Source organism: Arthrobacter sp. UYEF21, from assembly GCF_040546085.1.
GTDB lineage: Bacteria > Actinomycetota > Actinomycetes > Actinomycetales > Micrococcaceae > Arthrobacter.
Genome location: NZ_JBEPNF010000010.1, coordinates 1 through 55844, shown reverse-complemented (window position 1 = coordinate 55844; position 55844 = coordinate 1). Strand labels below are relative to the sequence as shown.

55 protein-coding genes, 1 tRNA gene, 1 other RNA gene and 3 pseudogenes (1 of these 60 running past the window's edge) are annotated in these 55844 nt (G+C 65.1%); 31 read left to right on the top strand and 29 right to left on the bottom strand.

Annotation, left to right across the window (positions count from 1 at the left end):
- Window positions 1–374: the end of a D-2-hydroxyacid dehydrogenase family protein gene (locus ABIB27_RS11720; protein WP_354253901.1), read on the top strand. Its footprint begins 586 nt before the window's first position; only the last 374 of its 960 coding nucleotides appear in the window; its start codon lies off the left edge, out of view; it ends in the stop codon at window positions 372–374.
- A 125-nt stretch (window positions 375–499) separates the two neighbouring features.
- Here ABIB27_RS11720 and ABIB27_RS11715 read toward each other — a convergent pair whose 3' ends face one another.
- A complete protein-coding gene (locus tag ABIB27_RS11715) occupies window positions 500–1720 on the bottom strand; it encodes an ROK family transcriptional regulator (RefSeq protein WP_354253900.1) in 1221 nt (406 codons plus the stop codon).
- 133 nt (window positions 1721–1853) lie between these two features.
- Between ABIB27_RS11715 and ABIB27_RS11710 the strand changes: the two genes are divergently transcribed.
- The 5 genes and pseudogenes from ABIB27_RS11710 to ABIB27_RS11690 all read left to right on the top strand — a co-directional run bounded on the left by ABIB27_RS11710 (window position 1854) and on the right by ABIB27_RS11690 (window position 6586).
- The gene (locus ABIB27_RS11710) at window positions 1854–2618 is read left to right on the top strand and encodes a sugar phosphate isomerase/epimerase family protein (RefSeq protein ID WP_354253899.1); all 765 of its coding nucleotides are present in this window, start codon (window positions 1854–1856) and stop codon (window positions 2616–2618) included.
- Window positions 2615–3745 (top strand): Gfo/Idh/MocA family protein, encoded by a 1131-nt coding sequence (locus tag ABIB27_RS11705; RefSeq protein ID WP_354253897.1) that lies wholly within the window; start codon window positions 2615–2617, stop codon window positions 3743–3745. The genes ABIB27_RS11710 and ABIB27_RS11705 overlap by 4 nt, the downstream gene beginning before the upstream one ends.
- Before the next feature lie 22 nt (window positions 3746–3767).
- Window positions 3768–4960 (top strand): annotated as a pseudogene (locus tag ABIB27_RS11700) (Gfo/Idh/MocA family protein).
- Window position 4961: 1 nt separating this feature from the next.
- Complete coding sequence (locus ABIB27_RS11695; protein ID WP_354253896.1) at window positions 4962–5963, top strand: sugar phosphate isomerase/epimerase family protein; 1002 nt, start codon at window positions 4962–4964, stop codon at window positions 5961–5963.
- An 89-nt stretch (window positions 5964–6052) separates the two neighbouring features.
- A complete protein-coding gene (locus tag ABIB27_RS11690) occupies window positions 6053–6586 on the top strand; it encodes a GNAT family N-acetyltransferase (protein WP_354217135.1) in 534 nt (177 codons plus the stop codon).
- Here ABIB27_RS11690 and ABIB27_RS11685 read toward each other — a convergent pair.
- The gene (locus ABIB27_RS11685; protein ID WP_354217133.1) at window positions 6583–8730 is read right to left on the bottom strand and encodes an amylo-alpha-1,6-glucosidase; all 2148 of its coding nucleotides are present in this window, start codon (window positions 8728–8730) and stop codon (window positions 6583–6585) included. The two genes, ABIB27_RS11690 and ABIB27_RS11685, sit on opposite strands and share 4 nt — an antisense overlap.
- A 14-nt stretch (window positions 8731–8744) precedes the next feature.
- Window positions 8745–9863 carry a glycosyltransferase family 4 protein gene (locus ABIB27_RS11680; RefSeq protein ID WP_354217131.1) on the bottom strand — a complete coding sequence of 373 codons (1119 nt, stop codon included), beginning with the start codon at window positions 9861–9863 and terminating at the stop codon, window positions 8745–8747.
- 185 nt (window positions 9864–10048) lie between these two features.
- Here ABIB27_RS11680 and ABIB27_RS11675 point away from each other — a divergent pair, with 185 nt between their 5' ends.
- A complete protein-coding gene (locus ABIB27_RS11675) occupies window positions 10049–10753 on the top strand; it encodes a DsbA family oxidoreductase (protein ID WP_354217130.1) in 705 nt (234 codons plus the stop codon).
- Between the two features lie 111 nt (window positions 10754–10864).
- A complete protein-coding gene (locus ABIB27_RS11670; protein ID WP_354217129.1) occupies window positions 10865–11494 on the top strand; it encodes a TetR/AcrR family transcriptional regulator in 630 nt (209 codons plus the stop codon).
- Here ABIB27_RS11670 and ABIB27_RS11665 read toward each other — a convergent pair.
- Together ABIB27_RS11665 and ABIB27_RS11660 are read right to left on the bottom strand one after the other, a co-directional pair.
- On the bottom strand, window positions 11491–12159 hold the full coding sequence (locus tag ABIB27_RS11665) for a LytR C-terminal domain-containing protein (protein WP_354217128.1): 669 nt from the start codon (window positions 12157–12159) through the stop codon (window positions 11491–11493). The genes ABIB27_RS11670 and ABIB27_RS11665 overlap by 4 nt on opposite strands.
- Complete coding sequence (locus ABIB27_RS11660; protein ID WP_354217171.1) at window positions 12152–12451, bottom strand: type II toxin-antitoxin system VapB family antitoxin; 300 nt, start codon at window positions 12449–12451, stop codon at window positions 12152–12154. Before ABIB27_RS11660 ends, ABIB27_RS11665 begins: the two co-directional genes overlap by 8 nt.
- Window positions 12452–12565: 114 nt before the next feature.
- Here ABIB27_RS11660 and ABIB27_RS11655 point away from each other — a divergent pair, with 114 nt between their 5' ends.
- Window positions 12566–13495, top strand: coding sequence for a Cof-type HAD-IIB family hydrolase (locus tag ABIB27_RS11655; RefSeq protein WP_354217126.1), 930 nt, complete (start codon window positions 12566–12568; stop codon window positions 13493–13495).
- Between the two features lie 281 nt (window positions 13496–13776).
- Window positions 13777–15192 (top strand): stealth family protein, encoded by a 1416-nt coding sequence (locus tag ABIB27_RS11650; RefSeq protein ID WP_502909196.1) that lies wholly within the window; start codon window positions 13777–13779, stop codon window positions 15190–15192.
- On the opposite strand, the gene ABIB27_RS11645 is transcribed toward ABIB27_RS11650, so the two are convergent.
- The 3 genes from ABIB27_RS11645 to ABIB27_RS11635 form a co-directional block, all read right to left on the bottom strand.
- Window positions 15162–16085, bottom strand: coding sequence for a phosphodiesterase (locus tag ABIB27_RS11645; protein WP_354217124.1), 924 nt, complete (start codon window positions 16083–16085; stop codon window positions 15162–15164). The two genes, ABIB27_RS11650 and ABIB27_RS11645, sit on opposite strands and share 31 nt — an antisense overlap.
- A 122-nt stretch (window positions 16086–16207) precedes the next feature.
- Window positions 16208–16735: a glutathione peroxidase gene (locus ABIB27_RS11640; protein ID WP_354217123.1), complete on the bottom strand. Its 528-nt coding sequence runs from the start codon at window positions 16733–16735 to the stop codon at window positions 16208–16210.
- 82 nt (window positions 16736–16817) lie between these two features.
- Window positions 16818–18284 (bottom strand): peptidoglycan DD-metalloendopeptidase family protein, encoded by a 1467-nt coding sequence (locus tag ABIB27_RS11635; protein WP_354217122.1) that lies wholly within the window; start codon window positions 18282–18284, stop codon window positions 16818–16820.
- 161 nt (window positions 18285–18445) lie between these two features.
- Here ABIB27_RS11635 and ABIB27_RS11630 point away from each other — a divergent pair, with 161 nt between their 5' ends.
- Window positions 18446–19357, top strand: coding sequence for an oxygenase MpaB family protein (locus ABIB27_RS11630; RefSeq protein ID WP_354217121.1), 912 nt, complete (start codon window positions 18446–18448; stop codon window positions 19355–19357).
- A gap of 56 nt (window positions 19358–19413) precedes the next feature.
- Here the strand turns inward: ABIB27_RS11630 and ABIB27_RS11625 are convergent.
- A tRNA-Ser gene (locus ABIB27_RS11625) sits at window positions 19414–19501 on the bottom strand.
- 314 nt (window positions 19502–19815) lie between these two features.
- On the opposite strand from ABIB27_RS11625, the gene ABIB27_RS11620 reads away from it, so the two are divergent.
- The 4 genes from ABIB27_RS11620 (at window position 19816) to recR (ending at window position 24403) form a co-directional block, all read left to right on the top strand.
- A complete protein-coding gene (locus tag ABIB27_RS11620; protein ID WP_354217120.1) occupies window positions 19816–20142 on the top strand; it encodes a YqfO family protein in 327 nt (108 codons plus the stop codon).
- Between the two features lie 60 nt (window positions 20143–20202).
- Window positions 20203–20299: signal recognition particle sRNA small type (ffs, locus tag ABIB27_RS11615), an RNA gene on the top strand.
- A 51-nt stretch (window positions 20300–20350) separates the two neighbouring features.
- Window positions 20351–23740 (top strand): DNA polymerase III subunit gamma and tau, encoded by a 3390-nt coding sequence (locus ABIB27_RS11610; RefSeq protein ID WP_354253895.1) that lies wholly within the window; start codon window positions 20351–20353, stop codon window positions 23738–23740.
- Window positions 23741–23803: 63 nt separating this feature from the next.
- Window positions 23804–24403, top strand: a complete 600-nt coding sequence (gene recR / locus ABIB27_RS11605) for a recombination mediator RecR (RefSeq protein ID WP_354217118.1) — start codon at window positions 23804–23806, stop codon at window positions 24401–24403.
- A gap of 75 nt (window positions 24404–24478) precedes the next feature.
- Here recR and ABIB27_RS11600 read toward each other — a convergent pair whose 3' ends face one another.
- The 3 genes from ABIB27_RS11600 to ABIB27_RS11590 form a co-directional block, all read right to left on the bottom strand.
- Window positions 24479–24856: a hypothetical protein gene (locus ABIB27_RS11600; RefSeq protein WP_354217117.1), complete on the bottom strand. Its 378-nt coding sequence runs from the start codon at window positions 24854–24856 to the stop codon at window positions 24479–24481.
- Window positions 24857–25204: 348 nt separating this feature from the next.
- Complete coding sequence (locus ABIB27_RS11595; protein ID WP_354217116.1) at window positions 25205–26344, bottom strand: ABC transporter permease; 1140 nt, start codon at window positions 26342–26344, stop codon at window positions 25205–25207.
- Window positions 26341–27312, bottom strand: a complete 972-nt coding sequence (locus tag ABIB27_RS11590; RefSeq protein WP_354217115.1) for an ABC transporter ATP-binding protein — start codon at window positions 27310–27312, stop codon at window positions 26341–26343. Before ABIB27_RS11590 ends, ABIB27_RS11595 begins: the two co-directional genes overlap by 4 nt.
- A gap of 216 nt (window positions 27313–27528) precedes the next feature.
- On the opposite strand from ABIB27_RS11590, the gene ABIB27_RS11585 reads away from it, so the two are divergent.
- Window positions 27529–28887 (top strand): aspartate kinase, encoded by a 1359-nt coding sequence (locus ABIB27_RS11585; RefSeq protein ID WP_354217113.1) that lies wholly within the window; start codon window positions 27529–27531, stop codon window positions 28885–28887.
- 157 nt (window positions 28888–29044) lie between these two features.
- On the opposite strand, the gene ABIB27_RS11580 is transcribed toward ABIB27_RS11585, so the two are convergent.
- On the bottom strand, window positions 29045–29260 hold the full coding sequence (locus ABIB27_RS11580; RefSeq protein WP_354217112.1) for a hypothetical protein: 216 nt from the start codon (window positions 29258–29260) through the stop codon (window positions 29045–29047).
- 131 nt (window positions 29261–29391) lie between these two features.
- Window positions 29392–29634, bottom strand: a complete 243-nt coding sequence (locus ABIB27_RS11575; RefSeq protein ID WP_354217111.1) for a hypothetical protein — start codon at window positions 29632–29634, stop codon at window positions 29392–29394.
- A gap of 78 nt (window positions 29635–29712) precedes the next feature.
- Between ABIB27_RS11575 and ABIB27_RS11570 the strand changes: the two genes are divergently transcribed.
- From ABIB27_RS11570 to ABIB27_RS11555, 4 genes are read left to right on the top strand one after another with little or no spacing between them, the layout of a single operon-like run.
- Window positions 29713–30192 (top strand): MarR family winged helix-turn-helix transcriptional regulator, encoded by a 480-nt coding sequence (locus ABIB27_RS11570; protein ID WP_354217110.1) that lies wholly within the window; start codon window positions 29713–29715, stop codon window positions 30190–30192.
- Between the two features lie 24 nt (window positions 30193–30216).
- Window positions 30217–30780, top strand: a complete 564-nt coding sequence (locus ABIB27_RS11565; protein WP_354217109.1) for an SSI family serine proteinase inhibitor — start codon at window positions 30217–30219, stop codon at window positions 30778–30780.
- On the top strand, window positions 30758–31690 hold the full coding sequence (locus ABIB27_RS11560) for a 3-methyladenine DNA glycosylase (RefSeq protein WP_354217108.1): 933 nt from the start codon (window positions 30758–30760) through the stop codon (window positions 31688–31690). The genes ABIB27_RS11565 and ABIB27_RS11560 overlap by 23 nt, the downstream gene beginning before the upstream one ends.
- Window positions 31687–32076, top strand: coding sequence for a serine protease inhibitor (locus ABIB27_RS11555; RefSeq protein WP_354253894.1), 390 nt, complete (start codon window positions 31687–31689; stop codon window positions 32074–32076). Before ABIB27_RS11560 ends, ABIB27_RS11555 begins: the two co-directional genes overlap by 4 nt.
- A 79-nt stretch (window positions 32077–32155) precedes the next feature.
- Here ABIB27_RS11555 and ABIB27_RS11550 read toward each other — a convergent pair whose 3' ends face one another.
- The 4 genes from ABIB27_RS11550 to ABIB27_RS11535 form a co-directional block, all read right to left on the bottom strand.
- Window positions 32156–35263 carry a S8 family serine peptidase gene (locus tag ABIB27_RS11550; RefSeq protein WP_502909195.1) on the bottom strand — a complete coding sequence of 1036 codons (3108 nt, stop codon included), beginning with the start codon at window positions 35261–35263 and terminating at the stop codon, window positions 32156–32158.
- A gap of 198 nt (window positions 35264–35461) precedes the next feature.
- The gene (locus ABIB27_RS11545) at window positions 35462–35896 is read right to left on the bottom strand and encodes a substrate-binding domain-containing protein (protein ID WP_354217105.1); all 435 of its coding nucleotides are present in this window, start codon (window positions 35894–35896) and stop codon (window positions 35462–35464) included.
- Window positions 35897–36213: 317 nt separating this feature from the next.
- On the bottom strand, window positions 36214–36342 hold the full coding sequence (locus ABIB27_RS11540) for a hypothetical protein (protein WP_354217104.1): 129 nt from the start codon (window positions 36340–36342) through the stop codon (window positions 36214–36216).
- A 194-nt stretch (window positions 36343–36536) separates the two neighbouring features.
- Window positions 36537–36722 carry a hypothetical protein gene (locus tag ABIB27_RS11535; RefSeq protein WP_354217103.1) on the bottom strand — a complete coding sequence of 62 codons (186 nt, stop codon included), beginning with the start codon at window positions 36720–36722 and terminating at the stop codon, window positions 36537–36539.
- 262 nt (window positions 36723–36984) lie between these two features.
- On the opposite strand from ABIB27_RS11535, the gene purS reads away from it, so the two are divergent.
- The 3 genes from purS to purL are packed head-to-tail and all read left to right on the top strand — an operon-like array spanning window position 36985 to window position 40341.
- Window positions 36985–37236 carry a phosphoribosylformylglycinamidine synthase subunit PurS gene (gene purS / locus ABIB27_RS11530; protein WP_354217102.1) on the top strand — a complete coding sequence of 84 codons (252 nt, stop codon included), beginning with the start codon at window positions 36985–36987 and terminating at the stop codon, window positions 37234–37236.
- A 1-nt stretch (window position 37237) separates the two neighbouring features.
- Window positions 37238–38011, top strand: a complete 774-nt coding sequence (gene purQ / locus ABIB27_RS11525) for a phosphoribosylformylglycinamidine synthase subunit PurQ (RefSeq protein ID WP_354217101.1) — start codon at window positions 37238–37240, stop codon at window positions 38009–38011.
- Window positions 38008–40341: a phosphoribosylformylglycinamidine synthase subunit PurL gene (purL, locus tag ABIB27_RS11520; RefSeq protein ID WP_354217100.1), complete on the top strand. Its 2334-nt coding sequence runs from the start codon at window positions 38008–38010 to the stop codon at window positions 40339–40341. The genes purQ and purL overlap by 4 nt, the downstream gene beginning before the upstream one ends.
- Before the next feature lie 88 nt (window positions 40342–40429).
- Here the strand turns inward: purL and ABIB27_RS11515 are convergent, their stop codons facing one another.
- The 4 genes from ABIB27_RS11515 to ABIB27_RS11500 form a co-directional block, all read right to left on the bottom strand.
- Window positions 40430–40723 (bottom strand): DUF503 domain-containing protein, encoded by a 294-nt coding sequence (locus tag ABIB27_RS11515; RefSeq protein ID WP_354217099.1) that lies wholly within the window; start codon window positions 40721–40723, stop codon window positions 40430–40432.
- A complete protein-coding gene (locus tag ABIB27_RS11510; protein WP_354253927.1) occupies window positions 40723–41019 on the bottom strand; it encodes a putative quinol monooxygenase in 297 nt (98 codons plus the stop codon). Before ABIB27_RS11510 ends, ABIB27_RS11515 begins: the two co-directional genes overlap by 1 nt.
- 530 nt (window positions 41020–41549) lie before the next feature.
- The gene (locus ABIB27_RS11505) at window positions 41550–42053 is read right to left on the bottom strand and encodes a DUF1990 domain-containing protein (RefSeq protein ID WP_502909194.1); all 504 of its coding nucleotides are present in this window, start codon (window positions 42051–42053) and stop codon (window positions 41550–41552) included.
- 37 nt (window positions 42054–42090) lie between these two features.
- Window positions 42091–42510, bottom strand: a complete 420-nt coding sequence (locus ABIB27_RS11500; RefSeq protein WP_354253891.1) for an MmcQ/YjbR family DNA-binding protein — start codon at window positions 42508–42510, stop codon at window positions 42091–42093.
- Between the two features lie 45 nt (window positions 42511–42555).
- On the opposite strand from ABIB27_RS11500, the gene ABIB27_RS11495 reads away from it, so the two are divergent.
- Window positions 42556–43584: an isopenicillin N synthase family dioxygenase gene (locus ABIB27_RS11495; RefSeq protein ID WP_354217096.1), complete on the top strand. Its 1029-nt coding sequence runs from the start codon at window positions 42556–42558 to the stop codon at window positions 43582–43584.
- A gap of 28 nt (window positions 43585–43612) precedes the next feature.
- Here the strand turns inward: ABIB27_RS11495 and ABIB27_RS11490 are convergent, their stop codons facing one another.
- Window positions 43613–44038 carry a CoA-binding protein gene (locus tag ABIB27_RS11490; protein WP_354217095.1) on the bottom strand — a complete coding sequence of 142 codons (426 nt, stop codon included), beginning with the start codon at window positions 44036–44038 and terminating at the stop codon, window positions 43613–43615.
- Window positions 44039–44314: 276 nt separating this feature from the next.
- Here ABIB27_RS11490 and ABIB27_RS11485 point away from each other — a divergent pair.
- The 6 genes and pseudogenes from ABIB27_RS11485 to ABIB27_RS11460 all read left to right on the top strand — a co-directional run.
- Window positions 44315–44590 (top strand): annotated as a pseudogene (locus ABIB27_RS11485) (ATP-binding cassette domain-containing protein); the annotation flags it as partial.
- Between the two features lie 197 nt (window positions 44591–44787).
- Entirely contained in the window at window positions 44788–45603 is an 816-nt protein-coding gene (locus tag ABIB27_RS11480; RefSeq protein ID WP_354217094.1) for an ABC transporter permease, read from the top strand.
- Window positions 45579–47630 (top strand): acetate--CoA ligase, encoded by a 2052-nt coding sequence (acs, locus tag ABIB27_RS11475; RefSeq protein ID WP_354217093.1) that lies wholly within the window; start codon window positions 45579–45581, stop codon window positions 47628–47630. Before ABIB27_RS11480 ends, acs begins: the two co-directional genes overlap by 25 nt.
- A complete protein-coding gene (sfnG, locus tag ABIB27_RS11470) occupies window positions 47627–48841 on the top strand; it encodes a dimethylsulfone monooxygenase SfnG (protein WP_354217092.1) in 1215 nt (404 codons plus the stop codon). The genes acs and sfnG overlap by 4 nt, the downstream gene beginning before the upstream one ends.
- A complete protein-coding gene (locus ABIB27_RS11465) occupies window positions 48841–50202 on the top strand; it encodes an O-acetylhomoserine aminocarboxypropyltransferase/cysteine synthase family protein (RefSeq protein WP_354217091.1) in 1362 nt (453 codons plus the stop codon). Before sfnG ends, ABIB27_RS11465 begins: the two co-directional genes overlap by 1 nt.
- Entirely contained in the window at window positions 50199–50693 is a 495-nt protein-coding gene (locus tag ABIB27_RS11460; protein WP_354217090.1) for a CoA-binding protein, read from the top strand. The genes ABIB27_RS11465 and ABIB27_RS11460 overlap by 4 nt, the downstream gene beginning before the upstream one ends.
- 25 nt (window positions 50694–50718) lie before the next feature.
- Here ABIB27_RS11460 and ABIB27_RS11455 read toward each other — a convergent pair whose 3' ends face one another.
- The 5 genes and pseudogenes from ABIB27_RS11455 to ABIB27_RS11435 form a co-directional block, all read right to left on the bottom strand.
- Window positions 50719–50859: a hypothetical protein gene (locus ABIB27_RS11455; RefSeq protein ID WP_354217089.1), complete on the bottom strand. Its 141-nt coding sequence runs from the start codon at window positions 50857–50859 to the stop codon at window positions 50719–50721.
- Window positions 50856–51218, bottom strand: coding sequence for a hypothetical protein (locus tag ABIB27_RS11450; protein WP_354253890.1), 363 nt, complete (start codon window positions 51216–51218; stop codon window positions 50856–50858). Before ABIB27_RS11450 ends, ABIB27_RS11455 begins: the two co-directional genes overlap by 4 nt.
- A gap of 15 nt (window positions 51219–51233) precedes the next feature.
- A pseudogene (locus ABIB27_RS11445) lies at window positions 51234–51674 on the bottom strand (RNA polymerase sigma factor); the annotation flags it as partial.
- A gap of 261 nt (window positions 51675–51935) precedes the next feature.
- On the bottom strand, window positions 51936–52292 hold the full coding sequence (locus tag ABIB27_RS11440) for a YegP family protein (RefSeq protein ID WP_354217086.1): 357 nt from the start codon (window positions 52290–52292) through the stop codon (window positions 51936–51938).
- Window positions 52293–52559: 267 nt separating this feature from the next.
- The gene (locus ABIB27_RS11435) at window positions 52560–53849 is read right to left on the bottom strand and encodes an adenylosuccinate synthase (protein ID WP_354217085.1); all 1290 of its coding nucleotides are present in this window, start codon (window positions 53847–53849) and stop codon (window positions 52560–52562) included.
- A 670-nt stretch (window positions 53850–54519) separates the two neighbouring features.
- Between ABIB27_RS11435 and ABIB27_RS11430 the strand changes: the two genes are divergently transcribed.
- A complete protein-coding gene (locus tag ABIB27_RS11430; protein WP_354217084.1) occupies window positions 54520–55155 on the top strand; it encodes a uracil-DNA glycosylase family protein in 636 nt (211 codons plus the stop codon).
- A 160-nt stretch (window positions 55156–55315) separates the two neighbouring features.
- Here the strand turns inward: ABIB27_RS11430 and ABIB27_RS11425 are convergent, their stop codons facing one another.
- The gene (locus ABIB27_RS11425; RefSeq protein WP_354253889.1) at window positions 55316–55738 is read right to left on the bottom strand and encodes a DUF3151 domain-containing protein; all 423 of its coding nucleotides are present in this window, start codon (window positions 55736–55738) and stop codon (window positions 55316–55318) included.
- Between the last annotated feature and the right edge of the window lie 106 nt (window positions 55739–55844).

Sequence of the window (55844 nt, the reverse complement as noted above, 5' to 3'; positions counted from 1 at the left end):
ACCTTTTCCGGAATTCCGACGTCGCCACCCTCCATCTGCGGCTGTCTCCCCGTTCCGAGGGGATCGTGGGCGAGCCGGAGCTGAGGCTCCTTGGCCCGGAAGGCCTTCTGGTGAACGCATCGCGGGGTCCCCTTGTTGAGCAGGACGCCCTGGTGCGCGCCCTGAACGAGGGCTGGATCCGGGGAGCCGCCCTGGACGTGTTTGACGCTGAGCCCATCACGCCGGCCCACCCTCTCCTCAGCACGCCGAACACTGTGCTCTCACCGCACCTCGGATACGTTACGCAGGAGAGTTACGGGCAGTTTTACGGTGGCGCTTTCGAAGACGTCAGGGCATGGCTGGCCGGTTCGCCGGTGCGGGTCATTACCGGCTGACGGGGTATGCCGGCACCTACTGTCCGAGAGCCCAGACGGCGAGGTCGTGATCGTCGGCGGACACGAAGCCCGGAACGCGTCCCTCCTGGTTGAATATTCTGTCAGCTCCAGCGATTCTGCCAGGCTCATCCCGTAATGGCACTCCCGGCGAGGGTTGCCTCGACGACTGCCGGCGAAAGGACGTACTGGGTGACCATCTGGCTCGCCCCGCGGACCGCAGCGCGCTGGCCGGCCATGGAGATGCCGATGCGCAGGTGGGATGTCGCCAGCGGTGGAGAGCGCCGGTAGACCACCTCCCGGATTCCGGCCACCAGATGCTCACCGGATTCACCGATGCTGCCACCCACAACTATGACTGACGGATTGAGCAGGTTGACTACGGTGGCCAGAACGTCGCCGATGTCCCGGCCTGCCTGACGGAGCGCCTGAATGGCCTGCATGTTACCGGCCGCTGCCAGCCGCAGCACGTCCGCGCCTTTGGTGGCGTCGAGCCCCTGTTGCCGGAGCGCGCGAGCGATGGCAGGTCCGGATGCGAGCGCCTCGAGGCACCCGTAGTTGCCGCAGGCGCACAGGACGTCTTCTCCGCGCGCCAGCTGGACGTGCCCCAGGTCGCCCGCGGTGCCGTTGGCGCCACGTTGCAGTTCACCGTTGCTGATGATGCCGGATCCGATTCCGGTGGCGACCTTTACAAAGAAGAAGTTGCTGTGCTCGGACCAATGCGAGGCCCGCTCCCCCAGTGCCATGATATTGACGTCGTTGTCCACCAGCACTGGCACCGGCAGGGACCGCTGAACATAACGGACAACGTCGAACCCGTCCCAGCCAGGCATGATGGGGGGCTTCACCGGCCGGCCGGTATCGTGCTCCACCGGGCCCGGCAAACCGATCCCGATCCCGGCCAGTTCCTCGGCGCTGCGCCCCGCAACTGCCAGCAGTTCCTTGCCCTGCGCGACGACCTGATCGAAGACTGTTTCGGGTCCATCCGCCACTTGCAGGGCCAACCGGTGCTCGGCGAGGATCTTTCCGCAAAGGTCCGTCACAGCCACGACCACATGTGTTGCCCCGACGTCCACCGCCAACACCAGCCGCGCCGAAGGGTTGAAGGCAAAGCGCGACGGCGGCCTGCCGCCGCTGGAAAGCGCCTCACCGGCGGGGCCCACGAGGCCCGAAACCATCAGTGCGTCGATGCGCGCGGCAACGGTGGAACGAGCCAGTCCGGTGCTGAGGGCGAGCTCAGCCCGCGTGCGGGCCTTGCCGTCCCGCAGGAGCTGGAAGAGGTCCCCGGCGCGGGACAAACTCCCGATGATGTCGGCTGCGGCGGGCTCGCGTCTGGGAGTAAGGCTCATGGATCATGAGTAACACATCGTCCTTCTGCATGTCACGCCAGATAAAGAAAACCGGTAGACATACAACTTTTGCTTGACGGTCAATAAAAGTGCTTCTAGTTTTAGTTGAACCGTCTTCATCTGAGGAGTACCCATGTCTTACTCGATCCAGCTCTACACCCTCCGCAACGCCATCCAGGAGGATCTGCCCGGCACCATCCGCAAGGTCGCGGAGATCGGCTTTACCCAGGTGGAGCCCTACAACTTCGTGGCCACGGCCAAGGAACTCGGCGCCGAGCTGAAGGAGAATGGCCTCACGGCGCCGTCCGGGCACGCTCCGCTGCTGAGCCAGGACCAGGATGAGATCTTCGCCGCCGCCAAAGACCTCGGGATCTCCACCGTCATTGACCCGTTTATCCCTGCGGACCGCTGGCAGACCGCCGAGGACATTCAGGCCACTGCGGCCGGGCTCAACGCCGCAGCCAAAAAGGGCGCCGAATACGGCATCCGGGTCGGGTACCACAACCACGCCTGGGAACTGGAGTCCAGTATTGAGGGCCGCACGGCACTGGAATTCTTCGCCGATCTGCTGGATCCGGAACTGGTCCTGGAAGTGGACACGTACTGGGTGGCCGTTGGCGGCCAGGACCCGGTGGACATCCTGGCGAAACTTGGTGACCGGGTGAAGCTCATCCACATCAAGGACGGCCCCCTGAACACCGACACCAAAGCGCAACTGCCGGCAGGCCGGGGCAAGGTACCCGTGCTGGACGTCATCGCGGCCGCCACATCCCTGGAGGTAGGCGTGGTGGAATTCGACGACTACGCTGGCGACATCTTCGAAGGCATCGCCGAAAGCCTGGCATACCTGAACAATAACGACGCCTCCGCGACGGCAGCCGAAGGAGCACGCGCATGACCACCCACGCAGCCGCGAAGTCTTCAGGCCGCGGGCCGGTGGGCATCGCGGTCATCGGCGCCGGGAACATCAGCAAGCAGTACCTGGACAACCTCACCGTGTTCCCGGACCTGAAAGTCCACGTCATCGCGGACCTGTTCGAGGAGGCAGCAGAGGCACGCGCCAAGGAGTACGGCATCGCGGAGTGGGGCGGTGTGGACGCGGCCTTGAACCATCCCGACGTCGAAATCATCGTGAACCTGACCATCCCGGCAGCGCACGTCGAGGTTGCCACCGCCGCCGTCAACGCGGGCAAGCACGTCTGGACCGAGAAGCCTTTCTCCCTGGACCGCGAATCCGGTCTCGGCCTCCTGAAAACCGCCGACGCCGCCGGCATCCGCCTGGGCTGCGCACCGGACACGTTCCTCGGCGCCGGCCTGCAGACGGCCCTGCGCGTGATCCAGCGCGGCGACATCGGTGCGCCCCTGACGGCGATGACCACCTTTCAGACGCCCGGCCCGGAGTCCTGGCACCCCAACCCGGCATTCCTCTTCCAGTCCGGCGCCGGGCCGCTCTTTGACATGGGCCCGTACTACCTCACCACACTCGTCCAGACGTTCGGTTCCATCCGCAAGGTGGCCGCCGTCGGCTCCAAGGCCAAAGACGTCCGCGTCATCGGCTCCGGGCCCAAGGCCGGCGAGGAGTTCACGGTCGAGGTCCCCACGTATGTCAGCGCGATGGCACAGTTCGAATGTGGCGCGTCCTCGCACAGCGTGTTCTCCTTCGAGTCGCCCCGCGTGCGGATGGGCTTCGTGGAAATCACCGGTACCGAGGCCACCTTGTCGGTCCCGGACCCCAACTATTTCGACGGCGACGTCCGGCTCTGGCGCGTCGGCGACGAGGACTGGACCACCATCCCGGCGTCCGGGCCGTCGAACGGCCGCGGCATGGGCGTGCTGGACATGGCCCGGTCCATCCGCGCCGGAGTTCCGCACCGTGCCACCGGTGACCTGGCCTACCACGTCCTGGACAGCATGGTCGCCATCACCGAATCCATGGACTCCGGCACGTTCGTCGACGTCGGAAGCTCCGCTTCGCCCTCCGCAGGACTGCCCGAAGACTGGGCACCGGAAACCGCAACGCTCTAGGAAAGCAAGCAGGAACCAGTTCATGACCACCCCCGCACACCCGTCCGATCGCCCGCTCGGCGTCGCGATGATCGGTTACGCATTCATGGGCAAGGCCCACTCGAACGCTCGGCGGAACGTCGCCAGCTACTTCGACGTCCCGGCCTTCGAGCAGAAAGTACTCGTGGGACGTGACGCCGAAGCGGTGGCCAAGGCAGCCGCCACCTACGGCTGGACCGAAACGGCCACCGACTGGCGGGAAGTGATCAGCCGGGACGACATCGACATCGTGGACATCTGCGCCCCGGGCTGGATGCACGCCGAGATCGCCGTCGCGGCGCTCAAGGCCGGGAAGCACGTGCTCGTGGAGAAGCCGCTCGCGAACACCCTTGCCGAGGCTGAAGCCATGGCAACAGCGGCCAAAGCCGCCCGGGCCAAGGGCATCCAGTCGATGATCGGGTTCAACTATCGGCGCGTCCCTGCCCTCGCCCTGGCCAGGGAACTGGTTTCCGAAGGCCGGGTGGGAACCATCCGGCACGTCCGCGCCGCCTACCTCCAGGACTGGCTCAGCGACGATCAGGCCCCCATGACCTGGCGGCTCCGCAAGGAAACCGCCGGGTCCGGCGCCCTTGGGGACATCGCCTCCCACGCGATCGACCAGGTGCTGTTCCTGCTCGCGGACAAGGTCACCGAGGTCACCGGCCGCCTGCACACCTTCGTGGACCGCCGCCCCGGGGTGGACGGACTGGAGGAGGTGACGGTCGACGACGCCGCCTGGGCCACGCTGTCCCTTGCTTCCGGCGCCATCGCCTCTGTGGAAGTCTCCCGGGTGGCCACCGGCAGGAAAAACTCGCTGACGCTGGAAATCTACGGCGACAAGGGCACCATCCTGTTCGATCTGGAGAACCTCAACGAACTGAACTTGGCTTCCTGGATGCCGCAGCACCTGTCCGAGAGCAAGGCTTCCGCCGCATCCTGGTCAATGAGCCCGAGCACCCGTACCTTAAGGCGTGGTGGCCACAGGGCCACGTCATCGGCTGGGAACACACTTTCACCCACCAGGTCCGCGACTTCCTCACAGCCATAGCCACGGGCCGCGCACCGTCACCATCGTTCGAGGAAGGACTCAACGTCCAGTACATCCTGAATGCCGTGGAGGAATCCGCCGCCGCGAAAAGCGCGCTCATCCAACTGCCGGCCAACTCCGCGCCCGCATCTGATCCGCAAGGAGCCTGACATGCCCCGCCCGTACACCCTCTTCACCGGCCAGTGGGCCGATCTCCCGTTCGAGGAAGTCGCCAGGCTCGCCTCCGGCTGGGGCTACGACGGTCTGGAAATCGCCGTCTCCGGGGACCATTTGGACGTCTGGCGCTGGGACGAACCCGGCTACGTCGAGTCAAAGCTCGCCGTCCTGGAGAAGTACAACCTCAAAGTCTGGGCCATCTCGAACCACCTCAAGGGTCAGGCCGTTTGCGACGACCCCATCGACTTCCGCCACCAAGCGATCGTTGGGTCAAATGTTTGGGGCGACGGCGATCCGGAAGGCGTGCGGCAGCGCGCCGCGGAGGAAATGAAATACACCGCGCGGCTCGCCAAGGCACTCGGCGTGGACACCGTCGTTGGCTTTACCGGCTCCTCAATCTGGCAGTACGTGGCCATGTTCCCGCCGGTCCCGGAAAAAGTGATCGAGGCCGGCTACCAGGACTTCGCGGACCGCTGGAACCCCATTTTGGACGTCTTCGACGAATGCGGTGTCCGCTTCGCCCACGAAGTCCACCCTTCCGAAATCGCCTACGACTACTGGACCACCGTCCGCACCCTCGAAGCGATCGGGCACCGCGAAGCGTTCGGCCTGAACTGGGACCCGTCCCACTTCATGTGGCAGGGCATCGACCCGGTCTCGTTCATCTGGGACTTCAAGGACCGGATTTACCACGTTGACTGCAAGGACACCAAGCTCCGCCCCACCGGCCGCAACACCGTCATGGGCTCGCACCTTCCGTGGGGCGACCCGCGCCGCGGCTGGGATTTCGTCTCCGCCGGCCGCGGCGATGTCCCCTGGGAATCGTCCTTCCGGGCCCTCACCGCGATCGGCTACACCGGCCCCATCTCCGTTGAATGGGAAGACGCCGGCATGGACCGCCTCCACGGCGCCCCCGAAGCTCTTGCTGCGTTGAAAAAGTTCGACTTCCCGCCCTCGAGTACCTCGTTCGACGCAGCCTTCACCACCCAGACCTAGGAGTTTTTGTCCAGATAATGCGGGCAAAAGTGCCATTTCGGGGCATTATCTGGACAAAAACTCGGATAAAGCGCACGTAGAATCCCTGCATGAGTTCCACCATAAGAAAGGCAACCACGGACGACGCCGGCCCGCTCGCCGAATTGGCAGCAGTCACCTTTCCGCTGGCGTGCCCGCCGTCGTCGTCACCGGAGGACATCGCTGCCCACCTGGCCAACACGCTCAGTGAGGAGCACTTCCGCGCATATCTCGCCGACCCCGGCATCACCATTTTGGTGATCGACGCCGACGGCGGCCTCCGCGGCTACAGCCTCCTGGTCAACCGTCCCGCGCAGGATCCGGACGTCGCGGCGGCGCTGACCATCAGGCCGGCCATCGAGCTCAGCAAATGCTATGTCCACCCGGAGCATCACGGGCTGGGCGCCGCCGCGGAACTGATGCACGCCAGCATCCAGGCAGCCACGGCATCCGGCGCGGCCGGAATCTGGCTGGGCGTCAACAGCCAGAATGCCCGGGCCATCCGGTTCTACGAAAAGTCCGGCTTCCGCAAGGTGGGCAGCAAGTCCTTCCGGCTGGGAAGCACCGTGGAACACGACTTTGTGATGGAACGCGCTGTCCCTTAGTCCGTGGCGTTTCCACCCAGACCTTCGTCCAGGGGCGGACGAGGTTCGTGGACCAGCTTGAGACCCTGGGGAAGGCCTTCAATGTGGCCTTCCGTTCCCCGGGCGGTGATGGAGATTCTGGAGTGTCCCAGCCGCACGTTGTCAGCCCTGAAGTCGCCCTTGTCCTCGGCCAGGAACGGGGCCAGATGGACAACGCCACGGGTAAAGTCCGGATCAAAGCGCAGCAGGATCCTGGCGAGCTGGATGGGAGCGGCGGCTGCCCACGCCTGCGGGGAACACGCCGTCGGGTATGGCACGGGCCCCGAATACTCACTGCGGTCAAAGCCACAGAACAATTCCGGCAGTTGACCGTCGAAATGGGTGGCAGCGTCGAAGAGGCCCCGCGCCAACCGCTTGGCCTCCGCCACGTAGCCATAGCGCATCAGCCCGGTAGCCACGATGGCGGAGTCGTGTGGCCACACCGAGCCATTGTGGTAGCTGACGGGGTTGTACGCCGCCATATCCGATGCCAGCGTGCGGACTCCCCAGCCAGTGAACATTTTGGGTGACATCAGGTGTTCAACCACAGCCGACGCCTTCTGCCGGTCCACAATGCCCGCCCACAGGCAATGGCCCATGTTCGACGTGCAAGAGTCCACAGGATTCTTGTCCTTGTCCAGTGCCACCGCATAGTAGCCCTTGCCAGGCATCCAGAACTTCTCGTTGAACGACACCTTGAGGGCGGCGGCCCGCCGCGCCCAGTGCTCCTCTGTCCCGGCGTCGCCCTGCGAGCGCGCCAGCAGCGAGCGCCCCACGTAGGCGGAATAGACGTAGGCTTGCACCTCGCACAGCGCAATGGGAGGTTCAGCAATGCGCCCGTCGGCAAAATTGATTCCGTCCCAGGAGTCCTTCCACCCCTGATTGATGAGCCCGTGGGTGTTGGGCCGCAGATACTCCACGAAGCCGTCACCGTCCCGGTCGCCGTACTGTTCAATCCATTCCAGCGCCCGGTCTGCATGTGGAAGCAGCGAATCGATAACGTCATCAGACAGTCCCCAGCGGCTCAGCTCACCCAGAACGCTCACAAACAGCGGTGTTGCGTCGGCCGTGCCGTAATACGCGCTCCCCCCGAGCGATAGTCCCGCGGTGACCCCCAGACGGACTTCATGCGGGATGCGGCCGGGCTCTTCCTCGGAATCGATGTCGACCCTTGTTCCCTGGATGGCTGCCAGGGTCTGGAGGGTTCCCACTGCCAGCGTCGAGTCCACCAGCAGTGACATATAGGAGGACAGGAGGGAATCACGGCCGAACAGCGCCATGAACCACGGCACGCCGGCGGCAACGGCCGCGCGGTCAGGATGCTCGGCGTCGAAAATCCGCAAAGACCCCAGGTCGGACTGGCTGCGCTGCAAGGTAGCTTCGATGTTGCTGTCGCCGACAGAGATGCGCGGAACGTTTTCCTCCCACGCCCGGTGCCGCTGAACGCCGGTCCGGTGCTGTGGCAAGCCCGCTTCCGTGAACGGGTCCGCGGGACCTTCTCCGTTAATCAGGGGCACCACAATGACGCTGGTGGACCACTTGCCTCTGGCCGGGATATGCGCGTGGAACCGCAGCGCGTCAACGGCGACTTCGGCCCCCGAAGCGCGGACTGCCGAGCCGCGCCGCTGTCCGTTCCGGACGGTCTCGACCACCAACTCTGCGCCTTTGACGCTCCGCGTCAGGCTGTCCTCGCTGATCGGGCGGCCGCCCTTGACGTCGAACAGGTCGGCTTGGTCTGCGTCCACCAGGAGTTCAATCTCGCAGTCGACGGCCTCCGAGGAATAGTTTTCGAGGGTGATGTCGTCCTGCAGGCCCGGTCCGATGTGGCGTTGCTGACGGACAACGAGGGGGCTGTCGAACCGGCCGTCCGGCCACTTGGCCCGGCCCACGAAGGCCGCCTCGAACGCATCCGGCCGCTGAGCCACCAGAGGCTCGCGGAGGGCGCCGTTGATGCGCAGTATCCACCGGGACACAACCCGGGTATCGCGGTAGAACGCCCCGTTGGTTCCGCCCTCGGGGCTGATGTCGCCGCTGTGGGAGGAGATGCAGAAGGAGGACCCCTCCACCAAAGTCACTGCGCCGGCCCCGCCAACATCGGCTTCCGTATCGGCATTCCAAGCAGTCATGGAGTGCTCCTTCCTCAGTGCCGCCGGATGGACATTGGGCCGGATTCCGGCGTCCGGCTCACTGCTCCCCGTATTCGATTCTGGTCCTCGTAGGTATCATCCGGTAGCCCTGCCCGCTGACTCTCTTCCACGAGTTTTGAGAAGAGGTCCAGATGGTTGGCCACCATCCTCTCCGTGCTGAAAAGCTTTAGCGCACGATCCCTGCAGTGCGACCGGTCGAGCGATGCAGCGAGGGGAAGGAAGCCGTGCAGTTCTTCGGTCGGCGCCAGGAATCCGGTCCGGCCGTGGTCCACAATTTCCGGCGCGGATCCGATTGGCGTCCCCACCACCGGAGTTCCTGTTGCCAGTGACTCGATCATGACGAGGCCGAAAGGCTCTGACCACTGGATTGGGTTGAGGAACGCCATCGCGTCACCCATCAGCCGGAACTTGTCGGCGTCCCCCAACTCGCCCAGGAACTCCTCGTCGGATCCGAGCAGCGGCTCCACAACGGAGCGGAAGTACTCGATCTCTTGGGGCTCGCGCATCTTGGCTGCAATCCGGAGCGGAATGCCTGCTTGGCGCGCGATCAGGATCGCTTCAACCACGCCCTTGTCCGGGCACATCCTGCCGACAAAACACGCATAACCGCCTTTCCCCGAACCGATCGGCACGGCAGCGACATCCATTCCGTGATGGATAACCCTGGTGATAGGGACGTCCGGCACCCGGGAGGCCTGGTCACGTGAGATTCCGATGATGGCCGTGTCACCGGCCATGGCGCGGTACAAATCGGCCGACGCCGGCGTAAGTGGGCCGTGGATGGTGGTCACCACTGGGGCGGCGGAACCCCGCCGGGCCATCAGCGGGCCGGCCAGCGTGTGGTCGTGGATGATGTCCACGTGGGCCAGGCCGGCATAGGCCCTGATGACATGGCTGAGCTCTGAGAGGGAAATCCCCAGTTCAGCCGGCTCTGATGGCCTCATGCCTGGCACCATCTGTGCAGGACAGGTGCTGTCGGATGCCGCGGCCAGCAGCACTTCGTGGCCCGCGGCGATGAACCCCCGGACAAGGGAATCCACAACCCTCTCTATGCCCCCATATCCGGCCGGGGGAATCGGAATCCATGGTGCTGCAATAAGTCCTATCCGCACGCTTTCCTCCTTGAGGATCACATGCCACGCCCCCAGACCTGGCCAGTGAGTGTGATTCGAAGGGCCGCTGCTTAACCCGTTGTTCCGACTATCGCCCCGCGAGGGGCACCTTTTCAAGCCCCCGGTGTGACAAATCCGACACTCCTGCGCGGAATGGCTTCGGCTTGGCACAGGTTGTGCCAAGCATGAAGATTGAGATCTGGTCAGACGTCGCGTGTCCCTGGTGCTACATCGGTAAACGCCGGTTCGAAGCCGCCCTGGCGGAGTTCCCCCACCGCGATTCGGTGGACGTGACATGGCGCAGTTACCAGTTGGATCCCAGCCTTCCGGAGCACTACGACGGCACCGAACTTGAGTACCTGAGCAGGATCAAGGGCATGGCCCAGGAGCAGGTCTCGCAGATGTTCAAGCACGTCACTACGCAAGCCAAGGGTGAGGGGCTCAACTACCTCTTCGACCAGGTGGTGGTGGCCAACAGTTTCACTGCCCACCGCCTGATCCACCTCGCCGCCCAGCACGGGCAGCAGGACGCTGCGAAGGAGCGCCTGCTGAGCGACCACTTCGAGCACGGCAAGGACATCGGCAGCCAGGATTACCTCACAGCCCTGGGTCACGATCTGGGCATCAACGCCGACGAAGTGGCCGAGCTGTTCACCACAGACAAGTTCGCCGACGACGTCCGCTTCGACTTCGAGGAAGCCCGCGCTCTGGGCATCAACGGCGTCCCGTTCTTCGTGATCGACCGCAAGTTCGGCCTTTCCGGCGCCCAGCCAGCGGAAACGTTCACCGCAGCCCTCAACCAAGCCTGGCAGGAAACCACTCCGCTGGTGCTCGTCAACGCCGCCGACGGCGACGGCGAAGCCTGCGGCCCGGACGGCTGCGCGGTATAGCCCCCCGCCGTGAGTTTTCGTCCAGATAGTGCACGCCAGAGGCGTCTTTGGCGCGATTATCTGGACAAAAACTCGACCGGGTTTGCTGACACATCGCGGTAAGGTGTCTGCATGCCCAGGATTTCGGCGGCCACCAATGCCGCGCAACGCGCCGAGACCCAGCGCCGTGTCCTGACAGCGTTCGGAGAGCTCCTCTTCACCCACGGCCTGCCCGGGCTGACCATGACGGACGTCGCGCGGCATGCCGGGGTGGGACGTACGGCGGTCTACAACTACTACGCCGACATCGAAGAGCTGCTGATCTCCTACGCCCTGGACGAGACCGAACGGTTCCTCGCCGAACTGCGGGAGTCCCTCAACAGCCTTGAGAACCCTGTGGACCGGCTGGCCTTGTACGTGCGCACCCAGGTGGAGGACCTCAGCCGCCGCCATTTGCCGCCCGGACCCGCCATGGCCGCGGTGCTGTCGCCGTCGTCCTTTGCCAAACTGGCAGACCACGTGGATGAGCTGAGCGTCCTGCTGCAGGGCATTCTCCGCGACGGCATGGCGCTGGGCTACCTGCCGCAGGCGGACATTGGCCAGCAGGCTCAACTGATCCACGGCACGCTGTCCTCCAGCGCAGCCCGCGGCACTAATGAGCCCGCGGCACTTGAAGCCCGCGTCGCCCGGACCGTGCGGTTCATCCAACTGGGCGCCGGCGCAAGGTTCGACGACGGCGGCGCACCCCTGCGCGTCAGCTAAGGCGTGGGGGCGGTGGGAATGACAGGCCACTTGGCGTCATCGGCGATCCGGCGGCTTTCCCGCGGGCAGCTGAGCGTCCCGGGGGTCTGGTCCACCCGGTCCGCCGCGGCCAGCTCTTTGTAGTCGCCGGCAAGGATGACGTCCACACTGGCGTCCGTCCGGCCATCCTGGAAGTAGTCCGAGTCCGGCACGTTCCGCTGGACAGTGAAGGCAGCCGACTGCCCGGCGGCACCCGAAATCACTGCAGCCACGCCCCGATAGCCAGCCTCAGTGTTGGCCACAGCACCCAGTACAAACTTCCGGCCCAGCAGTTCGTCAGCCACCGAGCGCGCCAGCCCTGGCCGGCTCGTGGAGTTGTAGACGTTGAGGTTGACCTGTTCGTTCGGGGTGTAATCAAAAGTGGCCACGGGACAGACGGTCCGGGGCTCGTCGCTGCCCGCCGTCGTCGGGAACTTCAGATGCCCGTTGATGATGGCGAGCGCCGTGATGATGGCGCCGGCGATGAGCCCCAGCAGCAGGACCAGCACCACGCCGTGTACCACCCGGCGGCGGAGGCGCACGGGATCGTCGTGATCGCCGGCGGCTTCAAAGGTGGCCCGCAACTCGGGACCGGTGACAACGCGGTGGCCGTGCAGGACGCGGTGGTCCCTGGCTTTTTCAACCATCTATGACCAGCACGCGGGCGTGGATGGCGGTCCGCTGATGCAGCGCAGTACGGACGGCCCGGTGCAGCCCGTCCTCAAGGTACATGGTCCCCTGGTACTGCACCACGTGGGGGAAAAGGTCACCGAAGAACGTGGAGTCCTCGGCCAGGAGCGCCTCGAGGTCGAGGGTACGTTTGGTGGTCACGAGCTCGTCCAGGCGGACGGGGCGCGGCGGCAGCGACGCCCACTGTTTGGGCGTGTTGTAACCATGGTCGGGATAAGGGCGTCCCTCGCCCACAGCTTTGAAGATCACCATGCCACACTAGGCACCTTGGCGGCCCAAAAGAAGTACCCAGCCCGCAGCAATCCAAGGTTGTAGCCAAACGGTGACCATCTGTCACAGGCCGCCGGCTGTCACAATGGAGCCATGACCGCACCCGAATTCCCTGCCATCTCCACGCCCGGCGGCCGCCTGCTGTCCACCCCGCCCTTGGCGCTCCTGCTCGACGTGGACGGTCCCGTGGCAAGCCCGGCCACCCGCAAGGTGCGGCCCGGCATCATTGCCGATATGGTGGCGCTGGCCAGCGCCGGGATTCCGGTCATCTTCAATACCGGCCGCTCGGACGCGTTCATCCGGGAGCAGGTCATGGAGCCCATGATCGCCGCCGGCATGCCCGCCGGGACCGTCATCCACGCCATCTGCGAAAAGGGCGCGGTCTGGTTCAGCTACACGGCCGCCGGGGCCGGCACCATTCACGTTGACCGCGAACTGGCGGTGCCCAAGGCCTACGGCGATGACGTCCGCAGGCTGGTGGCGGAGGACTATTCCGCCCACATGTTTTTTGACGAAACCAAACGCGCCATGGTGTCCGTGGAGCAGCACATCAACGTGCACTCCGCCGATTACCTCGCCGAACAGAAGCTCTTCGACTCGGATGCGATGGACCTCATGGCCCGCCACGGCCTGGGTGTGGTCCGCCTGGACCACCATGCACCGGATTCCGACGACGCGGTGGACTACCGCGTTGACCCCACCATCATTTCCACCGACATTGAGTCGGTGCGGCTGGGCAAAGACCTCGGCGCAAGCCGCGCCGTGGAGTTGCTGGCCGCGGAGGGCATCACGCCCCAGTCGTGGCGCACCGTGGGCGACTCCCGCACGGACTATGCCATGGCGGACTGGCTGCACCACAACGATCATCCCGTGAAGCACGTTGACGTCCGCCCGGCGGACGGCGTTCCGGTCAAAGCCTACGACGTGCTGACCGCTGCGGACCTGGGGCTCGAGGCTGACGTGATCCACGACGACGCCGGCGGAGCTTTCCTGCGCAGCTGGCGGGAGGCCGTGGCCAGCTGAGCCGCTGCCAGGCTTCAGTCCGCCCGCAACGGCTGCCGTTTTTTTGCTCGCGCTATTATTCAGATAAGAACGCTTACCATTTAGCCGCGACGGAGACAACCATTACAGAAGCACCGGTCCAGGACGAGATCTACTACGGCGGCCAGGCGTCCGTAGAACCGCGCACCCATGCGGAGGTGACATCTCCGGCCGCCGAGGCGCGGCTCAAGCACCGGTTGGACGTGGTCCGGCACAAGGGCAGGTATGCCCTGATTAACCACAACCGGACCCCGTTCCAGGCCATGGTGGAGGACATGTTGTTCCTGCGCGGTGTGCTGGCGGAAGCCGGCCTGGACTATCTCCTGGTCCGCGGCAACAACGACCGCCCTGTCATTGCCCTGGACTGGAAGAACCGGAAGAAGCTGCGCTCTGCACTCGTGGCGGCCTGCCGCAACGAGCCTGTCTATTCCATGACGGTTGACGCGAAAAAGAAGTCCTCCGTGCTGGTGGCCGACGGGGAACTCTCCCCCAACCGGCAGGCCCGCATCTTCCGGCTCTACCGGCCGCGGGTTGAGCCCGACGGCGGCTTCGAGTTCGGATCCTCTGCTGGCGTCCAGATTGAGCTCTGGAGCTTTGAAGGCGATCAGCTGATCCTCCCGATTGAAAACTCGCTGACCCGCCGCACCATGCAGGCCCAGGACGCGGTACGCGGGACAGTTGAACGTTACGGGCACACCTGGCCCACCATCGAGAACATGTTCGCGGACCACGCCAGCGACATCAGCTTCGACATTGACCTGGTGTTCTCATGGGTTGACGGCAGTTCGCCCGACTACATCGCGGCCCGCCGGGCCCAGCAGCAAGGTGTGGTGCTCGGCGAAGGCGATGACCACGAGGCCCGTTTCCGTCAGATCAACGAACTTAAGTACGCCCTGCGCTCGGTCTACATGTTTGCACCTTGGATCCGCCGCATCTTCATCGCCACGGACTCCCCTGCCCCGGAGTGGCTCGCCGAGCACCCCACGGTGACCATTGTCCGCAGTGAGGAGTTCTTCTCCGACCCCTCAGTGCTGCCAACGCACAACTCGCAGGCTGTGGAATGCCAGCTCCACAACATCGAGGGACTTTCCGAGCACTTCCTCTATTCGAATGACGACATGTTCTTCGGCCGGCCCGTCGGGCCGGACATGTTCTTCACACCAGGTGGCATCACCAAGTTCATCGAGGCCGAGACCCGGATCGGGCTGGGCGATAACGACGCCGAGCGCAGCGGCTTCGAGAACGCTGCACGGGTTAACCGGAAGCTGCTCTGGAACCGTTTCGGCCGGATCACCACCAGGCATCTTGAGCACACCGCGGCCCCGCTGCGCCGCAGCGTGGTGTCCACGATGGAAAGTGAGTTCCCGGACGAATTCCGCAAGACAGCGGCCAGCAGGTTCCGCGCCGCGGACAACATCTCTGTTACCAATTCCTTCTACCACTACTACGCCCTGCTCACCGGCCGGGCAGTCACCCAGACCGCGGCCAGGGTGCGCTACGTGGACACCACGGCGCGGGCCGGGCTGAACTCCCTGCCCAAACTGCTGGCCAAGCGAAACGTGGACTTTTTCTGTCTTAACGACGGCAGCTTTCCGGAAGTCCACGCGGATGAGCGTGCCCAGCTGGTGACTGACTTCCTGGAGAAGTATTACCCCATCAAGGCGCCCTGGGAACTCTGACGCTCCCTTGCCCTGTCCGGGATGCTGATCCCGGCGGCGGCCAGTCGCTGGGCTGTCATGTCCGCTGTAACGTGCTCGCCCACCGTGGGCGAGCTGCCCAGCAGGACCACGGAGTGGACGATGGTGTGCTCGTAGACATGGACCAGGTTAAACGCCTGGCCGCCGTCGCGGCCGCGGGTGCCACCCACAGCCACGTTGAGATCCTGCGTGTAGCACGTTGCCGAAGCCACGGACACCGGGATGCCCGCGAACGTGGCAGTCGTGGAGTAATGCAGGTGCCCGGCGAGGATGGTCCGGACGTCCGAGTTCCGGACCACTGCGGCCAGGCTCGCCTGGTCGCGCAACTCCACCAAGACGGCGAGGTCCAGGACTGAGGGGACCGGTGGATGGTGCAGGGCCAGGACAGTGCCATCCGGTGCGGGTGTCTCCAGCTCGCGGGCCAGCCACTCCAGCTGCGAAGCGCTCAGCTCGCCATGGTGGTATCCCGGCACCGAGGTGTCCATGGTGATGACCCGCAGTCCGTTGATGAAGTAGCTGTGGTCAACCGGTCCATCGCTGGCCGGTTCGTCCAGCAGGCCGGACCGGAAGTTGGCCCGGTTGTCGTGGTTTCCCATCGCCCAGATGACTTTGGCGCCCAGATCTTCGCATGCAGGATCGACGATGGCCCGCAGCTTTGCGTAGGCCTCAGGGTGACCCTGGTCAGCAAGGTCGCCGGTGAAGATCACGGCCTCGGGCCGCGCACCGGAAGCCCGGACTTCTTCAAAAAGCTGGATAAGTTTGGATTCGCTGTCAACAGCTCCGTAGAGGGGATCCGGACCACCCATCAGGTGGGGGTCGCTCAGGTGGAGAAGGAAGTGGCGTGGCCGGGGATGTTCGGCCTCGATGTGCTTCATTGCTGCCTCTGTGGTTGGGGGGAAACGGCGTTTCCCTTCTACCCTTCAGTAACCTTTATCAAACCAGATATTGGGCAAATTTTGCGTAAATTACCGCGGGCAAGTTGGAAAAAACCAGAAATTTACGCTGCTGAATGGCGTGATGCGCCTTCCGGTCCATCAAATTCGGCCAACGCTTGTTCGATCGCGTCCAGAACCTCGTCGGAGTCCGGCGAGACGGTCGGAGCGAAGCGTGCCACCACCTCGCCGTGGCGGTTTATAAGGAACTTCTCGAAGTTCCATTTCACCAGGCCGGGCAGTACGCCAGTCTTGAATTTGGTCAGCTCGGCATACAGCGGATGCTGGTCCTTGCCCCGCACGTTGGCCTTGGCCGTGAGGGGAAAGGACACACCGAAGTTCCGCTCGCAGAACTCGGCAATCTCGCTGTCGCTCCCTGGTTCCTGGCCGGCGAACTGGTTGCACGGCACGCCAAGGATGTCGAAGCCCCGGTCCCGGAATTTCTCGTACACCGTTTCGAGTCCGGCATACTGCGGCGTGAGTCCGCATTGCGACGCCACATTCACCACCATCACCACGGTTCCTTTGAAACGGCCGAAGTCGGTCTCGGTGCCGTCATTGAGTGTGAGCGGGATGGGGTACAGAGAGGTCACGAGCGCAGTCCTTGAAAGGTTGGTCATGCAGGAGATTCGTTGCCAACCATCAAGAGTACGGGTGCATGCTGGGGATTCTCTGTCAGCGCTGCGTCCGCGTGGGCTCCGCTGACGTGGTGGTGGGTGACGCTGTTGACGTTTCGGCTGGCGCTGGGGTTGGAGCGGTGGGCGCGGGCGACGGCGGTGCTGCCGCCGTCGTCCTTGTTGGAGACCCTGTGGGTGTCTGTGTGCGCGGGGTGTGCGTCGGCGTGGATGTCTGTGTCTCTGTCGCTGCCGAAGTTTCAGTCGGAGTGCCGGTTGAGGTAGCCGTCGGTGTTGGCGGCGGCGTGGCAGTTTGTGATGCTGTGGGCGTCGGTGTTTGCGACGGCGCGGCAGTCGACGTGGCAGTTTCTGATGCTGTTGGCGACGGCGCGGCAGTCGGCGTGGCAGTTTGTGATGCTGTGGGCGTCGGTGTTGGCGACGGCGCGGCAGTCGGCGTGGCAGTTTCTGATGCTGTTGGCGTCGCTGTTGGCGACGGCGCGGCAGTCGACGAGGCAGTTTCTGCTGCTGTGGGCGTCGCTGTTGGCGACGGCGAGGCAGTTTGGGACGTTGTCGCTGCCGCTGTTGTTGTGGGATTCGACGGCGGCACCCCGGCGGGAGCGGTCTTCGGCGGCGCCGTTGAGGGCAGGGCAGCGTCCACGTTCGGCGCCTTGGGCAGTTCTTTTTCGCCGCCCAGGACAGTGTGGCTCTTGTCCGCCCCGACGGGGATGGCCCAGCGTTGTGATTCGGAGGCGTCAGGGCCCCCGCCGGCAAAGCTGACCATGGCAATGTCCTGCAGCTCGTCAAGCTGGCGCATGGGCAGCAGCGTCCAGCGGAGCGGATTGGTGTGCTCGCCATTAAGGATGGTTTCAAAATGCAGGTGGCAGCCGGTGGACCACCCGGTGGTGCCCACCTTTGCGATGACCTGGCCTACCTGGACCGATTCCCCCGTCCGGACGGCGATTGCCTCGAGGTGGTTGTATGTGGTGATCATTCCGTTCCCGTGGTCAATTTCCACGCGATTCCCGCCACCCCAAGGGTGCCAGCCGGCGGCCCGGACCACGCCGGCGTCGGCTGAATAGACCCTGGTGCCGCACGCTGCGGCGTAATCCTGGCCAAGGTGGAAGTCCCCGCCCGTTCCAGTGAGGGGACTGATGCGGAAGCCAAAGGGGGAACTCGGCACAAGTACTTCCAGAGGCGCCATCAGCGAGCCCTCCGGTGGCCGCCTGAGTTGTGCGGCAGCTACATTCAGCGGAGCGTTGCCACCCTTGGCCACGGTCTGGACTATGGTGCGGCCGAACGGGACAAGGGCCCTGCTGTCTGTCATGATCGCGGGGTCCCGGCCCGCGTTGCTCAATTGGCCGATGCCGGCAGCCGGTGCGATGGCGCCGGGTTGGACTAATTCGATGCCGGGTAATCCGAGGGCGAAAAACGCCACGGCAACAGAGGCACTGGCGGCCAGCGCGCGCACCGCGACCACATAAGGGCCTGAAGACTCGTCGTCCCGGCCGGAACCCCAATGATTTCCCACTCGCTGACTCCCGGGTTGGCCCGTCAGACCCCAATCTGGACGGACTTACGTTCCCATGGGACCACAAAGCCTTGGCCATGTGAACCCCATTTCTGCACACTGCGCGCTCTTTGTGGATCTGCGGCAATCCCCAGTTCTCCCACCATGCGCAAGAATGGGATATGCGCAATCTCCTCAGGGAATGGCAGGGCGAACTGAAACGGGCTTTTACCGGCAGCGTGGATGCTGTGCCCGAGTGGGTTCCACAGCTGGCAGAAGGCAACGACGCCGGTTATCACCTGCCGGGTTCAGCCGTCTGGGCGGTGCATGGTTCCATGACCCCTATCGTTGCCGGCATCCGGGCGCTGCTGATGCAGGCGCTGCACCCCGCCGCCTTGGCGGGCGTCCATGAGCACTCAGACTTCCGGGCAGATCCGTTGAGCCGGCTGGCCCGGACCATCCGCTGGATCTTCACAGTCACCTATGGTTCCACAGCCGCCGCCGACCTAGCCTCAGCCAGGGTCCGCCGCCTGCACGAGCCTGTCCAAGGCAACTACGGCGACAGGCACGGCTCCGTGCAGCATTACGCGGCCAATGATCCGGAGCTGGCCCGCTGGGTCCATATCGCGTTCGTTGATGCTTTCCTTACATCGCACAAAATCTGGGGCGGGAAGATCCCCGGCGGTCCGGATGCGTATGTCCGCGAGTGGGCCCAGGCCGGGCGGCTGATGGGGGTGATAGATCCACCGCTGACCGAGGACGGGATGAGGCTGCAGCTGGACTGTTACTACCGCAACGGCGAACTGCTGGCGGATCACCGGGTGGCTGAGACCGTCGGGTTCATCCGGAACCCGCCGTTGCATCCATTGCTTCGGCCGGGCTACCGGATCATCTTCGCCGGTGCTGTCAACAGCTTGGAACCACGCTACCGGCAGATGCTTGGGCTCAAAACTCCCCGGCTGGGCCCCTTCCCTCTCCCGGTAAGGCTGGCAACCAAGGTGGCTCTCGGCGTCGTGCACCTTGCTCTGGGACTCGGACCCGGACCCAGCGAGCAGGCCGCCCGGGCACGGCTTCGACGGCTCGGCATTGGCTGACCCGGCCGGACGAAAACAAAAACCCGGTCCTGACGACGTCAGAACCGGGCTTTGGCTGGCGGAGAATGGGGGATTTGAACCCCCGAGGGCGTTAACCCAACACGCGTTCCAGGCGTGCGCCATAGGCCGCTAGGCGAATTCTCCAGCTGCTTCTGAATCAAAAGCAGACACTAGACTACCTGAATTTTCCAGCATCGCCCAATTGGACGCAGCCGGCGGCATCCGGACATGTAGCGGCCGGGCCCATTGCTGGCCAGTTAACGCCAAAATGGACGCCCCCAATGCGCCCATTCCGTCGGTACACCGTTGAGCTGCCGGGTCCGGCCCTCCAGCCAGGCCCTGCAGCTCACAACCTTGAGATTGCCCCAATCGGTGTACATACCCATGATCGGCCTTGGCCGCCGGATAAGCAATGAAAAGTGCTCCCAATAATGCCCGCCCCTTGGCAGGATGAAGCCATGACCCAGCTGCACGCGATGGTGGTTTATGTCCCGATGACCCACTCTGAGGCGCTACTCGCGGCAATCGGCGACGCCGGTGCGGGCAGGATCGGAAACTACTCGCATTGCTCCTTTGCGGCTCCAGGGACGGGCCGGTTCACTCCCCTGCCTGGCGCCGAGCCTTTCATCGGAGCCGTGGGGGCGGGCGAACAGGTGGCTGAAATGCGGGTCGAGTGTGTTGTGGAGGAAGAGATGCTCGACGGCGTTGTGCTGGCTTTGCGCGCCGCCCACCCCTACGAGGAACCCGCATTTATGACCTGGCCGGTGGACGGCTGGCGCCGGTGAAGCAAACCCGGGCGGACCGGCGCCGGTTCGAGCCACAACAAAAGTTCGGGTAAAGTTGTCTGCGGCCCCTCATGTGGCGTCATCCTGTTGAACTCCCCCAGGACCGGAAGGTAGCAAGGGTAAACGGGCTCTGGCGGGTGCATGGGGGGTCTTTACTATTCCCCCACAGGGCGGCAGAAAGTCGGCCCGGATTGGTAGGGTTTCCTCTGTGACTGTTACGACCGCCCTGTACCGCAGATACCGTCCGGACTCCTTCGCTGACGTTATCGGGCAGGAACATGTCACCGAGCCCCTGATGACGGCCCTGCGCAAAAACCGGGTGAACCACGCCTACCTGTTTTCCGGCCCGCGCGGCTGCGGAAAAACTACTTCCGCCCGCATTTTGGCCCGCTGCCTGAACTGTTCGCAAGGCCCCACGGACACGCCCTGCGGAACCTGCCCCAGCTGTATCGAACTGGCCCGCGGCGGCTCAGGCTCCCTTGACGTCATCGAGATCGACGCCGCCAGCCACGGTGGTGTGGACGACGCGCGCGACCTTCGTGAACGCGCAACCTATGCCCCAGTACGTGACCGCTACAAGATCTTCATCATCGATGAGGCCCACATGGTCACGCCGGCAGGTTTCAACGCCCTCCTGAAGATCGTCGAAGAGCCGCCGGAGCACATCAAGTTCATCTTCGCCACCACGGAGCCGGACAAAGTCATCGGCACCATCCGTTCCCGCACCCACCATTACCCCTTCCGGCTGGTACCGCCGGAGCCGCTGATGGCGTACCTCGAACTGCTGTGCAACCGGGAAAACGTGCCGGTGGCCCCGGGCGTGCTGTCCCTGGTTGTCCGGGCAGGCGGCGGGTCCGTCCGTGATTCCCTGTCCGTGCTGGACCAGCTGATGGCCGGCGCCGGCGCAAACGGCCTTGACTACGAACTGGCCGTTGCCCTGCTCGGCTACACCCACGCGTCGCTGCTCGACGACGTAGTGGAGGCCGTTGCCGCCTCCGACGCCGCTACCGTCTTCCGCGCGGTGGACCGCGTCATTCAGACTGGCCACGATCCCCGCCGTTTCGTCGAAGACCTGCTGGAACGCTTCCGCGACCTCATCATCGTCCAGGCCATGCCCGAGAGCGCCCAGGTGATCCTGCGCGGCATGCCGGCGGACCAAATCGCACGGCTCCAGAACCAGGCACACAACCTCGGCGCCGCTGAGCTCTCCCGCGCCGCGGACGTCACCAACACGGCGCTGACCGAGATGACCGGCGCCACCTCGCCCCGGCTCCACCTTGAGCTCCTCTGCGCCCGCATCCTGCTCCCGAGTTCCGAACAGACAGAGCGCGGCATCGCTGCCCGGATTGACCGTGTGGAGCGGCGCCTTAACTACGCCGGGAACAACGTCGGCGCGGCAGCACCAGTTTCGGCGGGTGCACCATTTCCGGCAGCACCCACTGCGGCCGCCGCGGCACCAGAGTCCTCAGCGCCCGCGAAAGCACCCTACGTTCAGGCTGCGCCTGTTCAAGCCGTGCCTGTTCAACCAGGGACAGTTCAGGCAGCGCATGTTTCCGTAGTTCCAGTTCAAGCACCGGCAGCCGCAGCAGCAGCGCAGTCTTCCGCGTCGGCAACTGTTGCCGGTCCGGATTCTGCCCGGGAGCCGGTTGCTGATCCCGAAGACGCCAGGATTCCGCTGACTCCGCCCCGGGTCAGCACCAACGACTGGCCAGTGGACGAGCCGGCAGGAATCCGGACAGCCGGGGCCACATCACCGCGGCCTGAACAGCCCGGTCGGGACGGACCTCCGGCTACGAGCGCCCAAGCACCAGACGCGACGCCTGCCACGCCCGCGCCAGCTACAGGTGCGCCGGCTACCGGCGCCCACGCACCAGACGCTGCGCCTGCCACCGGCGTTGCGACCCCGGCCGCCCCTGCCGCGACCGGTGACGTCGAAGTCCTCCGCCGCGCCTGGCCGGAGGTCCTGCAGACGCTGTCCAAAATTAAGCGCAGCACGTGGGCGCTGGTAGAGCCGAACGCCCAGGTCGGCGCCTTTGACGGCCAGGTCCTGACACTGGCTTTCACCACCACCGGCCTGGCGGGCGCGTTCGGCCGGGCTGATCACTCGGAGAACCTTCGGCAGGCGATCCACAAGACAGTGGGCATCGACTGCCAGGTCACCGCCGTTGCCGGTGAGGCCAACAGCTCAGCGAGCTCTGAGCCAAACCCAAAAGCATCCGCTAGCCGGGAAACCCCGGCCAGCTCAGCCGACGTCGCATGGGGACTGGCCCCTGCGGGCACCGTTTCCACGCCAGCCGTCGAGGCCCCCGCCTCCACGCCTGAGCCCAGCCGGGCAGCTGCTATCGCCCCGGTCCCGGTAGTTTCGCCTGCCCCGACAGCCACGCCGGTCTCGGAAGTTTCCTATGCTCCGGCGGCCGCCCCAACCCCAACCCCAACCCCAACCCCAACCCCAACCCCAACCCCAACGAGTATGACGACGACGGCTGTTGAACCGGCCGCGCCGCTCGCCTCCGCCGTCGAGCCCGCAGCGCATGCGTCTCCCCGTGAGTCGAAGCCGGCACAGCAGGATCAGCCGCGCCCCGACCAGCCGGAGGCCGGCTCATACGCCTACTCCGACGACACCTGGGGTCCCCCGCGGGACGAAGACGCTCCTCCGCTGGAGGAGGAGCCGCCCATGGATTGGGATCCGTCCGCTCCGGCCCAACCCCAACGCCCGACGTCGGCACCGGCGCCGGCTCCAGCGCCCGCCGGTAAACGGCCGGCACGGAATGCTTCACGGCCTGGGGCCGCCGGCGCCTCACGCGCCACCCCCGCTGCTACGGCGGCCCCGTCACAGGCCGCCACGTCACACGACCCGTGGGGACTGGCCGTTGAGCAGGCGCCCGGCGTCTGGGTAGTTGGCACAGAACCCAACCTGGGGAAAAGCCCGGCGACGTCCACTCCGGACGAAGCTGTCGCCTCTGCTCCGGCACCAAGCTACGAGCCGGCCACCGCCCAGATCCCCCAGCCGTCAGCCAGCAGCCAGTCCGAGGCTGATGCCAGCTGGGGCCTGCCGCCGGCAGCGTCCGGCCTCGCGTCCGGCGTCCCAGCGGCCCAGCTTCATACCGTCGATGTGCCAGCGGCCGGCGTCCACGTAGTAGGGATCCAAACCGCTCACGGCCCCGTGCCCGAGGTGGCCCTGGCACCCGTTCCCGCTGAACCCTCTGCGCCCGCCGCCGGAGCCCAGACCAGCCAGCCTCAGGCGGAACCTCCACGGGAAACTGGTGTCCCGGAGCGCGCCGAGATCCGTGAGTACGCCATGGCGTCGGCGGCCCCGACTGCACCCCTGCAGCCTGCTCCGGCAACGTCCCCGTCGGCGGCCGAAGCCCGGCAGAGCCTCTACCAGCGGCTGTCCAACAGCCCCGAAGCCGAGGCCGGACGTGCCAAGGCACCGGCCCGCGCGGCCGCCGCCACCTACGTCCAGGACATCCCCAGCGCCGACGACGAAACCATCGAGGAATCGGGCATCTTTGGACGCGCCGCCGTCGAGCGTATTCTGGGCGGGAAGCTGATCGAGGAGCGTTCCCCGGACGGAACCCCGCTGGTTCCCCGTTTCTAGGCGCGGGCCGGACCTGCGCTTGCCACGCCAAGCATCATCCAAGCCAAAGCAAAAGAGGAAAACGTGTACGAAGGTGCAGTCCAAGAGCTGATCGACGAGCTCGGACGCCTTCCCGGTGTAGGTCCCAAGTCCGCCCAACGGCTGGCCTTCCATATCCTCGAAGCCGACCCGCAGGACATGAAACGCCTGGTGGAAGCCATCACCACGGTGAAGGAGCGCGTTAAATTCTGCACGGTGTGCGGCAACGTTACGGAGCAGGAACTCTGCAACATCTGCCGGGATCCGCGGCGCGACCCGTCTGTTATTTGCGTGGTGGAGGAATCCAAGGACGTCCTGGCGGTGGAGCGCACGCGTTCGTTCCGCGGCCGGTACCACGTCCTCGGCGGAGCCATCAATCCCATCGCCGGCGTGGGGCCCGAACAGCTGCGGATCCGCGAACTCCTGACCCGGCTTAACGACGGCGCCATCCAGGAAGTTATCATCGCCACCGACCCCAACCTCGAAGGGGAGGCGACGGCCACGTACCTTGCCCGGATGCTGAAGACGATCGGCATCGCCGTCACCAGGCTGGCTTCTGGCCTGCCTGTAGGCGGCGACCTGGAGTACGCCGACGAGGTCACTTTGGGGCGCGCTTTTGAGGGCCGCCGCAACGCCCTTATCTGAGCTGAGCTCACCTAAGCTGAACGTGGCTGACGTGGGCTTCAAAAGACCGAGCGGGACTGTCCTGAACAGTCATGTTCATTTGGCGGCAGTGCCGAGCCGTCGCCGGGCGGCACGGTGGCCAGCGCCGAGCAACGCGCCCGCAGCTGCGAACTGGGTGGCCGCGCCAACCAATGCCAGCGGTGCCCCGGCCCCGGTCTGGTCCGCGCACTCGCCCTCCACACAAGGCTCCTGGGTGCCTTCCGCAGCGTTCGGCAACTCCCCCGGCAGCCAGTCCAAGGCGTTCCCCCGTAGTTCATCCTCACCCGCGAGCAATGCCAGGATCATCAGGGGATTGCTGGTTGCCAGCCAAAAGATCCGCTCAGTGTGATAGACCTCGGCGATGCCTCGGAACTCCGGGGAACACCGGTAGGAGGTCACCTCGCCCAGTTCATCCCGTTCGATATTGATGGTCACTAACACCGGCTCATAGGACCCGGACCAAAATGAAAGCAGTATCAGGAAAACGCCAGCCACTGCCGCGAAGGCCAAGCCCCTCGCACTGGATCGGGCCCCAACACAGCGCAATGACTGCGGCACTTCCCCACCAGAACCTCCGGGGAACGGACAGCCAAAACCATGGTTGCCCGTCCACTTCGCAGGAGGAAACGGGTCTGGCCGCTGCCCGGCCACCGCTGACTCTCCCCGGCGTCTTCCTAGTCCCCGTACCTGGGCTCTTTGTCGCCGATGGGCTCGAATAATAGGCGATCGGCGGCCGGATTCTTCTCGTCAGCCACGGTAACGCCTCCACCCTGATGGACAGGCTCAGGCGATGCGGGTTCCCCTCGCCAGCCTGTGGGCCGGCGTGCGCAGCGAACGCCATCCCAGCCACATCAGCAGCCCGGCAAGCAGCAGCTGCAGACCGAGGCCCAGCGGCCACAAGGGGGTGGACTGTGCAATGTACTGCGGCTTGGCTTCGCCGTTGGCGCACGGATAAGTGCCTTCGGGACCGGCCATGGCGTAACGGGCACCCTGGCTCACTGATTCAATGGCCCCCACCGAGGATGACATTCCGAATGAGTTGGCCGTCCGCACAGGGTAGGGAATGGCATCGGCCACCACCACGTAGGGGTTCATGGCCAGCATCCACGCCACGCGCTCGGTGTGCACGGCCGGCTGTGCGCGCAAGGGTCCCGAGCACGTGTAATTCGGTTCCGTCGGCGCGGGCTGCTCCTCCAGCGGTTCGTAGGGTGAGTACCCGCGGTACTGGGCCTGGTTGGCCATGACGGTGCCCTGCGAGAGCCCGGTGCCCAGCCCGAAGGCAATCAGCGAGCCGAACACCAGCCCGGCCACCGCAAGGTAAGTGACCACAATGGAGAACAGCGGGCGCCCCGCGAGCGCGGAGATCCCGACGCCGACGGCACAGACCACGCCAACCTCAACGGCCAGCATCAGCAGGGCCACCACAACGTGCCCGGGCGTCATCCCCCCGGGCGCCACTCCGATCACCAAAAACGGTGTACTGGCAACCAGGAAAGCCAGGGCAGCGGCCCACGCGGCAAAGAATTTGCCCCACAGAATTTGTCCGGGCCGAAGCAGGGTCACCTGCAGGATGGCCAGGGTGCCTGCCGCCCGGTCGCCGTTTACGGCATTGGCGGATAGTGCCGGAGCCACCAGCAACGCGAAAAGGAGGACAAAGGCGAGTACCACTTCGAAGATCATTGACCCGGGCCCGGGGATGTCGGCGTAGGTCCCCCGCGCTGCACGCTGGGCGTCCCAGCCGGCCCAGGTCAGCCAAGTCACCAGGCCGGTCAGGATGAACCAGATGGCAAGCATGATGTACCAGCCGCGGGAGCGCAGCCGCTGCTTGAGTTCCAGGACCACCACGTCCCGGATACCGCCAACGTAGCCGGCGCCCCGGCCTGCTGCGGGCGGACGCTGGGTCGTGTCTGTCAACTGGCTCATCGCCGCTCCCCCTCAAGGTTCATGTAGGTCTCTTCCAGGGCACCCGAGGCGGGGGCAAAGGACCTGACCGCGACGCCGGCGAGCACGAGGTCGCGCAGCAGGCGGGCGGCGTCGTCGTCGTTCATCAACATCAGGCTAACGGCGGGCCGGCGGCCGTCCTCCACCCGGTACTTAAGGCCCAGTTCGGTCAGCTTGGCGGCGAGCGCAGCGCCGTCCGTGGCCGAGATGGCGTAGCGCCGGCCGGCGGCGGCAGCCTCTTCGGTGGTCTGCTGCCGGATGGTCCGTCCACGGTTGACGAACACGGCGGCGTCGGCGATTTCGTCCAGCTCGCTGAGCACGTGGGACGAGACCACAATGGACTTCCCCTCCGCTGCCAACTGCCGCAGCAGGACGCGCAACTCCACCCTCGATCCCGGGTCCAGTCCGGACGCCGGTTCGTCCAGGAGCAGGACGGAGGGGTCGTGGATCAGGGCGCGGGCCAGGCTGAGCCGCTGCTGCTGGCCCCGAGAAAGTACCCGGGCAGGCTGGTCGGCGAGGTCGCTCAGGCGCACGCGGTCCAGCATGTTGGAAACGCGCCGGGAGATTCCGGCCTTGGGCAGTTGGTAGAAACGTGCCATCTGCGTGAGGATCTCGCGGGCCGTGAGGGATTCCCAGACGCCCAAGGTGTCCGGCATCCAGCCGATCCGCCTGCGGACTTCGGCACGGTGGTGCTGCGGATCAAGCCCTTCCACGGTGACGGTGCCGGAATCCGGCGCCAGCAATGAGGCCAGCATCAGCAGCAGTGTGGTTTTGCCGGCGCCGTTGGGCCCGATCAGTGCGGTGACTTTTCCGGCCGGAGCGTGCAAATCCATGTGCTCGACGGCGTGCACCTGCCCGAAGCTGCGGCTCACCGCGGTGGCGGTGATGCCGCCATTACCAGGGCTTTCCGGTTGGGCCGGAACGTCCATTTCGTGCTGATTTTCTGTCATTCCCCGAGCACCTGTCCCCCAAGCCGTTGCATGCATTCCGACCATCCGAGCGTACGCCGCGCCCACGGGCGCAGTATCCGCCGCAAGGCTTAGATTCGGTCACAATTCCACGCCAGCATGCCAGCGGCGATAAACTGGGCTGACACGTCACGCCGTCCAGCCGCAGTGGCCGTGCCTGACCCCCAGAACTCCGAGTGATCCAGTGAAGGTATGCGCATGAGTACGCCCACTTCCGAAGTGCACGCAGCAACGCAGCCTTTGGCGCTGACCGAAGGCGCTGCCGTAACCAAACAGCTGATCGTGCAGAAGTTCGGCGGCTCCTCCGTTTCAGATGCAGACGGCGTCAAGCGCGTCGCCAAGCGCGTAGTCGACGCACAGCGGGCCGGAAACGAAGTTGTGGTGGTGGTGTCCGCCATGGGTGACACCACTGACGAACTGCTGGACCTCGCCGGTCAAGTCACCGACTCCGCTCCTGCCCGCGAGATGGACATGCTCCTCTCCGCCGGCGAACGGATCTCCATGGCCCTGCTGGCCATGGCCATCAACAAGCTGGGCGCCTCCGCCCAGTCCTTCACCGGTTCCCAGGCCGGCATGATCACGGACGGCATCCACGGCAAGGCCCGCATCATTGACGTCGATCCGCACCGCATCCGCACGTCCCTGGACAAGGGACACATCGCCATCGTTGCCGGTTTCCAGGGCATGAGCCGTACCACCCACGAGATCACCACCCTCGGCCGCGGCGGCTCCGACACCACTGCAGTCGCCCTCGCGGCCGCTTTGGAAGCGGACGTCTGCGAAATCTACACCGACGTTGACGGCATCTACACCGCGGACCCCCGCGTGGTTCCCGCCGCCCAGAAGATCGACACAATCTCCAGCGAAGAAATGCTCGAACTCGCTGCGTCCGGCGCAAAGATCCTCCACCTGCGCTGCGTCGAGTACGCGCGCCGGTTCGGCGTGCCCCTGCATGTCCGGTCCTCATTCAGCCAGAACGAAGGCACCTGGGTCATCCCCAGCGCCGAAGACAAGATCACCACTCAAGAGGGAGTTGCCTTGGAGCAGCCAATCATCTCCGGCGTTGCACATGACCGTTCCGAAGCGAAGGTCACCGTGGTGGGTGTGCCGGACATCCCCGGCAAGGCGGCCGCGATCTTCCAGGTCATCGCCGACGCCCACTCAAACATCGACATGATCGTGCAGAACGTTTCCACCCACGGCACCGGCAAGACGGACATTTCCTTCACGCTGCCCATCGTCGAAGGAGCTGAGGCGCTGGCGGCACTTAAGGCTGCCCAGCCGAATATCGGCTTCGAAAACATCGAATACAACGAAAAGATCGGCAAACTGTCGCTCATCGGAGCCGGCATGCGGTCCCACCCCGGCGTCTCCGCGACGTTCTTCAAGGCACTTTCCGATGCAGGGATCAACATCAACATGATCTCCACCTCGGAGATCCGGATCTCTGTGATAACCCACGCAGACCTGCTCGACGACGCCGTCCGCGCCATCCACAAGGCCTTCGACCTGGACAGCGAAGACGAGGCCACTGTCTACGGAGGCACCGGCCGCTAAGGTTCCTGCCGAATCCCGAGGATATTCTGGGGGCCGGTCCTGCCGGCCACCATTTCTTTTTTGGGGGAAGGTGCCACGAAATGGCCCAAGGCCATTTCGACGGCACTTGGCATCCCTGCCGTAACCGCAGCGCCGGCAGGGGTCCGCAGCGGGCAACTCAGCCAGGCTTGTCTGTACTTGCGCGTCGAACCGCGTAGTGATGTCCGGCGGTATCTGTTTCCACTTCAAAGTGGGAAAGATCCTCGTCGGAGGCCTGCTCGTATTCGTCATGCTTGTGGATTACTGGCGTATCCGAGTCCAGACGCGTTGCCGGCCCGAAGACAAATCGGAGCCTGTCGGTCACGTTCATAAAGCCTGTGAGCGCGTGTCCCATTGTTTCCACCCCCTTCCGGCGTTGCGGGCGAAAGAGCCGCTGACCCCTTGTGAGGCCAGTGCCCTTATTTTACGCCCGGAGTCCAAAAAAGGCCCCGCGGGCGCGAAACCTGACGGGCGGGCTTGAGCGGCTCAGCGCAGTGACTGGTCGTCCGGGTTCCTGGGCACCACATAGGTGCTGCCGTCCGGGCGGTGGAGGGTTTCCCATTGCTGAGTCTCCCGCTCGCGCTGGGCCAGCAGGGACCTGTTCTCCTCGGTCATGTCATGCACCAGCGAACTGCGGTTTGCCGGACCAAAAATAGCCCTGAGCTTGCCCGTAGCGCGCATGAACCGCTGCGACGCGTTGCCCTTGTCCGCTGAATTGCCTTTGCCCATGACAAGTGAACCCTTCGATAGAATTTACTCGTTCCAGTGTATGCTAATAATTAGTGCACTAACCATTGGAGGATCGTGATGACGGCAATGGCCGGCGCCGTGCAGAGGGATGATGACCTCCTGCTGGAGCAGCAGCTCTGTTTTGCGCTCACCGTGGCATCCAGAAGCGTTGTGGGGGCCTATAAACCGGTCCTGGACAAGCTGGGACTGACCCACCCGCAGTATCTCGTGATGCTGTGCCTCTGGGAGTCGGCCCCCCGGACCCTGCGCAACATCAGTGACGCCCTGGCCCAGGCGCCGGCGACCGTCTCACCGCTCCTGCGGCGCCTCGAAGAAGCGGGATTCATTACGCGTCAACGCGTAGACGGAAACGAACGCGCCCTTGCGGTAGGGCTGACCTCCGCCGGCGCCGCACTGCGCCAGCAGGCACTCGCTGTCCCGGGCACCATGATGCAGCGGCTCGGGCTGACCCGCGACGAGGTGGGCGAACTGCACCGATCCATGATTGCCCTCATCGCCGCCACCGAGGACGCCCACGTGGACTCCGTCAGAGCGTAAAATGGCAGCAACCTAGGAGGGTCCATGCGTTTGCGAACAGTACGGCCATTGCTGGCCGTGTTCGTTGTGGCCGGGCTTGCCGCGTGCACGCCACCACCGGACAATACCCCGCCGTCATCGACCAGCCCCACGGCCAGTTCCACGGCCAGCCAGGGCGCTTCCGGGTCCCCCGCTCCGGACACCGAGACCACCGTACCCGCGCCGGCCCCGTCTACCCCTCCTGCTCCCTCGCCCGGACCTGGTGCCGGCAACGCCGAACTTTCCATCATGGTGAAGCCAGGGTCCACTGAATCCGCGGTGAACTACACCCTGGTCTGCCGCGGCGGTGTCCCCACCGCAGAGAGCAAGCACCCCAACGCTGATGCTGCCTGCGCGGCCCTCAAGAACAGCGCAGCCCTCCTCAGCCCCTCCCCGAAGAATGCAGACCGGGTTTGTACCGAGCAGTATGGCGGACCGCAGACCGCCACCGTGACCGGGATTGTGGACGATACTCCTGTGGATGCAGTTTTCGCACGGACCAACGGTTGCGAGATCGGCGCCTGGACTGCGGCCCAAGACGTCCTGGGTGCCAGCGGTGGAGCAGCTTAGCCTGCTGACGGCCGATGCCTGGAGTGCCCGCGAAGCCGCGCACCAGCAACGCGTCCGCCGTTACGCTGATCCGTACCTGGCCCGCCGCTCGGCGGGCCGCAAGCACCCGGTGGAGGACTTCCTTTTCACCTACTACACCCAAAAACCTGGTCAACTCCTGCGCTGGCACCCGGGCGCCGGCGTCGTACTCACCGGCCCAAAGGCAGCCGCCCGGAGCGGGTGGAAGCATTACAGAATGCTCGACGACGGCGAACTCGCCGCCGCGGGGCTGCCGTCAGGGACTGTGGCGGTCACCTTTCACCGCAGCGCCTTTCTGGCCGACCGGCAGGAGGCAGTGGGATTTGCAGAAATCGTCCTCCGCGGAACCGCGGCAAGGCCGGCCCAGTTCGGCTGCTTCGGGCTGCACGAGTGGGCCATGGTCTACCGCCAGGACAATTTCGACCTGCGCCACGAATACCTGCAGCTGAGGCTGGGCTCCGCCGGCACGGACAAGGTTGTGGAGGACAACCGCATACGGTGCTCCCACTTCGACGCCTTCCGCTTCTACACGCCGGACGCCATCGCACTCAATGAGCTGACCCCGAGCCGAGAAAACCAGCGGGAACTCGAACAGCCGGGGTGCCTGCACGCCAACATGGACCTCTACAAGTGGGCGTACAAACTGCTGCCGGCACTGCCCAGCGAACTGGTCATGGACTGCTTCGAACTGTCCTGGCGGATCCGCACCATGGACATGCAGGCCTCGCCTTACGACCTTGCAGAGTGGGGCTACCCACCCATCCCAATCGAAACACCCGAGGGCAAAGGGGCCTACGTGGAGCACCAGCGGGCGTTCGCAGCGGAGGCCGCTGTACTCCGCGGGCGCGTGGCCCGGGCGCTGGCCCCTCTCACCGTGGCGGCCGCACCGTGACCGGCACGTCCGCCCGTCCGGATGCCACCCACCGGGTGGACCTGACCATCAGGCTCCGGGAGGAGCCTGCGGCCGGCGAGTACGTGTTCCGGCTCGTGGCCGAAAACGGCGGCGTCCGGGCAGCATCCACCCTGCCCGCGCCCGCCGCCGCGCTGGAGGCGGTGGAGCAATTCGGGGAGGACATCTTCTTTCCGAAGCCGGGGCCGCCCAAACTCTGCACGCAACAATACGGCGGACCGCAGGTTGCCGTCGTCACCGGGACCTTTCATGGCCGCCCGGTCAAGGCGGTCTTCCGGCGGACTGACGGGTGCGAGATTGCCCGCTGGAATTCCGTGACCGCGTTGCTGGGCGGAACACCCGGCGGAACCGGGACGTCCCGGACCTGAAGCGTCCCGGCCAGCAATGCTGACCGGGACGCCGTAGCTAGTCGCTACTTGGTGTTGCTTTGCTCCTTGACGCCTGGCATCAGCTGGCAGGGATCCCAACAACTGTGGCCATGGCCGGTGCGCCGGCCGGGGCTGCCGGGGTACCCGCACCCACCTTCACGTTGACCATCGTCCTGACTCCGTTCGCCCCCAGGCTGAGACGCGACAGGTAGGAGCCATCTGCGAGGCCCGTCCAGTCCAGGGTCGCGGCGGTGGCTGTGCCGTTCGGCGCCACGATCGGGTTCGGCGTGACCGTCAGGTTCCCGGCGTCCCCGGAGAACGAGGCAGCCTGAACGGATGCATTGGCGGCACCCTTGTTCGGCGTGGAATACAGGTTGGCCACGATGTAGTATGTGCCCGCCCGCGGCGACTCGAGGTCCAGGAACTCACTGGCCGCCGCCGTCGCCACTTGCGTGGGCACGAGTCCGCCCGCACCGTTCGGTGCGTACACCACCATGTCCCAGTCGACGTCGTTCGTTTCCGCCTGCACGCCGAGGCGGGCTGAGGTGGCGCCGGCAGGAACGGTCACGCTCACCAGCGCGTTGTGCGCGTCATTGGTGGCCGCGTAAACGCCCGGCGTCTTGGAAATGGCGGTCTGGCTCAGCGGAGCCAGGCCCTCCACGGCCACGGTGAGGGGAGCATCGGTACCGGACACGAAGTCCATGGTTCCGCTGCCTGTCCCGGTGGCTGAACTGAAGGAGAAGGATGGTGCGATCTTCGCATCCACTGGCCGGACAGCCATCGGTGAGCTGACGGTCCGTGGGCCTTCCCACGTCAGAGTGCCGGTGGTGAACTTGCCGACGGGCGCAGTGGCGTTCCTGATGGTGATGGTCACGTCGCGGGTTTTGCCTGCCTTGGCGAAGTTGAGCACCTGCGGCTCCACCTCCACGTCAAACCCGGGCAGGTCCACTTCCGGACGGTACATGCCGGGCACCAGGGCCGTCAGTTGCCGCTTGACTGTCACTTCGCCCACCAGGCTCCCGAGCGCAATTGAGGGCAGGTTCAGGTCCTGGGCCGCGAGGGAACCGGCCTGCGGCGCACCAGTAACCACTCCCTGCCCGTTCAGGAAGGCCAACCAGTCCGTGATGCCCGAGTCGTAAACGAGGCCCGGATCAAGCACCCGAAGGGAATCGATGTGGCCGGCACCGCCGTCGAACGGATTCCGGTTGGGCGTGCCGTCGGCGTTGACCAGTGGGTACGCGGTGGTCATCATGGCTGACTTGACCGCCGCCGGGCTCCAGTGTGGCTGCTTGCTGAGCACCAGTGCACCGAAACCGGCGATGTGAGGTGCTGCCATGGACGTTCCGGACATGAACCCGAACTGTGCACCGTGGTTTCCGATGGTGGAAACGCCGGCAAGGACGTTGACGCCGGGGGCGGAAATGTCCGGCTTGAGGAGGTCACCGCCGGAGGCGAGGGTGGGGCCGCGGGACGAGAACCCGGCCACCTGCGGGGCTGGCGGCAGCGGTTCGCCGGTGAGGTCACCTTTGACGAGGCTAACGGTCAGCGCGGTGTTGCCGGCCAGCTTGGACTTCAGTTCCAAGCTGTTGGGGGCGTTCACGTGGACGGTGGGCAGGACGTGGTTGTCAGTGTCTTCGGAACTGTTGCTGAGGTTGATCAGGATCATGCCCACACCGCCCTTGGTCTGCACCTCAAGGCTCTTGGCAGTGCGGTCCACCACGCCTCGGTCACACACCACAACCTTGCCTGCCACCTTGGCCGGATCGAGGGTGCCCGGCCCGCACAGGTTGGCGTTGGCGGCTCCGGCGGCCGCTGCAGCAGCGGCAACAACCGCTGGCTTGTCCGTGACTTCCGTTTTCATGATGGAGGCTCCGCGGTACAGGCTTCCATCGGAGACCTTGACCGTTCCGAGCAGGTCGCTGGGGAAGGTGGAGGCTGCCACGGTGGTCAGCCACGGCGATGCATGGTTGACGGTGGAGGCGCCGGGGCCGGAGTTGCCGGCAGAGGCGGCTACGAACACGCCGGCCGCGGCGGCATTGAGGAAGGCAAGCGCCACCGGATCGGTTGTGCTGTCCGTGTTGCCTGAGATGGAATAGTTCAGGACATCGACGCCGTCCTTGACCGCCGCGTCAATCGCTTCCACGGAGGCAGAGGAGTAGCAGCCGCCAGTAGCAGGGCTGTCGTCTTCCCAGCAGATCTTGTAGACGGACACCTTCGCGGCGGGTGCCACGCCAGAGCCCTTGCCGAAGCTCACGCCGTCGAGCACCTGCTCAACGTTCGCGTTGCCTGCGGCCGTGGTGGCGGTGTGAGTTCCGTGGCTGCCAACATCCACGGGGGAAATCTGCTCCTTGGGCGCACGGTTTTCCGGCTTCACAAATTGCAGGAAGGAATCCGCGAAGTAACGGGCACTAACAACTTTGGAGTTGCACAGGGATCCATCGAACGCCGCGCCGGTGCCCACTCCCTTTTGGCATTCACCTTCGAATGTTGTGCCGTCGGCCTTGAGCATGGCGATCCGCCCTTCGGCCGTGCGGTACGGCTCGCCCACCTGGGCTGCGCCGCTGAGCGGTTGGACCGGTTCGCCGTGGAGGAAGGGATTGTCAGGGGCATACCCGGAGTCGATAACGCCCACCACAACACCCTTGCCGGCGTTCTCTTCACCGCCGAAGCGGGTCTCCCAGGCGCCGTCCTCCCCGGTGAGCTCGAGGAAATCGCCGGTGGTGTAGTCTGGGGCGTTCTCGACGTCGGGGGCGACCGCCAGCACCCTGGCGTCCTTGGACAGTTCCGCCGCCTGGACCGCAGAGAGTTCCGCAGTGAACCCGTTGAGGGCGGCAGTGAACTGTTTCGCTGGTGTGACGCCCTGTTCGGCGGCCAGGTCCTGTTGGGATTTTCGGAGATGGGCGTCGTAGGCCTTGTAATTGGCACTGTCCTCGTCCAGCTTCCTACCGTTCTGCGGCTTGGTGGCCGCCAAGCCGGGCGTCTCCCCCTCGTAGGCGGCCGCGGCCTTGGCTGCGAGGACCACGATGTAGCGGCCATCCTTGTAGTCTGTCGCCGCAGTATTCTGAGCGGCTATTGTCGTGGCCTGCCCGGCGGGCGCCGCGGTAGCGGGGCTCATCGCCATGGAGGTGAGGAGCAGCGGCAAGCCTACGGCCAACGCCGTCGCTCTCCGGAGTCCCCCGCCTGGGATGGGGCTCTTTCCAGTTAATTTCACGAGCGACTAAACCTTTCACGAGGAACGGCCGGGCACATTGCCGGTCTGAAGAAGCTGGGAACGGCACGCGGAATTACAGGTTTTGTAATGCTGTGACAAGCTGTCCAAACAGTACAGACTGATAGCTGAATATGACATAGAACACATGAGAGTTCCAGAGCCAATCCGAACTTTTCATTTCAGGGCACGAAGCCGGGCCGGAGCCAACGTCGATCCCCGTACGATCAGGCGGGTTGGCAGAACCAGTGGCTGCCCGGACTGCGAATGTGCCCCGCGCGCGAATGCCAGCAAGTTGCTGACGGCAGTGGACCCCAAGGCATACAAAGGGGCTTCCACGGTAGTCAGGGCAGGAGTGACCATGCCGGACCCGTGACTGTTGCCAAAGCCAAGGACACTGACGTCGTCCGGAACCCTAATGCCGCGCTTCTGGAGGGTGCGGATGAACCCTAGGGCCATCTGGTCGTTGTAGGCGATCACCGAGGAGCTCTGGTGCTGCGACCATTCCAGGGCAGCGTCTCCGCCGCCGCGGACTGTAGGTACACCAGGTCCTAGACGGCGCACGCCCAGCCCCAGCTGCGAGGCCGCCGCACGGAGTGCACGCCAGCGCATGCCATCGCCTCCGGCCCCGCCAAATAGGCGATGGTGGGGTTGCCCAGACCCCGCAGATGCTCAGCTGCCCGCCTCATCCCATGGGCATTGTCCGAGACCACGCTGGCCACATCGGCGACCACCCGATTCATCACGAAGGCACGGGAAACCGTTGAGGGAAACCCCGGCGGCACGCGCCACGTCGTAAATCGTGGGCAGGCTGCGGTCCAACATGGGTCCACCTTCTCTCAGCTTTGAGAGCCGCGGAATACGACTTACCAGATCATGCAACCGGTTGCTCGAATTGTCAATCATTATGACAGTCAAGGTCATCATGGTTAGGCCAGAAATGCGCCCGGGACCGGCCTCCCCATTTCTGGGGAGGCTGCGGTGAACCCCAGCGCGAGGGCTGCCACCATGCCCACCCGGAGGGTGCGGTGCACCCACTTCTGTGTGCGTCTTTCCATGCCTCATATCTCCTTTTGATTGGACACCGGCGGGGCACAATCTGTGAATTCCCTCCGTAGATCCATTGAGTCCGCCAGCCATTTGGAGGATCAAGGAGTTGCCACGGAAGAGCGGCATTTGAGGCAGCAAAAAGCGGGCGCCCCCGTTCAGGGACGCCCGCTTAGATAAGGCTTGGTTGTTTGGGGCGGGCGGCTTACTGCCTGGGTGTCCGCACCACGTCGCTGATCCACTGGCGGGTCTTTTCGTCCACGGGCCCGGTGACGCGCGTATCCCGGGCCGCACGGTCGGCTTTGATCTTTTGCATGACCATCCGTCCCAACCCGGCAAACACGGCAACGGCAACCATCGGCAACAGCACGGATTTCGATTTTTCAGCCATTCCGCCATCCTAGTGACGCCACCTGCGGAGGGCCAGAGCCGCCGTCGTTCTTCACCACCCGAAAGCCCCTCCCCACCTGACGGCAGTGACGGGGCCCACCGAATACAGGGTCCAGCGCTCCGGCCGGTAGAATGGGCTGGCAAGCTCGCGGAGCGCCCGTCCACACTGTTCAAACAAGCTCGTCCCCAACAGTTCCGGAACGGCGTAAGACGGCACCACTCCGCTGCGCCCTTACCCAATGCTCACGCACAGGAGTTGCCGGATGCCCCGGATCGTTGTTGACGTCATGCCCAAGCCCGAGATTCTGGACCCGCAGGGGAAGGCCATCGTGGGTGCACTCCCCCGTCTGGGCTTCACCAGCTTTAGCTCTGTCCGCCAGGGCAAGCGCTTCGAACTGACGTTTGACGGCGAGGTGACCGACGCAATCCTGGCCCAGGCCCGCGAAGCAGCCGAGACCCTGCTGTCCAACCCTGTGATCGAGGATGTCGTCAACGTCGAGGTCGTCGAGGCCTGAGATGACTGAACTTCCCTTGATCGGCGAGGCAATCGCCGTCGCCGCCGCGCCCCGGCTCGCGGGCGCCAAGATCGGCGTCGTCACCTTCCCCGGCACCCTGGACGACCGCGACGCCGCCCGTGCAGTCAGGCTGGCCGGCGGCACCGCAGTGCCGCTCTGGCACGCCGCCACCACCCTGGGTGACGTGGACGCCGTCGTGATCCCCGGTGGTTTCTCCTACGGCGACTACCTCCGCGCCGGCGCCATTGCCCGGTTCGCGCCGCTGATGTCCAAAATCATCGACGCCGCGAACTCCGACGCCAAGCTGCCTGTTCTGGGCATCTGCAACGGCTTCCAGATCCTCACCGAGTCGCACCTGCTGCCCGGCTCCATGATCAAGAACGACCACCTGAAGTTCCTGTGCCGTGACCAGGTGCTCCGCGTGGAAAACAGCAACACTGCCTGGACCCTCGACTACGAGGCCGGCCAGGAAATCACTGTGCCGCTGAAGAACCAGGACGGCCAGTACATCGCCGACGAAAAGACCCTCGACGCGCTTGAGGCCGAAGGCCGCGTGGCCTTCCGCTACGTGGGCTTCAACCCGAACGGCTCGCGCCGCGATATCGCCGGCATCTCCAACGCCGCCGGCAACGTGGTGGGCCTTATGCCGCACCCGGAGCACGCTACCGAGGTCGGCTTTGGCCCCGCGTCGCTCGACGGAATCGGCGGCTCCGACACCGACGGGCTCGGCTTCTTCACCTCCGTACTGAACAAGATTGTGGGAGTCAGCAAATGACGGAGACCAACTCGGTGGTAGAGCCCGCCGAAACCGCCAAGAAGTTCAACATCGACACGGTGGAGAACGCCGCCAAGACTCCGGACACCGAACTGCCGTGGGCCGAACTGGGCCTGAAGCAGAACGAGTTCGATGAGGTGGTCAAGGTCCTGGGCCGCCGCCCCACCGGCGCCGAGCTGGCCATGTACTCCGTGATGTGGAGCGAGCACTGCTCCTACAAGTCCTCGAAGAACCACCTGCGCCAGTTCGGCGACAAGGTGACCGAGGAGATGAAGAAGGACATGCTGGTGGGCATCGGCGAAAACGCCGGCGTCACCAACCTCGGCGACGGCTGGGCCGTGACCTTCAAGATTGAGTCCCACAACTCGCCGTCGTTCGTGGAGCCCTACCAGGGTGCCGCCACCGGCATCGGCGGCATTGTCCGCGACATCATCTCGATGGGCGCCCGCCCGGTGGCCGTGATGGATCCGCTGCGCTTCGGTGCGATCGACCATCCGGACACCGCCCGCGTGATGCACGGTGCCGTGGCCGGCATCGGCGGCTACGGCAACTCCCTGGGCCTGCCCAACATCGGCGGCGAAATGGTGTTCGACTCCGTGTACCAGGGCAACCCGCTGGTCAACGCGCTGGCAGTCGGCGTCATGCGGCACGAGGACATCCGCCTCGCCAACGCTTCGGGCAAGGGCAACAAAGTGGTCCTGTTCGGTGCACGCACCGGCGGCGACGGCATTGGCGGCGCCTCCGTGCTGGCTTCCGAGTCCTTCGACGACACCAAGCCGTCCAAGCGTCCCGCCGTGCAGGTGGGCGACCCCTTCGCGGAGAAGGTCCTGATCGAATGCTGCCTGGAGCTCTTCAAGGGCTCACTGGTTGAGGGTATCCAGGACCTCGGCGCCGCAGGCATCTCCTGCGCCACGTCCGAACTGGCCTCCAACGGCGACGGCGGCATGGAAGTTGAGCTGACCTCCGTCCTGCTCCGCGACCCTACCCTGACCCCGGGCGAAATCCTGATGTCCGAGTCGCAGGAACGCATGATGGCCGTTGTGACGCCGGAGAACATCGAAGCCTTCGAAGCTGTAATGGACAAGTGGGCCGTGGAGTACTCCTGGCTCGGCGAAGTCACCGACACCGGCCGCCTGATCATCACCTGGGACGGCGTAGTCATCGTGGACGTTGACCCGCGGACGGTGGCCCACGATGGCCCGGTCTACGACCGTCCGTACGCCCGCCCGTCATGGCAGGACTCGGTCCAGGCCGATACCTTCACCGGTTCAGTACAGGACGCCGGACGGCCCTCCGCTCCCGCGGAACTTGCTGCAGCCGTCACCGAGCTCGTCGCCTCGCCGAACATGTGCTCCAAAGCCTGGATCACCGACCAGTACGACCGCTACGTCGGCGGCAACACGGCCATGGCGTTCCCGGACGATGCCGGTGTGGTCCGCGTGGACGAGGAAACCGGCCTGGGCGTTGCCTTGGCCACCGATGCCAACGGCCGCTACACCTACCTTGACCCGTACTTCGGCGCGCAGCTGGCCCTGGCCGAGGCGTACCGCAACGTGGCCACGTCCGGTGCCGTGCCGATGGCCGTCAGCGACTGCCTGAACTTCGGCTCCCCCGAGGACCCGGACGTCATGTGGCAGCTCGCCGAGGCCATCCGCGGCTTGTCCGACGCCTGCATGGAACTGGGCATCCCGGTCACCGGCGGCAACGTCTCGCTGTACAACCAGACAGGCACCACCCCCATCCACCCCTCCCCCGTGGTGGCGGTACTGGGCAAGCTCGACGACGTCGCCCGCCGCACGCCGTCGGGCTGGCGCGAAGATGGCCAGGCCATCTACCTGCTGGGCACCACCGCTGCCGAACTGGACGGTTCGGAATGGGCCAACATGCGCGGCCACCTGGGCGGGCTGCCGCCGAAGGTTGACCTCGCCACCGAGCGCGCGCTGGGTGAGATCCTGATCAACGCCTCACGCGACGGCATGGTAGATTCCGCGCACGACCTCTCCGAGGGCGGCCTCGCGGCAGCATTGGTGGAGTCCTCCCTGCGCTACGGCGTCGGTGCGCGGATCGCCCTTCAGGACGTCCTGGACCGCGACGGCGTGGACCTGTTCACGGCATTGTTCTCCGAGTCCCAGGGCCGGGCGATTGTCGGCGTGCCCCGGTCGGAGGAAGTCCGGTTCAAGGACATGTGCACCGCCCGCGGCTTTGCCCATACCCGCATCGGCGTGGTGGACGCAGCCAGCGGCCAGCTGGAGATCAACGGCGTGGACACCATGTCCCTCGACGCCCTCCGCGAAGCCCACGAGGCCACACTGCCGAAGTACTTCGGCTAAACCCCTAAAGCAACGCGGGGTCGCTTCCGGCCCAATAATCCCTCGGGATTGGGCCAAAGTGACCCCGTGTTGCTTGTTTGTGGGCAGGTCAGTCCTCGCTGTGCAGCTCCCGCTGCCTGGCACTGAGAAGTTCAATCTCCGGCCGGGCAGCCACAAAACGTTCGACGGCGGTGAGCACCTCCACGAGGTGCGCCCGGTCGGCTGCCACGAGTCCCGCGCCCACCTGCGAGCGCCGGTACTGATCGTGGTCCCCCACTTCGGCAACCGAAACCTCGAAGCGGCGCTTGAGTTCAGCGAGCAGCGGCCTGATGACGGAACGTTTTTCCTTCAGGCTCTGGACATCGCCCAGGAGGATGTCGAATTCAATCCAGCCGACCCACATCAGATGGTGAGTTCTCCCATCCGGTCCCAGCCCTCGCCGTCGAGCTGGCGGCTGACGATCCGGGGGGTTTCGGCCATGGCCTGCTTGAAGTGCGCGCTTTGGACGTGGTCCCCGGCGGCATCGTCCTTGAACGCCTCGACCAGCACGAACTCGTGTGGGTCATCCACGCTGCGCGACCAGTCGAACCAGAGGTTGCCGGGTTCCTGGCGGGTTGCTTTGGTGAACCCGTCCACGAGGCCGAGCCAGCGCTCGGACCAGTCGGGCTTGACCTTGAACTTGACCACAATGAAGATCATGGAATTCCTTCTGTTCGGGGGATGGTTGGATTGCTTAGCCTGCGGCCATGGCAAGCTCGCACGCGAGGATGGCCTCGCGGGCAGGTCATGGGCGGTGGAAGCGTACTCGAGCGCGCTCCGGGTCCATGAGTCCGCGTGGGCGGGGTCGGCGATGGCCAGCATGTGAAGCGCATCGACGGCGAGGAATTCCTCGCCGAGGTGGTCCCCCAGTTCGGCCGCCTGTTCGAACAGCGGAACGGCCATGGCGGCGTGGCCGCTGGAGTTCAGGACGCGTCCGCGTTCCAGCAGGATGCGGACGCCGATGGTGGGTTCCTCCTCCCCGTCCACCGAGTCCAGGAGGGCGTCTGCCTCCTCATAGCGGCCCTGCAGGCCAATGGCCCGGCCAAGCTGGGTGGCGAGTTCGGCTTTTTCGTCGGCGTTGTAGGCGAGTTCGGCGAGGGCTTCCCGGAAGCGCTGTTCGGACAGCTCGGGATCCCCAAAATTCCATAGGCGGTCAAGGGTCACTTGGTCCAGCATGTACCTTCTCCTGATCAGCTTTCACCTGCGGCGAGTTGGCGTGCCCCTTCAACGTATCGCGTAGTGACGTGCCTCTGCGCCGCCCTGGTCACCAGGCCACCTGCCCGGTAGATCCAGTTGGCAGGCCTGCTGAAGGCAGTGATCTTTAAAAACACCCGTCCTGTGTCATCAATCTCCACCTCAAACGCTTCCTCACCCCGCGCCGGATGTCCGGGCAGTGTTCCGTAGCCGAAACCCGCAGACTGCGGACCGTCGCCCGTGACCGGCCGCCGGACCCACACAACTTCGCAGGGCGCGTTGATCCGGAACCGACCGACACCAAAGCCGCTCACCACTCGCGTTCCGGGGATCACGACGTCGGACTCGGCCCGGACGCGCAGCCCGGACCGCCGCTGCAGTTCCCACGTGAGGATTCCCTGCGCCACCCGCCGGTACAGCGCCACCCCGTCACCAAGGTAGACCTGTGACACTAGGCAGGGGAATCCTGCCGGCGGCCGGCCGTTCTCCGTGGCACCCACACCGGGGTAATCGAGTCGGCCTCCCACCAGGCGCCTGTCAGCCAACGGACCCGTCCCGGGATCCGGTCAGCCGGGCCCAACCCAGCTGTTCCTGCTGCTTGCGGCTCAGGGTGGCCACCGCCAGGTCGTAGGAGTCCTCCACCATGTCCAGGATCATGTCGTCCGGCAGTGCTCCGTCCAGCCGCACACCGTTCCAGTGGGTTTTGTTCATGTGCCAGGCACCGGCAATTTCGGGGTGGGCGGCGCGCAGCTGTTCGGCCAGTGCGGGCTCACACTTCAGGCTCACGCACAGGTCCCGGGCGTCCAGTGCGGAGGACGCGAACATCTTCGCCTTGTGCCTCGCGCCGCCGGAAACATGGGCCCGGACCTTGAACACGGACGTCTCCGGCCCGAAGGGAAAATCCTCGAAGGCACCGGGAAATGACAGGCAGACTGCCTTGAGATGTGCTGCGTCCATGGAACGAGCCTACAAAGCCCTCCGCTCCGGTGCTAGTCTGCGAAGATGTCACCTGACCAGGCCACCATCCCTGTCCTTGACCTGAGCGCCGCACGGCAGCCGTACGGCGTTTTCAGACCGGAATTCATTGACAAACTCCGGGACGCTGCCCACAACGTGGGGTTCTTCCAGATCACGGGCTATGGCGCCGCTCCCGGCCAGGCCGAGGAGCTCCTCGCCCTCATCAAGCGCTTCTTCGACCTGCCCCTCGAGGAGAGGATGACGCTGGACAACCGGCTCTCGCCGCATTTCCGTGGCTACACGCGGATGGGCACCGAGATCACGCAGGGCCGCGCGGATGCCCGCGAGCAGATTGACTACTCACCGGAGCGCGAACCCGTCCTGGACTATCCGGCAGATCAGCCGTACTGGCTGTTGCAGGGGCACAACATGTGGCCCGATGAGGCGCTCCCCGAGCTTAAGACAGCGGCCATGGCCTGGGCAGAGATGATGTCCGGTGTCGGCATGGAACTGCTGCGAGGCATTGCGGTCTCCCTCGGGCTGCCTGAGGACCACTTCGACGAACCCTTCGGCGACGAGCCCGCTTGGATGGGCAAGCTGGTGCACTATGTTGGCGGTGTGGTGGAAGCGGCAGGAGACCAGGGCGTGGGCTCACACGCGGACTACGGTTTTGTCACCCTCCTACTCCAGGACGAAGTGGGCGGACTGGAAGTCCTGCCGCCGGGAACCACCGAGTGGGCAACCGTTGAGCCTATTCCCGGGGCGCTGGTGGTGAACCTGGGTGAGATGCTGGAGGTGGCCACCGAAGGGTACCTCGCCGCCACTATCCACCGGGTACAGGCGCCGCCGCCTGGCGTTGACCGCTATTCCGTGCCGTTTTTCTGGTCCCCGCGCCTGGATGCCGTGATCGACCCCGTGCCGCTGCCGCCCGAGCTGAAGGCGCAGGCACGTGGGCTCTCGGATGACCCTATTAATCCGATGCTCGCCTCATTCGGCCTGAACATGCTCAAAGGCCGGATGCGCGCGCACCCGGATGTCACGGAACGGCACTACCCGGAATTGATGCAGCGCTGACCTGAACTCCCCTTATGCCAGTAGGCTGTTAGAGGTCGTATTTCCAGGCCTGCTGCGCGGGGCACACGTTCATCACCACAGCCAGGCCCGCAACCTTCGCCCGTTCGGCTGCGGCCTCGTCAATGACCCCCAGCTGCAGCCACACGGCTTTGGCTCCGACGGCGATGGCCTGGTCAACCACCGCGCCGACTTTCTGCGAATTCACAAAGCAGTCGACGACGTCGACGGGCAGCTTTTCTGCCGGAATGTCACCAATCGTGCGGTAGCCTGTTTCGCCGTGCACCGGGTCCCCCGGCAGGTTCACCGGAATGATCTCCATCCCCATCCTGTCGCGGATAAAGAGGGACGTATGGAAGGCGGCGCGCCACTCATTGGTGGTCAGGCCCACGATGGCCCACCGCCCCTTGGTTCGCATAAGGCGCTCAATGACTGCAGGATCGTTGGTGTGAGCCATGCCTCAAGCCTACGCCGCTTTCCCATAGACCCGAATGCCGAATTTTCGACCGCGGTTCAAGCGACTAAGAGCATGTGAACGAACATTACGCGCAGCATTCTGCCAATTTGGATTGTTTGATTCATATTTGGTCTAGTGGATAGCGACCATCCCGAGCGGCCGAGAGACCTGGATCGATGAAGCCGCAGCAACCCTGGTCAGCGGGCGCCCCCACGGCACACGCTGATAGCAAGGACAAAGCCTTGGTTACCCGGAACTGACCACTCCGGTAAGAGGCTGGACTCCGTTGGGTGCTACTGCCAGGACCGATGGAGTGATCCCATGACTGCAGTACTGACTTCCGAGCGTACCGGCGACCCGGCCAACGTCGCCATCGGCCTGCCCACCGGCTGCAGCGCAAAAGAAGGCAAAGCCAAGGTTTCCCGCCTGCTGGAGCTTGTGGGACTGGACAGCTTCGCCGTCCGCCGTCCGCGCGAAGTGTCCGGCGGCATGGCCCAGCGGGCATCCCTGGCACGTGCCTTGGCACGCAACCCCGGCGTCCTGCTGCTTGACGTGGTGCTCGAGCGCAGCGACCTGGATGTAGATGCCGCGCCCAGTGAGGCGCAGCGCAAAGTACTGGAGAAGATCGGGCCCACCTTCGTGGAAACCGGCGACGTCAAAACGCAGCAGCAGATCGACGACGCCGTGGGCTCCCTTCTCGACGACTCGCTGGTGAAGAAGGCTGATCCGTCAGCCATCAAGGGTTCCTGATGAGCCATCTGGAAAACCCCTTCCTCACCGGCAACAGTGTTGCGGACAAGCGCGCTGCAGCCGCTGCCGCAACAACGGCAGACGCCGCCCAGACGGGTGCCGTAACGGCAGCCGCTCCGGCACCGGGATGGTCTCCCGCCGGAGTCCTTTCCAGGAACTGGGCGCGTCTGCCCCTTGGCCTGATCATCCCGGCAATCCTGCTGCTTGCCTGGCAGGTGGCGTCCTCCACCGGCCTGTTCATCTCCACGCAGCGGGTGGAGATCGGGTTCCTGATCGGCGCCGCACTGGGCCTCATCCTCGGTGCCACCGTGGGCCTGTCGAAGATTGCCGACGCCCTGCTGGCCCCCGCCATCGGCGCCCTGCGCGCCGTCCCCTCGCTGGCCTGGGTACCGCTGCTGATCCTCTGGCTGAAGATCGGCGAAGACTCCAAGGTCACCCTGATCATCATCGGAGCGTTCTTCCCCGTCTTCACCACCGTTTCCCTGGCGCTACGCCACGTAGACCGGAACCTGGTCCAAGCTGCCCGCGCCTTCGGCCTCAAGGGCGTCCGGCTCCTGACGACCGTGCAGCTGCCTGCTGTGGTTCCTGCCGTCTTCTCCGGGCTGCGGCTGGCCCTGGCGCAGGCGTGGCTGTTCCTCGTGGCGGCCGAACTGATCGCCTCCTCCATGGGGCTCGGCTTCCTGCTGATCGACTCACAAAACAACGGCCGCACCGACAGGCTCTTCCTCGCCATCGTGCTGCTGGCTGTGATTGGAAAACTGGCCGACGCCCTCCTGGGCCTGGCAGAGAAATGGGCGGTAAAACGATGGGCCTGAGCACCGTACAAGCCACGCACCCCAGCACCGAGGCCGAGCGCATTGGGTTCTGGGAGGATGCCGCCCGGCGCCTTGACTGGGCCGAGCCATGGCACACCGCCCACAGTTTTGACAAGGCACGAAGGCTTAGCGGGCCGGAAGTTCCCGTCGAGGACGCCGAGTACTCCGTGCCCCGCATTGAATGGTTCGCCGGTGGCCGCCTGAACGTGACCTACAACTGCGTGGACCGCCATGTGGAAGCAGGCCGGGGCGGCAAGGTTGCGCTCTACTTTGAAGGCGAGCCGGGCGACCGCCGCGCCATTACCTACGCCGAACTCCAGCGTGAGGTGGCCAAGGCCGCCAACGCGCTCTTGGGGCTGGGCATCACCAAGGGCGATCGCGTGGTCATCTACCTGCCGGTCATCCCTGAAACCGTCATCATCACCCTCGCCGTGGCGCGGATCGGAGCCATCCACTCCCTGGTGTTCGGCGGTTTCTCGGCCGAGGCGTTAAAGTTCCGCGTCGAGGACACCCAGGCCAAGCTGCTGGTCACCACGGACGGCCAGTTCCGCCGTGGCGTGGCCGTGCCCGTCAAGGACAACGCTGACGCGGCGGTCGCCGGGGACAACGCCATCGAGCACGTCCTGGTGGTCAACCGCACCACCCCGGCGGACGAGCTCGATGCCGTCCCCATGACTGAAGGCCGCGACGTCTGGTGGCATGACGCCGTCGGGACCGCCCCTGACGTCCACGAACCCGAAGCATTCGACGCCGAGACTCCCCTGTTCATCATGTACACGTCCGGGACCACCGGTAAGCCCAAGGGCCTGGTCCACACCTCCGGCGGCTACCTCACGCAGGCGTCTTGGAGCTACGAGCACCTGTTCAGCAACCCGGATTCTACGCTCCGGGACCAGGACGTGCACTGGTGCACCGCGGACCTCGCCTGGGTCACTGCGCATACCTACGAGATTTACGGGCCGCTCTCCAACGGCGTTACCCAGGTGATCTTCGAAGGCACCCCGAACACCCCGCACCCGGGCCGGCACTTCGAAATCATCGAACGTTACGGTGTCACGCAGTACTACACGGCGCCCACCCTGGTCCGGTCCCTCATGGGCTGGTTCCCGGACGGCGTGCCGGACACCTACAACCTCTCCTCCATCCGGATGCTCGGCACCGTGGGCGAAGCAGTCAACCCCGAAGCCTGGCGCTGGCTGCGCCACAACGTGGGCGCCGGCACCGCGCCCGTGGTGGACACGTGGTGGCAGTCGGAGACCGGTGCAACCATCCTCTCCCCCACTCCGACGGACACCGAGTTCAAGCCCGGCTGCGCGGCACGTCCGCTGCCCGGGGTCAGCGCCCGAATCGTGGACGCCGCCGGCAATACAGTTCCGCCGGGTGTGCAGGGTTTCATTGTGGTTGACGCTTTTGGTCCGTCCATCGCGCGGACCGTCTGGGGCAACCCCCAGCGCTACCTCGATTCGTACTGGCGGCAGTACGCCGAACAGGGCTGGTTCCTGGCCGGCGACGGTGCCAAGTACGACGCCGACGGCGACATCTGGATCCTGGGCCGGGTGGACGACACCCTCAACGTCTCCGGCCACCTGCTGTCCACCATCGAGATCGAGTCTGCGCTGGTGGCCCACCCGGATGTGGTGGAGGCCGGCGTGTGTCCGGTGGCTGACCCCAAGACCGGGCACGCGATCGTCGCATTCGTTGTCCTAAAGGCAACCGGTCGGATGATCGAACCTGGGGCCACGCCAGCAGGGTCCCCTGACCGGGCTTGCGAGGTTAGGGGACTGGTGGGGACCGAGGAGCTCCGCAACCACGTCGCGAAGGCGATCGGCCCGATCGCCAAGCCGCGCGACGTCGTGGTGGTTCCTGACGTGCCCAAGACCCGCAGCGGCAAAATCATGCGCCGGCTGCTGACCCAGCTATTTGAGGGGACCGCCCTGGGCGACACCACCTCACTCCAGAACGAACCGGCCATCGCCGGAATCCAGGACGTCCTGCGCAAGCGGGCCCTAGCAAAGGAAAATTTATGAACGACATCAGCAATGTTGCCCGTCTTTCCGAACCGCTGAAGTTCGCATACTGGGTGCCGAACGTTTCGGGCGGCCTGGTTGTCTCCACCATCGAGCAGCGGACCGGTTGGGACTTCGACTACAACAAGAAGCTGGCGCGGATCGCCGAGAACTCCGGCTTCGAGTATGCCCTGACGCAGACCCGCTACGCAGCTTCCTACGGCGCCGACAAGCAGCACGAGGCCACCTCGTTCAGCCTTGCCCTGCTGGCGGCGACCGAGCGGCTGAAGGTCATCTCCGCAGTGCACCCCGGCATGTGGCACCCAGGCGTGCTGGCAAAATACATCATCACGGCGGACCACATCTCCAACGGCCGTGCGGCCGTCAACATCGTCTCCGGCTGGCTGAAGGCCGAATTCGAAAACTTCGGCCTGCAGTGGCTGGAGCACGACGAGCGCTACGTCCGGACCGAGGAATTCATCAAGGTACTGCGCGGCCTGTGGACCGAGCAGGAGTACAGCCAGTCGGGCAAGTTCTACAACATCACCGACTTCACCCTGAACCCGGCCCCGGTTGATGTACCGGGCCGCGCGCACCCGGAGATCTTCTTCGGCGGCAACTCCACGGCGGCGCAGGCCACGGCCGGCCGCGTTGCTGACTGGTACTTCTCCAACGGCAAGGACCTCGAAGGCTTCAAGGAGAACATCGCCGGAGTGGTGGCTGCTGCCGGCGAAACGAAGCGTGGCACCGACGGCGCCCTCGCAGCGCCCCGGTTCGGACTCAACGGCTTTGTCATTGCCCGCGATTCCGAGAAGGAAGCCCGCGACACCCTCCGCGAAATCGTGGCGAAGGCACACAAGCCTGCAGTCGAGGGCTTCCGCGACGCCGTGCAGGAAGCCGGCGCGTCCACGAAGGACGGCAAGGGCATGTGGGCCGATTCCAGTTTCGAGGACCTGGTCCAGTACAACGACGGCTTCAAGACCCAGCTGATCGGCACCCCGGAGCAGATCGCCGAACGGATTGTTCAATACAAGAAAATCGGCGTCAACCTGTTTCTCACCGGTTACCTGCACTTCCAGGAGGAAGTGGCCTCCTTCGGCCAGGACATCCTGCCGATCGTCCGCGAACTCGAAGCCGACCTGGCGCGCAAGAACGGCACCGAGCTTCTGGTGGTCGAGCCTGTCGAGACCGGGGTTCCGGCAAGCTCAACCACCGGGCTGGTGAACGCGTAATGTCTGACCGCAAATTCGGTTTCCGCACCCGCGCCCTGCACGCCGGCGGCACCCCCGACGCCGAGCACGGCGCCCGCGCGGTGCCCATCTACCAGACCACGTCCTTCGTATTCAAGGACACCCAGGACGCCGCCAACCTATTCGCGCTGCAGAAGTACGGCAACATCTACTCCCGGATCGGCAACCCCACCGTGGCCGCGTTCGAGGAACGCATCGCCTCGCTGGAAGGCGGCATCGGCGCTGTTGCCACGTCGTCGGGCATGGCAGCGGAGTTCATCACCTTCGCCGCACTGACGCAGGCCGGCGACCACATCGTGGCTGCGTCCCAGCTCTACGGCGGCACCGTCACCCAGCTGGATGTCACCCTGCGCCGCTTCGGTGTGGACACCACCTTTGTTCCCGGCACCGATCCCGCGGACTATGCCGCGGCGGTCCAGGAAAACACTAAGGCAATCTTCGTCGAGGTGGTGGCCAACCCGTCGTCGGAGGTCCAGGACCTGGAAGGGCTGGCAAAGGTAGCGCGCGACGCCGGGATCCCCCTGGTGGTCGACGCCACCTTGAGCACGCCGTACCTCGTGCGCCCGATCGAGCACGGGGCGGACATCGTGATCCACTCCGCGACGAAGTTCCTCGGCGGGCACGGCACCACCCTGGGCGGCGTGATCGTGGAAAGCGGGCGCTTCGACTGGGGCAACGGCAAGTTCCCCATGATGACCGAACCCGTCGCCTCCTACGGCAACGTCTCTTGGTGGGGGAACTTCGGCGAGTACGGGTTCCTGACCAAGCTGCGCTGCGAGCACCTGCGGGACATCGGCCCCGCGCTGTCGCCGATGTCGGCGTTCCAGCTGCTGCAGGGCGTGGAGACGCTTCCGCAGCGCCTCGACGAACACCTGAAGAACGCCCAGGCCGTGGCCGAATGGCTCGAGGCTGATGACCGCGTGGCCTACGTGAATTTCTCCGGCCTGCCCTCGCATCCGCACTTCGAACGGGCACGGAAGTACCTGCCGCTGGGTCCCGGCTCGGTATTCTCCTTCGGCGTGAAAGGCGGCCGTGCCGCCGGCCAGACGTTCATTGAGTCCCTGCAACTGGCCTCGCATCTGGCCAACGTGGGCGACTCCCGGACCCTGGTCATCCACCCCGGGTCCACGACCCACCAGCAGCTCAGCCCGGAACAGCTCGAGTCCGCCGGTGTTCCCGAGGACCTGATCCGCATCTCCGTGGGGCTTGAAGACATCGACGATATTCTGTGGGACCTGGACCAGGCACTTACTGAGGCCTCAGCAGCGGTGGTTGAGCTTGTCGACACCGGGGATTCGACAAGCTCAACCACCGAAGCCTGCACGATTGGAGCACGCGCATGAGCATCGAAACCCGGACCTGGGAAGGCCCGTCCGCACCGGAGCGCCTGAACCTGCTGCGAGCAGCCAAGTCGATTGCCATCGTGGGCGCCTCGGACAAGCCCTCACGCGCCAGCTACTTCGTGGCCACCTACCTGCAGTCTTCCACGCGGTACAAGGTGTACTTCGTGAACCCCGTGGTAAGGGCAATCCTGGGCGAGCCGACCTACGCCTCGCTGGCCGATCTTCCCGAGAGCCCGGACATCGTGGACGTGTTCCGCAAGCACGATGACCTCCCCGGCGTCCTGGACGAAGCCATCGCGGCCGGCACCAAAACCCTGTGGCTGCAGCTCGGCTCCTGGCATGAGGCGGTGGCCGCCGACGCAGAGGCAGCAGGGCTGAACGTGGTGATGGACCGGTGCGTGAAGATCGAACACGCACGGTTCCACGGCGGCCTGCACCTGGCAGGTTTCGATACCGGCGTGATCTCGTCCCGCCGGCAGCTCCTGTCCTGACGGGACCTGCCACGGGAACCCCTGATTAGCGGTTGAACTCCTTCAGCCAGATTGAACCGGGGCCGGCATCGCCGGCTCCGGTTTTTTCTGTTGTGCCCCGGCCCATCGTTACCGGGGCGAGGACCACTGAGGTCAGGTTGTCGAGGACGGCGGAGGCTTCGCTCACGGGCTTGCCTGCATTTTCGAGCTCGTCAGCGCGGTCGCTGCCTGACCCTCTGCCAGGATTGCGGCCTTCCCAGGAAGTTTCGCCTTGCGGGTCACTGCCGCCGTTGGTGCCGCCTGCTGCGTTCCGGGAGGAGCCGCCGTCGGCCGCTGCCTTGCCCGGCGCTGCAGCACCCCGGTCCTGTTCCTGACTGCGGCCTGGACCCTTCTCCTGCGCAGCTCTCCCGGGCGCGTCAGTTCCCGGCCCGTCAGTTCCCGCATCTGCGGTCCCCTGCGCGGCCGGCGCCGCAGTGTCAGGCGAGCCGATTTTGCGGCGGCCGCAAACGGCAGGTCGCCGGTGGCTGCGCCGGCACTCTTCCCCATCACTTCCTCGGCCTACTCAACCGTCAGGGCGGCGACAAGGCGCAGGGCCAGGACCTCCCGCTGTTCATCCGGGCGGATGCCCAGGAGATTCTGGACCTCCTGCGGCGAGATCCGTTCCATGGCCGGGTCCTCGGCCGAGGACTCCTCGCGCCCGTCCAGGTCGGGTTCGAACGGTAGCTCAACAGGTGTGCGGCGCTGCCGTCGGTGCTCATCCACCATCCGGGCATGAGCCACCGAGAACACAAAGGTTCGCAGTCCGGCCACGCCGCCGGTAACCGTCGCCAGCCTCGGCAGGATGTCGAGGAAGACTTCCTGCATAACAGCCTCCGGATCTTCTACCCCGCGGGCTGTGAGGTAGCCCAGAACCTGTGGCGCATAGGATCGGTACACGATGCTGAAAAGCTCGGGTTCGCGGGCACGCGCACGCAAAACGTCATCGGTCAGCACATCGGTCACAGACGTAGGGCCTTCGGTGGGGGGCTCTGCTTGCCCCGCTAACTTTGCCCTCGGGTAACCAGGCTGCGGCCAACGAAACGTGGTCCGTCAAGGAACAAAAGGGCCGGTCTGGAACATGATGGGGGACAAGTTCCAGACCAGCGCTTCATAGGGGTAATCGCTCCGGACCTGCCGGGTGTTACGCCTTGTCAAAAAAACTTTTGAAATTCTCTGGCTCCTGGTTCGGGCTTAGGGCAAGGACACCAGACTCCGGCGGGCGCCTCAGACGGCTCCGGTCCACCGCGCCCTCGGTACGCTGCCCCGCACCGTATCGAAGTGGGCAAAAGCGCGGACCCGGCTGACCGGAACACGCTGCTCGTCACAGGCCGGCTCGGCTGCCGCAGCCGGAGCGGCCGCGTACGGGGCCGGCGCCGGGGTGCGCTGGTCACGAAGGCCGGCGGCGGAAAGGTCGGTAACAAGACCTGTTCCGGCGCACTCGCGGATGGCGGCAATTCCAGCCGCAACGGCCGGCTTGTCCGCGAAGGCCCCGGACACCGCCATCACGGTGCCGTCCGGCGCCTTGAGCCTGAATCTGAGCAGCGAATCGGAGTCGAGAAAAACTTCAAACGTCCCAGCCATATCAAAATCCTTCCGGTCAGCGGAGGTCCCTCCCGGTGGCGTCATTGTCACCTGGCAGGCCCGGACGCATCCCTGCGCCATCATCCCGCGGGTCTTGTCGAACGATCTGTTGATCAGTTCACCTTATGTTAAAAGTCTGGCGGCCGTGCCTGCAGCCTCACAAGGCCGGCGGGGTTAACCCTATGTAAATTGCGTCCATCCGCTCCGCATACAGCGGCGGCGGGCCACCCCCAAGGGTGACCCGCCGCCGTCGCACGTTCTAAAACGTCAGTCGTTGATGAGGTCGCGTACCACGATGGTCTGGTCCCGGTCAGGGCCGACGCCGATGGCCGAGAAGCGCGTCCCGGAGAGCTTTTCCAGGGCCAGCACGTAGTTGCGTGCGTTCTCCGGGAGGTCCTCCAGGGTGCGGGCGCCGGTGATGTCCTCGGTCCAGCCGTCGAAGTATTCGAAGATGGGCACGGCGTGGTGGAACTCGGTCTGGGTCATCGGCATTTCGTCGTGCCGGACACCGTCCACGTCGTAGGCGACGCATACCGGGATCTGTTCGATGCCGGTGAGGACGTCCAGCTTGGTGACGAAGTAGTCCGTGAAACCGTTGACCCGGGAAGCGTGGCGGGCCAGGACTGCGTCGTACCAGCCACAGCGGCGGGGACGGCCGGTGTTGACGCCGAACTCACCGCCGGTCTTCTGCAGGTACATGCCCATCTCGTCGAACAGTTCCGTGGGGAACGGGCCGGCGCCAACGCGGGTGGTGTAGGCCTTGATAATGCCGATGGAACGCGAGATCCGGGTGGGTCCGATGCCGGAACCAACGGACGCGCCGCCCGCCGTCGGGTTGGAGGATGTGACGAAGGGGTAGGTGCCGTGGTCCACGTCCAGGAACGTTGCCTGGCCGCCTTCCATCAGCACTACCTTGCCCTCGTCGAGGGCGTTGTTGAGGACCAGCGTGCTGTCGATAACCAGCGGGCGCAGGCGCTCGGCGAAGGAGAGGAAGTAGCTGACGATCTCGTCCACCACGATGTCGCGGCGGTTGTAGACCTTGACCAGGAGTTCGTTCTTCTGGCGCAGCGAACCTTCCACCTTCTGGCGGAGGATGGATTCGTCGAAGACGTCCTGGACTCGGATGCCCAGGCGGGCCACTTTGTCCATATAGGCCGGGCCGATGCCGCGGCCGGTGGTGCCGATGGCACGGCTGCCAAGGAAACGCTCGGTGACCTTGTCCAGCACCTGGTGGTAGGGCGCAACCAGGTGGGCGTTGGCGGAAACGCGGAGCTTGGAGGTGTCCGCGCCGCGGGCTTCCAGACCGTCGATTTCCTGGAACAGGGCTTCGAGGTTCACTACACAGCCGTTGCCGATGATCGGAATCGCGTTGGGGCTCAGGATGCCGGCCGGAAGGAGCTTGAGCTCATACTTCTCACCGCCTACGACGACGGTGTGCCCGGCGTTGTTGCCGCCGTTCGGCTTGACGACGTAATCAACGCGCCCCCCGAGAAGATCGGTGGCCTTGCCTTTTCCTTCGTCGCCCCACTGGGCTCCTACGATCACGATTGCTGGCATGGGATCCTCCCCCATTCGTTCGGGCCGCACAGTTCCGCCACCGAAATGGCAGATCTGGTGAAGCACCGTTCATGAGAATGCCCCGAAGGCAACAGCCCGGCCGGGCCGCGACGGCGGCCAGCCACGCAAGAGTTCCGGGGCTCTTACCACCCAAGTTTAGCCGATCACAGACTTTGTCCACTTAGGAGGCCGCCTGCGGCCCTTCGTTGGGGGTGGTGGGGTAAAGGATGGACCCGGAAACCAGTTTCCCGTCGCGTTCGCTCCGGGTGCCCTGGTGGTGCAGATCAATCATGCGGCTACAGCTGCCAGCACCAGGGCTCCGGAAACGGCGAGGGTCCTGAAGGTTGCCAAGGTTTGGTTCACAGCGCGTACCTCTTTCGAGTGCAATTGGGGTGCGGCCAGCCGCGACATTTTTGATCGCGGACTGTGACAGAAGCCAACCAAGCTATACAGGTTATGTCAACGTCTTTGACGGCCTTTGTCCCCCGATTTCAGCCGGAAAGCGGCACCCCTCGCCCGGCGTTTCGTTTTGCGGGACTTGATAGACTGATAAAGATCGACTAGGAATCGGTCCACACCACATTTCAAACCATCCCGGAATGGTTGCGTCCCCGTGCGCCCATTTTCCGGATTGGCGCAGCACCGAGCCCCGCAGGAGACATTGCACTATATGACAGCCCTGGCCCCCGAATCTTTCCGTGAACAGCTCCTGAGCCGCCGCTACGAACCCAATGTTGCCGGCGTCAACGAACTGTGCGATTCCCTGCAGAGCGTCAAGCCCCACACCGAAGTCCCCTACGTCGACCCCATGCACGACGTGGACGAATGCCGCATCATCAGCCTCTACTCCAACATCGGCGAGGCTGACCCGTCCGGCTTTATGACCGCAGGCGACGACGACGCCGCTACCCGTATGCTCGGAATCCAGTGGAAGCTCGGCCTGCGCCCTGAGTTCGTGATGCCGTGGAACGTTCACCCGTGGCACACCCCCGGCGAGGTCAACGGCAAGTTCACGCCGGACCAGATCTCCTCCGGCCTTAAGCCGCTGCTCAAGTTCCTCGCCCTGGTCCCGCGCGCCTCCGTGATCGTGGCCCACGGCACCGAAGCCAACCGCCTGGCCAACCTGCTGCTGAAGACCGAGGTGCCCATGATCTGGCGGCGCGGCCTGAAGACCTACAAGGTCCGTTCCCTCAGCGGCCGGGCGTTCGCCGGAACCCCGGCCCGTCAGGAGCAGTACCTCGAGGAAATGCGCGTCGTCTATGCGGACGCCATGGCCCGCACCGGTCTGGCGAAGGCCGCCAGCTGATATGTAGCCTGCCCGGCCCCACCGGAAAGCACGACGGCGGGCGGTTACCTTTCTTCTGAAAGGTAACCGCCCGCCGTCGTACTTTAACAAAGCAACGCGGGGTCACTTTCGGCCCAATCCGGGGTCCGGAGAGGGCGGAAAGTGACCCCGCGTTGTGTTTCTACTTGGCCTCGATGGCGGCCTTCGCGGCCGGGTCCGAGTCGTTCAGGAACTTCTCGATGCGCTCGGGTTCCTCGGCTTCGCCGATGGCCGCGGACGCACGGCCCAGCGAGTAGAGTGCCCGCAGGAAGCCGCGGTTGGGTTCGTGCTCCCACGGGATAGGGCCCACGCCGCGCCAGCCGTTGCGGCGCAGCGAGTCCAGGCCGCGGTGGTAGCCAACCCGCGAGTAGGCGTAGGAATCGATGGTGCGGCCTTCGGCCCACGCCTCCTCCGCGAGTACCGCCCACAACAACGACGAGGTGGGGTGCTTCTCCACCAGGTCCAGGGCTTCCGCGCCGGCGTCCAGCTGATGGTAGACGTCCGTTTCGGCAGGAAGGAGCGTGGGCTCGGGGCCCATCAGGTTCTTACGAAATTCGTCGGACATGACTAGAACGTCTTGCCGGCGGAGCCGAGCTGCTTGGTTGCCTCCACGACGCGGGCGGCAAGGCCTGCCTCGGCGGAGGCACCCCAGACGCGCGGATCGTACAGCT

Coding starts and splice junctions, on each gene's coding strand:
- ABIB27_RS11715 (WP_354253900.1), bottom strand. CDS start 1,720: ATGAGCCTTACTCCCAGACGCGAGCCCGCCGCAGCCGACATCATCGGG.
- ABIB27_RS11710 (WP_354253899.1), top strand. CDS start 1,854: ATGTCTTACTCGATCCAGCTCTACACCCTCCGCAACGCCATCCAGGAG.
- ABIB27_RS11705 (WP_354253897.1), top strand. CDS start 2,615: ATGACCACCCACGCAGCCGCGAAGTCTTCAGGCCGCGGGCCGGTGGGC.
- ABIB27_RS11695 (WP_354253896.1), top strand. CDS start 4,962: ATGCCCCGCCCGTACACCCTCTTCACCGGCCAGTGGGCCGATCTCCCG.
- ABIB27_RS11690 (WP_354217135.1), top strand. CDS start 6,053: ATGAGTTCCACCATAAGAAAGGCAACCACGGACGACGCCGGCCCGCTC.
- ABIB27_RS11685 (WP_354217133.1), bottom strand. CDS start 8,730: ATGACTGCTTGGAATGCCGATACGGAAGCCGATGTTGGCGGGGCCGGC.
- ABIB27_RS11675 (WP_354217130.1), top strand. CDS start 10,049: ATGAAGATTGAGATCTGGTCAGACGTCGCGTGTCCCTGGTGCTACATC.
- ABIB27_RS11670 (WP_354217129.1), top strand. CDS start 10,865: ATGCCCAGGATTTCGGCGGCCACCAATGCCGCGCAACGCGCCGAGACC.
- ABIB27_RS11665 (WP_354217128.1), bottom strand. CDS start 12,159: ATGGTTGAAAAAGCCAGGGACCACCGCGTCCTGCACGGCCACCGCGTT.
- ABIB27_RS11655 (WP_354217126.1), top strand. CDS start 12,566: ATGACCGCACCCGAATTCCCTGCCATCTCCACGCCCGGCGGCCGCCTG.
- ABIB27_RS11650 (WP_502909196.1), top strand. CDS start 13,777: ATGGTGGAGGACATGTTGTTCCTGCGCGGTGTGCTGGCGGAAGCCGGC.
- ABIB27_RS11645 (WP_354217124.1), bottom strand. CDS start 16,085: ATGAAGCACATCGAGGCCGAACATCCCCGGCCACGCCACTTCCTTCTC.
- ABIB27_RS11630 (WP_354217121.1), top strand. CDS start 18,446: ATGCGCAATCTCCTCAGGGAATGGCAGGGCGAACTGAAACGGGCTTTT.
- ABIB27_RS11620 (WP_354217120.1), top strand. CDS start 19,816: ATGACCCAGCTGCACGCGATGGTGGTTTATGTCCCGATGACCCACTCT.
- ABIB27_RS11595 (WP_354217116.1), bottom strand. CDS start 26,344: ATGAGCCAGTTGACAGACACGACCCAGCGTCCGCCCGCAGCAGGCCGG.
- ABIB27_RS11590 (WP_354217115.1), bottom strand. CDS start 27,312: ATGACAGAAAATCAGCACGAAATGGACGTTCCGGCCCAACCGGAAAGC.
- ABIB27_RS11585 (WP_354217113.1), top strand. CDS start 27,529: ATGAGTACGCCCACTTCCGAAGTGCACGCAGCAACGCAGCCTTTGGCG.
- ABIB27_RS11580 (WP_354217112.1), bottom strand. CDS start 29,260: ATGGGACACGCGCTCACAGGCTTTATGAACGTGACCGACAGGCTCCGA.
- ABIB27_RS11575 (WP_354217111.1), bottom strand. CDS start 29,634: ATGGGCAAAGGCAATTCAGCGGACAAGGGCAACGCGTCGCAGCGGTTC.
- ABIB27_RS11570 (WP_354217110.1), top strand. CDS start 29,713: ATGACGGCAATGGCCGGCGCCGTGCAGAGGGATGATGACCTCCTGCTG.
- ABIB27_RS11565 (WP_354217109.1), top strand. CDS start 30,217: ATGCGTTTGCGAACAGTACGGCCATTGCTGGCCGTGTTCGTTGTGGCC.
- ABIB27_RS11545 (WP_354217105.1), bottom strand. CDS start 35,896: ATGCGCTGGCGTGCACTCCGTGCGGCGGCCTCGCAGCTGGGGCTGGGC.
- ABIB27_RS11540 (WP_354217104.1), bottom strand. CDS start 36,342: ATGGAAAGACGCACACAGAAGTGGGTGCACCGCACCCTCCGGGTGGGC.
- ABIB27_RS11535 (WP_354217103.1), bottom strand. CDS start 36,722: ATGGCTGAAAAATCGAAATCCGTGCTGTTGCCGATGGTTGCCGTTGCC.
- purS (WP_354217102.1), top strand. CDS start 36,985: ATGCCCCGGATCGTTGTTGACGTCATGCCCAAGCCCGAGATTCTGGAC.
- purQ (WP_354217101.1), top strand. CDS start 37,238: ATGACTGAACTTCCCTTGATCGGCGAGGCAATCGCCGTCGCCGCCGCG.
- purL (WP_354217100.1), top strand. CDS start 38,008: ATGACGGAGACCAACTCGGTGGTAGAGCCCGCCGAAACCGCCAAGAAG.
- ABIB27_RS11515 (WP_354217099.1), bottom strand. CDS start 40,723: ATGTGGGTCGGCTGGATTGAATTCGACATCCTCCTGGGCGATGTCCAG.
- ABIB27_RS11510 (WP_354253927.1), bottom strand. CDS start 41,019: ATGATCTTCATTGTGGTCAAGTTCAAGGTCAAGCCCGACTGGTCCGAG.
- ABIB27_RS11500 (WP_354253891.1), bottom strand. CDS start 42,510: ATGGACGCAGCACATCTCAAGGCAGTCTGCCTGTCATTTCCCGGTGCC.
- ABIB27_RS11495 (WP_354217096.1), top strand. CDS start 42,556: ATGTCACCTGACCAGGCCACCATCCCTGTCCTTGACCTGAGCGCCGCA.
- ABIB27_RS11490 (WP_354217095.1), bottom strand. CDS start 44,038: ATGGCTCACACCAACGATCCTGCAGTCATTGAGCGCCTTATGCGAACC.
- ABIB27_RS11480 (WP_354217094.1), top strand. CDS start 44,788: ATGAGCCATCTGGAAAACCCCTTCCTCACCGGCAACAGTGTTGCGGAC.
- acs (WP_354217093.1), top strand. CDS start 45,579: ATGGGCGGTAAAACGATGGGCCTGAGCACCGTACAAGCCACGCACCCC.
- sfnG (WP_354217092.1), top strand. CDS start 47,627: ATGAACGACATCAGCAATGTTGCCCGTCTTTCCGAACCGCTGAAGTTC.
- ABIB27_RS11465 (WP_354217091.1), top strand. CDS start 48,841: ATGTCTGACCGCAAATTCGGTTTCCGCACCCGCGCCCTGCACGCCGGC.
- ABIB27_RS11460 (WP_354217090.1), top strand. CDS start 50,199: ATGAGCATCGAAACCCGGACCTGGGAAGGCCCGTCCGCACCGGAGCGC.
- ABIB27_RS11450 (WP_354253890.1), bottom strand. CDS start 51,218: ATGGGGAAGAGTGCCGGCGCAGCCACCGGCGACCTGCCGTTTGCGGCC.
- ABIB27_RS11440 (WP_354217086.1), bottom strand. CDS start 52,292: ATGGCTGGGACGTTTGAAGTTTTTCTCGACTCCGATTCGCTGCTCAGA.
- ABIB27_RS11435 (WP_354217085.1), bottom strand. CDS start 53,849: ATGCCAGCAATCGTGATCGTAGGAGCCCAGTGGGGCGACGAAGGAAAA.
- ABIB27_RS11430 (WP_354217084.1), top strand. CDS start 54,520: ATGACAGCCCTGGCCCCCGAATCTTTCCGTGAACAGCTCCTGAGCCGC.
- ABIB27_RS11425 (WP_354253889.1), bottom strand. CDS start 55,738: ATGTCCGACGAATTTCGTAAGAACCTGATGGGCCCCGAGCCCACGCTC.